We start from the raw sequence: 54,809 nt of genomic DNA, 5'->3' as shown, positions 1-54,809 counted from the left end.
CAGGGCACGCCGGCGGGAATTGGACCGGCGGCGTGCCCAAGAGTTGGTCCGTCTTACTGCTCCTGCCGCCTGTCACCGGGCAGCGCGCGTTGACTGACGGAAACAATCGACCATCCGAACGTTCCGGTAACTCCATTGAATGTCCATTGATAGACTGTCGTCGTTTCAATAATCCACTGGGAGTTCGGCCGATCCTCAAGCGTCACGCACGTCAATGCCGACTCGCCCCCAGTGCAGGCTCCGGCTGGTGTGTTGGCCATTGCGCTGAAGGCGGAGCCTGCGAGCAGGAGGGCGGAAATTGCGCATATCATCTTCTTCTTCATGTAGCGATCCTTGACTGTGAAGTGATGCGCCCGTCGTTTGGGCGCACCGCCAACTTAAGAAGATTCTTTCAGTATCTGCAAATACGTTCATCCATGATTGTGGTGGTTGCACTGATGTGCCAGATTGGAGGAATTCCCGACAGGAGTGGGCGATGCGCACGAGAACAAGGCTGGCTTTGTGGCTGGGAATGATGGCGTCGGTGGTGGCGGCATCGCCCACCATCGCGCAGGAGGGTCCGCCTCCCGAGATACCGGGGCGGGTCGAGTCCGATCCGCAGTTGGCCGCCGCCAGTGAGGCATGGCATGGCGCCTGGCGCGCCAACGTAGAAGCACAGCTGCGCACGATTGCCGCGCGCGGTACGCCACGAGACCTGCTGGTCGCGGGCTGGCTGTGGCCGATCGAGAACGATGACGCGCGCCGCCAGGAGAGCCGCAGCTTCTGGCGCCGCGAGGCGCGTGACTGGATCCAGGCCGCCTACGACGCATCTACCGGCGACGACCCATTGGTGGACTGGGCGTTGTTGAATGCCTGCCCGAAGAATGACGCGCGCTGTGATCGCGCGCAGTTGCTGCAACGCCTGATGGCCGCCGATCCCGGTAACGCCGAAGTCTTGCTTGCCGCCTATCATGATGCCGCCGAGCGCAGGGACGGGAACGCCGCAGAACGCTACTGGCGGGCAGCCTCCAATGCGACCCACTATCGCGGGCACGTCAACGACGTCGGCCTGCTGATGGCCTCGACGCTGAGACAGGTGCCGGCACCGCCACTGGATCCAGCGCTGGCGGCCGCGATGGGCGAGGACTTCGGAATCGGCCGGGCCGCCACGCCGCAGGATCTTGCGGACATGGCGGTGATGGGAATCAATGCGGCCATCGCGATGCCGAGCCTGTCGCCGGTCACGCAGCGGTGCCGGACGCAGGTCGAGGCGTTGTCGGTCCAGGCAAGATCCGCCTGCAAGCGCATCTGCGCGCTGATGGCCGACGATGCCTCCATCCTGATCACGCGCGCCGTCGCGCTGCCGCAGCTGGTGCAGTGGGCCGATACCGATGTCGAACGTGCGGCCGCACGCGAACGCCTGCGCCGCTTCGCCTGGGTCTACGAGAACACGATGCAGCTGTACCAGCGTCCTGCGACCGCACGACAGCTGCCGGCCGACTACGTCGATGTGTTCCTGCGCGACGGCGAACTCGCCGCCATGCGCCGTCAGCTGCAGGCCAACGGCCTCGCCGGCGATCCGCCCGTCGGCTGGTTGCCCGACCATCCGGACTACCGCGCCCTGCTGACGGACGGCCCGCCCAGCGCACCCTGACCGCTTTCGCATGGTCTTGACCGAGCCGGTGGAAGCATCTGCACCGGAGGTGTCGCCATGTTCGATGGATGGGAAGCACAGGCGCCGGTAGTCGCCCGCATCGCGTTCGCGATGTTGCTGGGAGGCGTCGTCGGGCTCGAGCGCGAGATGAAGGACCGACCCGCCGGCTTCCGCACGCACACGCTGGTCGCGGGCGCCGCCGCCATGCTGACCGGCATGGGCGACATGATGCTGGCGCAGGCGCACCATGACGCGCACGGCCGCGTGCAGATCGATCCGTTCCGGTTGGTGGAAGCGGTGATCGCCGGTGTCGCCTTCATCGGTGCCGGCACGATGATCGCCCACCGCGGCCGGGTGGTCGCCGGCATCACCACCGCCGCCTCGTTGCTGATGGTGGCGGTGATCGGCGTGGCGGTGGGCTTCGGCCACGGCTGGCTCGCCCTGATGGCTACGCTGCTGACGCTGGCCGTGCTTTCCGTATTGGCGTGGATGGAGCGCCGCGTGTCGCGGGGTTCGTCGAACGACGAAGACGCTCCGCGGTGATCGACGCTGCGGCTGTTGCTTGATCGTCACCAAGATTCTTGCGCCTCGCTACATCCTGCGCCTTGACGCGTGCTGGGCGGAAAGTGAACATCTGCCATCACCCCTTGATGGGGTCTGCCAAGCGCTTGGGGCCCTTCATGAGCATCGCAGTTTTGCTAGCGTTCTCCCTCGCTGCTGCGACGGGTCCAGAGCCTCCGCTATGCAATGACACTGTGAGCAAGATCGAGCCAGACATGCAGATCCGAGAATCCGACCTCGGTCGTCCTGCAGCCGCTGCGGCTGCAGGGAAGCTCCAGGACATGATTGGTCGCGGACAGCTGAGTGGTGAGTTCCAGTTCGGTGTTCTCAACCAACTCAAGATCGTTCACGGCCATGTTCTGCTACAGCAAGCCCAGTCGGATCGGATTGAGTTCGGACCAGCCTCTCCTGAGGCTCAGGGCTCGACGACGGCACTATGTCGGTGGCTCAGCAATGAGGGCTTTTGGTATGACTAGCTGTCATCGGGAAGGGCCTGAGAATTCATTCAAACCGGCGCCGCTTCGTGGCGTGGCATGGTCCTCACGTTAGCCTGCATGAAAACTGTCATCGCACTATCAGTGATTGGACTCGCCGGTTGCGCAAGTACTGCTTCCGTTGAGCCCCTTAACTGGTCATCTCTGGGTGACGGCTGTCATGACAGAGGTCTCTCTGAATTGCTTCTCTCGCCTGAGCACTTCGGCACAACGCTGAACCTCACAGACATCCGCATCGGTCGCCTTCCTGACGTTGGCAATGGTACCGGTCTAGTGGCCCACTTCCGCCGCGGACTGAATGGTGCTTTTGGTCAACCGACGAGAGAGCCACAATTATTCTTGGCCGTGGGAGATTGGAATAGAAGTTGCTCAGTTGTCCTCGAAATTGCTGATTGCCCTGAATCAACGGAGATCTACAACCAACTGGCCGCTCAGAGCATTCCGATTGGTCACGCATTTGATGATGCAACAGGCTTAACGGTGATACACGGCACTAAGTTCTTCCTCAGCGCACGTGACGGTCACTCCAACCAAATGAACTGGTCGTACGTGGGTAGCGAACATCGCTTGAGAGACCAGATTGACGCTGCCCTTGACGACCTCAGTCAATGCGCAGGACCGGCTTCTGCCTCGTTCTCGATGTATACGCGCTAAGAATCGGTTCAATCCTAATCCGGTTCGCAGATCGGCATGACGCGCATCAGGCACGAGAGGCTTCTCGCATAGTTTCAACAGACCGCAGAAACCAACAAGGGGGAACTCAAACATGGTCGGCAAACTGATGACGGGTGTAGCGCTGGTGTGCGCGTCGCAATTCTGTAGCGCCCAGGAGACGGCGCCGGCTCCTGAGCCGCAAAGCCAGCAGGGAGGCATCTGTCTTTTTACCGCGACGCCACCGGCTGAGTTCTCATACGTCACGGTAAGGAAGCTGAAGTACGGGAAGGGCAGCTACGGAAGCGTCAACGACATCCTTCCCATGGTCATCGCCGATGCCAAGGCGGCGGGTGCCGATGCGGTGATCCACTACAACGGTTCGCAGCGCTTCGGCTTCTGGCCCTGGCGGTTCGTCAGGCCTGTCGTGACAGGCACCGCCATCAAGTGGGAACCCGCGCGCGACATCGACTGCGCCGCTTCCGGCGGCCACTACAGCACGGGCACGCTGGCGGAAGCTCCGCCGCCGCACGGCGGCAAGTGAGCGGATCAGGCGCCGGAAGTACCGCCGCGTAGTACGTCCTTTGACGTGTGGCGCCCACATCTGGGCGCCGCACGAGGACTCAGCAAAGTCGTTGCCTCAGTCGTGGCGCAACGCCGCGATCGGATCGAGCTGCGCGGCCTGGCGCGCGGGATACACGCCGAAGCCCAGGCCGACCACCGCGCAGAAGCCGGCGGACAACAGGATCGGCAGCGGCGCCCATGCGACCTGCCAGCCCGCGAACGTGGCGATCAGGTAGGCCAGCACACCACCGAACACCAGGCCCAGCAGCGCGCCCGCGATGCAGATGACCGTGGCCTCGCGCAGGAACTGTGCGATCACATCGCGACGGCGTGCACCGAGTGCTCGCAGCAGGCCGATCTCGCGGCGCCGCTCAAGCACGTTCGCCAGCATGATGTTCATGATGCCGATGCCGCCCACCAGCAGGCTGACGCCGGCGATCGCGCCCATCACCACCTGGAAGATGCGCTGCGTCTGCTGGTGCTGCTGGAACAGCTGCTGCGGCACGATCAACTGGTAGTCCGCCATGCCCGCATGACGCTGGTCGAGCACCGCCGACAGCACGCCGGCGCCGGCGGCCAACCGCTGCGGATCGTCGAGACGCAGCAGGAAACGGTCCACTTCGTCCTCCTGCGGCTGGAAGCGGAAGCGCGCCCGCACGCTCGCCAGCGGCGCGTAGATGCGGTTGCTCTCCGAGCCGAGCTGCACGCCCTCGAAATCGTCTTGGCCCAGGTCGCGGTCGGCCAGCACGCCGATCACTTCCAGCCATACATGGTTGACCTTGATCAGCCCGCCCACGGCATCGCCCTTCGGGAACAGGTCGGCCGCCGCCTGATGGCCGAGCACCGCCACCGCCGCCAGCGCGGCTTCGTCATCGGCATCGAAGGCGCGGCCCTGGGCGATCTTCAGCGACGACAGGTCGAACCAATGGGCGCCTACGCCACTGGCCTGCGCATCGCTGCGTCCCGTGTCGCTGAAGACCGTGTGCGTGCGCACCTGCTTTTCGGCGGCATGGCGCTCCGCGCCGGGCACCACGCTCAGTGCGGCCTCGGCATCGGCGACGGTCAACCCCAGGCTGCGTTCGCGGGTTTCCTTAAGCGTGTCCTCGTCCTGCGCCTTGGCTTCGGCGATCAGGTTGTGCAGGCCCAGGCCTTCGACCAATCGCAAGGCCTCACGCCGGCTGCCTTCGCCAACCGCCTGCATGGCGACGATCGCACCCACACCGAAGATCATGCCCAGCAGCGTAAGCAGCGTGCGCAGCCGCCGTCGCCAGAGCTCCTCCACCGCTTCGCGCCAGACGGTGGGCAGGCGGTTGAACAGGCCGGTCATGCGCTCTTTCCTTCCGCGTCGTCAGCAGCGCCGTCCGCCGCCTCCTTGTCCTTGCCTGCGTCCTTGTCGCTGTCGTCGCCAGGCGCTGGCACCTCGACCTGCGACAGGCGCACCTGGTCGCCCGGCTGCAGGCCTGCAAGCACCTGCGACCGGGCGGTACCGCGCACGCCCAGCGTCACCTCGCGGGCCACGTAATCATTGCCCTGCTTCACCTGCACCCAATGGCGATCGTAGCGCTGCTCGATGGCCACGTTCGGCACCGCGATCGCGTCCTTGGCGTCGAGCAGCACGACCGAGGCGACGAAGCGCTGGCCCGGGATCAGCCGGTAACGTTCGATGGCGTCGGGGGGGATGGGCGCGCGCATCGACAGGAACTTCACCGGGCTCTCGCGGCTGCGAACCTTCGCTGCGCTCGCCACCCAAGAAAGCTTGCTGTCGATGCGCTGGTCGGGACGGCCGAGCGGGTGCAGCACCACCGCGTCACCCGCCTGCACGCCCTGCGCTTCGATCTGCGGCAGGTCGATTTCCACCTCCATCGACGAGGTGTCCGGCAGGCTGCCGAACTCGAAGCCTGCGCGCAGGTTGGCGCCCACCATCGGCTTGTCGCCCGACCAGTTGGCGGCCAGCAGCAACACGCCATCGTTCGGCGCACGCAGCTCCAGCGCCTCCAGGTCGTCGCGGCGCGTCTTGGCGTTCATGTCGAAGGTGGCGCGTTGCGCATCGAGCACCGCGAGCTCGGCGCCACCGCGCACGCCCGACTGGTCGCGCTGCCACTGCAGCGTGCCCTGCCGCACCTGCAGGTACTCCTTGTCCTCGATCGCATCCAGCACCTGGTTGCGGGCGACCGTGCTGAGGTCGGCATCGGCATAGCGCTGCGCGATTCCCAGCTGCACCGCCACCAGCGACAGGTCGACTTCCACGCGCCCTTGCGCCGAATCCAGCCCGCTCTCCTTCGCCGCGCGTGCCAGCGCATTGCGCTGCAGGTCGATCATCGCCTGCGCCAGTTGCTGTTCGCCTTCGGGCGACACGAAGCGCGCCAGCACGTCGCCCTTCTTCACCAAGCTGCCCTCCGGCACCATCCAGACCACCTGCCGCTGCGCCCAGTTCTTGCCCGGGACGTTCAAGGGTGTCGGCTTGGATGAACGCAGTTCGCCTTCGGCGCGGACGTGCAGGGTCACCGGACCTTTCGCGACGGTCTCGCTGGCGATCGGCATGTCGTCGCTGCCGCAGGCCGCGAGCAGGGTGACGCTGGCCAGCAGCGCCGCACGCTGCATCCCGCGGCTCATTTCCCACCTCCGGCGATGTCGGGCACGGTCAGCTCCACCCGCACCGCCTGGCCGGGGCGCAATTTCGCCTTGGTGTCGTCGAGCCGGATCTCCAGGTCGAGCACGGGCACGGGCTGCACCTGCGACTTGCTGCGCACGGCGCGGCCTATGCTCGCCACCTTGCCGTAGTACGCGCTGCCGCCGCCGCCTTCCACCACGATGCGTGCGCGCACGCCTGCCTTTACGCGCTGCAGGTCGCGTTCGGGCAGTTCTGCGCGCACCGCGAGCGTGGCCGGGTCAGGTATCTCGGCAATCGTCTGGCCGCGCCATACCTGCGAACCGACATCGAATTTCTCGCCATTCCAGTTGCTCTTGTGCATGAAGACGCCATCGCGTGGTGCGGGTAGCGTGAGCGCGCCGATGGAGTTCTGCAGGCGCGTCACATCGGCCTGCGCCTGCCGCAGTTCCGATGTCACCAAGCGCAGTTCCTGCCGCCGCTGTTCTGTGGCTGCGTGCTCAGCCTGCTGGGCGAGGACTGCCAGTCGTTCGGTACGGCGGCGATCCTCGACCAATTTGTCGTACTCCAGTGCAGCGATCAACTCGCGCGGCTGTTGGGTCTTGCGGCCGGCCTTGTCGCGCTCTGCTTCGGCTTGCGCGGTCAGCAAGCGCTGGCTGCGCTCGCGCTCGGCGACATCGAGCGTCAGGTTCTCCAGCTCGCGCTTCTTTTCCTGCAACAGACTTTGTTTCTCGCTGAGCTGGCGCACGAGTTCGTTGGTGTCGAAGGCAACCACGATGTCGCCTTTCTTCACGGTGCTGCCGTCGGGTGCGAGTTGGGTCAGGTTGAACTGCCACAGCCGGTCCACGGCGGGCGGTACCAATTGTGCACTGCGCTGCGCATAAACCTCGCCATCGACACGCAGGGAGGCGGCATGCGTCATGGAGGTGCCGGCGAGCAGAAGCAGCGCAAGCAGGGAAACTCGCCGTGTCATGGCACCCTCCCTTTGGTGGCCGGCGCACCTACCGGTTTCGCGATCACACGCACGCTCATGCCAGGCATCAGCGGCAACGTATGCGCGTCCAGCGTGATATCCAGGGTGAAGTAGCGTCCTTCTCCCCATTCCGGACGTCGGTCGGGTGCGCCGGAGATGAAAGCGATGCGGCCGGCGACCCTGCGTCCGGGCACGGCGTCGAACGCCAGATCCACCGGCTGATCCACGACCAAGCCGCGGCGGTCGGGCTCCAACGCCCAGGCACGCACGTTCATGCGGCCGCTGCTGACCACCTCGCCGGCCTTGCTTCCCGGCATGGTTGACGACCCCTCGTCGATGCGTCCGCCAATCCAGTTATTGTTGAATCCGTGCACCACCACGCCGTCGCGGTCGGCGATGACTTCCGAAGTGCGCATGAGCGCAGCGTGGTAGTCGCGTTGCAGTACGAGCTTGTCTATCTGCAGACGTCCGTCCTGGATGCGGCGCTGTACGGCGGCGTTGGCAGCTTGCAGATCCTTGCGCTTGAGCGCCACTTCGCGGGTGGTGCGGTCTAGTTCGCCTTGGTAGCGGTCGTAGTCCAGCGCGGAAATCAGATCGGGCGGAATCGTCGCATCGAGCTTCGCGCTGGCAAGCTCTGCTTCTGCCTCTACGAGCGCCATTTCCGCCTGCACCGCCTTGACCTGCAGCTCGGCGACATCCTTGGCGTCCTTGGCGCGGCCTTGCTCGATCTGCGCTTCCAGATCGGGAATGCGGCTGGCGGACTGTCCCGGGTCGATGCGCAGCACAACGTCGCCCTTCTTGACCCGTTCGCCTTCCGGCACGTAGTAGCGGATCACCACCGGTCCGCTATTGGACTGCGGCGTAAGGATCTGCTGCGCGTCGATGGCGCGGACTTCGCCGGTCAGCACGACCGCCTGCGCGGGCGCGGCGGCGACAAGGACCAGCGCGGTCAACCACGTCCTACTGGAGCGCATCGGATTCCACCTTGCCATCGCGCAGCTTCACCTGGCGCGGTGCGCGCCCGGCGATGTCGTTGTCATGGGTCACCAGCACAACGGTCTGGCCGCCTGCATGCACCTCGTCGATCAGCGCCAGCACATCGGCGGCGCTCTTCGAGTCCAGATTGCCCGTGGGCTCGTCGGCCAGCAACAGGGCCGGCTGCAGCAGCAGCGCACGCGCGATGGCGGCGCGCTGCATCTGTCCGCCGGACAGCTCGCCGGGCCGATGGTCCCGGCGCTCGGCCAGCCCGACGCGGTCCAGCAACGACAGGGCGCGCTCCTGCGTGCCGGGCGGCGGCTGCCGGTGGAAGCGCAGCGGCAGCATGACGTTCTCCAGCACGGTCAGCCGCGGCAGCAGGTGGAAGCTCTGGAACACGAAGCCGATGCGCCGGTTGCGCAGGTCGCTGCTGGCCTCGTCGTCGAAGGTGGCCACGTCGCGGCCTTCGAACAGGTAGGTGCCGGTGCTGGGCCGGTCCAGGCAGCCGAGGATGTTGAGCAGGCTGGACTTGCCGGACCCCGACGCACCGGTGATGGCGACGAACTCTCCCTGCCCGATGCGCAGGTCCACGCCGGCCAGGGCCCGGACCGTCTGCCCGCTCATGGCGTAATGACGCTGCACGCCCTGCAACTCGATCATCGTGTCACCTTTCGTTCCTTCGCCTCTGTCGACCGATCCTTTCCGCCGGGGTTCCCGGACCGGGAGCCGGGGCGCGGGTGGTGGTCGAGTGTCCTGCCGGTGGAAGGGCGAGCATCCCAGATGCGTGCGCGGGGGTGCAAGCGCACGATTGCCTGGTCCAGGTCGCCAGCGTGTGTCTGGTATCGAAACAGGCGCGAGGCCACCGGTAGGATGGACGAGACTTGCGCGGCCCTGCGAGCCTCGCCATGCTCATGCTGAAGACCCCCGTCATGGACGCCGAGGAGCCGATGCAAAAACGATGCGCTGTCCTTCCCCTGATGCTCCTCGTGTCTGCCTGCTCGAGCCTCTCCGTGCCCACGACGGGCACCTACACCGAGCCGGGAAGCGGCGGGTCCACTGCGTCCGTGCTGGTGAAGGAGCTCCAGCAACTCGATACCATCACTTTCCCGGCATTCCAGATCGCCAAGGTCGTGCTCGCTCCGGGTCGCAGGACGGTGTCGGTGAGCTACTTCACGACGGACAGGGTGATGTCGCACCGTGTCGGCGGCGCTTCGCTCACGCACGATTTCCAGCCGGGCAAGGCGTATATCGTCCGGTACCGCAGGACGGACGCCGCCCACTTCAGGGCATGGATCGAGGACATCGATCCGCAACGCACCGTGTCGGTCAACACGAACTGCATGCAGCCGATTCCATGGCGGAAAGAAATGCAGGGCTGACCCCCGTATGCGGGGTGAGCTCCGCCTGTCCCGGCCGCGCGTTCCCTTCCGCCGTCCTACCCGATACCCCAAGGAGATCCACATGCGATTGAATGCACTGACGGCCATCGTTTCACTGATGGCACTCGTTCCCTTGGCCCACGCCGAGACGCCGCCCGACCCGATGTTCGGCGACGACCCGCACGCCAAGGCAGTGCTTGAATGCCATGCCGACTACGCACGCCGCTTCGCCAGGGCACTGACGCCCGTGAAGGGCACGCCGACGGATGTGGCAACCGCAGCCTACGCCGCGTGCATCGGGCCGTTCATGGCGTTCGAGAAGGCCACTGCCGTTGTGTCCGAAACCAGTACGAACGCGGGCATCTTCCTCGATCCCGCGCGGTATCGGCAGGAACAGCGCGCGAAGATGCGCGATTATGCGTTCGCCTACACGATGGACGTGTACCTGAGGCAGACCACCACGTTCTGACGGCCGCATCGACGTGACGTGCGAAACCATGGTCAACACAACACTCAATCCCGGGAGGATGGAACGATGGCGAAAGTGACGGGCATAGGCGGCGTGTTCTTCAAGAGTCGCCACGACAGCAAGGCGCTGGCGGCGTGGTACCACACGCATCTCGGACTGCCGCTGGAAGCATGGGGTGGCGCCGTGTTGCGTTGGCCGGAGGATACGGCCGACGACAGGGGACTGACGGTGTGGACCGTCGCGGACAAGGACAGCCAGTGGTTCAGCCCCAGCGACAGTGCCTTCATGATCAACTACCGCGTCGATGACCTCGATGCGCTGCTTGCACAGCTGCGCGCCGCCGACGTGCCGGTCGTCAAAGGCCCCGAGTCGCACGAGAACGGCAAGTTCGCGTGGATCATGGATCCGGAAGGCAACAAGGTGGAGCTGTGGCAGCCGATGGCATGGGATGAGAAGAACACGCGGGGATGAGCGGCGGATGCGCGAATCGTGTGAGACAGGTTCGAGGGGGACATCATGAGGCGCATGTCGCGATGGCGATACCTGGTGCTGCCAGCGGCCTGCGTGGCGGGCAACGCACTCGCCTGCCTGTGTTCTCCGGAGGACCTAGAAGGCTCGCCGCTGGAGAAGGCGACGCTGGTGTTCGTCGGCAGTCCGGTGAAGATCGAAGAGGTACGTCCGTTGCCGCCGGCGCGGAATGCGTGGGGACAGGTCCGCGCGACGCTGGCTGCGCTGTTCGGCGCACCGTCGGAAGAAGAGATCCCTGCCTACGGAAGGTTCCTTGACACCGTGCGCGTTACTTTCGAGGTGTCCGAGTATGTGAAGGGCAAAGGCCCCCAGCGTGTTCAGGTCATGACGGGGTACGGCGATTCCGATTGCGGACTGCGCGTGAGCGTGGCCGAGCGGTACACCATCTACGCGCATCAGATGGAAGGTGCGTTGAGGACGTCCTACTGCTTCGGCAGCGAGGCGTACGTGCCGCCGAGGCGCCGGCAGATGTGCGAGGGTGGTGCGCGATGAGTCGTACAGTGCCGCTCCACGGACACGGGATTCCCGGCGGGCGCGTCCCGGCATGAAGCTGATCGAATACGCCCTGTTCGCCGTAGTGCTGAGTGCCTTTGCCAACAACTACGTCTGGATCCGCCGGCTGAAGGCGGCCATTGCCGAGGTGCATCCGCATCACCCCGAGATCGATCAGTTCCGTTCGTTCGGGACGCCACTGCACCTGGTGACGAACCTGATGAAGTTCCGCATGTCGAGGGCGTTGTTCGACCTGCCCGGCGAAGAGCGGAAGGTGCTGTACCTGCTTTACCGCTTCCAGCTCTTCATCCTGCTGTCGTTCCCGATCCTGGTGATCTACGTTGTCGGCTTCCTGCTGGCATGACGTTGGACAGACTGCTGTCGGCCATTCGCGACTGACGTCGCTACCGCCACCGGAGCCAAAGTCAGTCCGCGGGAACCGTACGCTCCCGCGCCCACTCCCGCAGCGCCTGCACCTGTTCGGCCATCAGCACGGATAGCGGGCGGGTGCTGCGGATCTCGTGCATCACCAGGTCGGTGTCCAGTGGCTTCTGTTCGGCATGCGCGGCGTAGAGCGCCGAGACGATGGCCTGTTCCAGTTCGGCGCCGGAAAAGCCGTTCGCCGCGGCGGCGAGCGCGGGCAGGTTGAAGCCTTCCGGGTCCAGCGCGCGGCGGGTGAGATGCACGCGCAATACCTCGACGCGTGCATCGGGCGAGGGCAGGTCGACGAAGAAGATCTCGTCGAAGCGGCCCTTGCGCAGCAGTTCCGGTGGCAGGTCCTGCACCTGGTTCGCCGTCGCGACGAGGAACACCTGTCCACTCCCGGCGCCAGCCTTGCGTTCGGCCATCCACGTCAGCAGGTAACCGAGTACGCGGCGCGAGACGCCGCCGTCCTCGTCGCCGCCGCTGGCCAGGCCTTTCTCGATCTCGTCGATCCAGAGCACGCACGGCGCCAGCTGTTCGGCCGAGGCCAGCGCGGCCCGCAGGTTCTTCTCGGTCTCGCCGTGGTACTTGTCGTACAGCGTGCCGAAGTCGAGCCGCAGCAGCGGCACGCCGAAACCGGCAGCCGTGGCCTTGGCCAGCATCGACTTGCCGCAGCCCTGAACGCCGAGCAGCAGCACGCCCTTCGGCAGGTCCAGGCCCGGCGGCGGATTGCCGGACACGAACACCGCGCGGCGTTGCTCGATCCAGCGCTTGAGCCGCGATGCGCCGGCGACATCGGCGAACTTCGCCGTGTCGTATTCGTAGTGGAGGTGGCCGCTGCGGTTGAGCAACTCGAACTTCAGCTTGTTCAGCGCGGGCAGGTCGCTGGCGGTCAGGGCGCCGTCGGCGAAGATCAGCTGGCGGGCGATCCGTCGCGCGTCGACCAGGCTCAGGCCCTGCAGGTTGCGCACGATCTGCTTGACCGCCTCGCCATCGGCCTCGACGCGGCGGCCGCCGTGCTCGCGGGCGTAGTGCTCGGCTTCCTCGCGGACCATCTTCAGCAGGGCGTTGCCGTCGGGCAGGCGCGGGCTGAAACGCACGGCCAGCGCGTCCAGTTCGGCCGGCAGTTCGATCTTCGCGCCCACCAGCACCACCACGTGCGGCAGACTGTGGCGGCGCTGCACGATGTCGCGGAGCTGGCGCTGGCTGCTGGCGTAGCCGAGGTAGGGGTGGAAATCCAGCAGCAGGTAAATGCCGCGCTGGTCGGCCTGCTTGATGGCCTGCAGGGCGGCGCTGGCGTCGGGCGGGCCGACGGCGGCGTCCTCGCGGTCCATGTCCAGCCGGCGCAGGCCCTCGGTGATGCTCCAGCGGAACAGCGCCCGCCACACCTGCCCCAAGGCCTGCCGGAAAAGCTCGACCACGCGGCCTTCGTCCTGGGTCTCGATGACGATCAGCGGGGTGTTGGCGCGGATCAGCGCAGTCAGGTCCTGCAGCTCGTTCATGGGGCATCCGGTCCGTGGGGACGGAACGATAACAGCAAGGCGTGAGGGGCGAGGAGTGAGGAGTGAGGGGAAGGCGGGTCTTGCCTTCGCTCACTCCTCTCGCCTCACGACTGCCTCCCCGCCTTTCTGCTTCACCGCCCCCGGTGTACCCTCCGGGTTCTCCAGCAACGAGGTGCGCGCATGAAGACGATTCTGGTCGCCAGCTCCAAGGGCGGCGCGGGCAAGACCACCCTGGCGACCAATCTGGCGGCGTACTTCGCACTGGATGGCAAACGTACCGTGCTGGTGGACGTGGATCCGCAGCATTCCTCCACCCGCTGGGCCGAGCGCCGGGCGGAACTGGAAACGGCGGTGCTGCCGATCGACGCGAGCGGCAAGCGTGCCTGGAAGGCGTGGCTGCCGGAGGACGCCGAGCGCGTGGTGATCGATGCGCCGGCCGGCGCGATGGCCGACGATCTCGAAAGCTTTCTCGAGCAGGCCGACGCCGTCGTCGTGCCGGTGCTGCCGTCGGCGCTGGATATCGAGGCCACCGTCGGCTTCCTGAACACCATGGCCAAGGTGCCACGCGTGCACAAGCGCAAACTGCCGGTCGGCCTGGTGGTCAACCGCAGCAAGCCGTGGACGAACGCATCGCAGCAGGCGGTGGAGATGCTGAAGACCTGGCCCTACCCGGTCATCACCCAGCTGCGCGACACCCAGGCCTACGTGGTGATGGCGGGCCTGGGCCGCAGCCTGTTCGACTACCGCTCGGCCCAGGTGCGCGAGCACCAGGCCGACTGGGAACCGTTGTTGAAGTGGATCAAGAAAGCCTAAGGAGCAAGCGTCCCATGCGTGAACTCATCCTGTTGCGCCATGCCCATGCCGAACCGGCGACCCCCGGGCAGTCCGACCTGGACCGTCCCCTGTCGCCGCAGGGCCTGGCCGAGGCCGAGGCCGTCGCACGCTGGTTGAAGGAGCAGGGCCTGGCGCCTGATCGCGTGTTGTGTTCCCCCGCGCGCCGGGCCCGGGAGACGCTGGAAGCGGTGCTGGATGCGATCGGCTACGTGGAGCAGCGGCTGGAGGAGCGTATCTATGAAGCCACTCCCGGCACGCTGGCCGACCTGGCCGACCAGCACCGCGAGGCCGAACGCCTGCTGATGGTGGGGCACAACCCCGGCTTCGAGCAGCTGGCGGCGCTGATGTATTCCGGCGTGACCAGCGAGTACCGCGGCATGCCGCCGGCGGGGGTCGTGGTGCTGACCCTGCCGGTGGACGCCGCCATCGAGCCGGGCGTGGCACAGCTCTCCGCGTTCTGGTGGCCATGAAGCCGGAACTGCCACTGGCCGCCTGGCTGGTCGTGCTGTGCCTGGCCCTGCTGTGCGCAGCACCCGCCTGGGCGCAGGGCAGGAACGATTTCGACCCCGGGCACACGCGCCTGGGGTTCGAACTGCGCACGCGCTGGGGCCAGGTGCTGGACGGCGTGTTCCCCCGCTACGAGGGATCGGTCGAGCACCTGCCCGACGGGCGCCAGCAGGTGCGCCTGCGGATGTACACGCGCGAGGTCGAGATCGTCGACCACGCCCGCTATGCCGAATGGGCACGCAGCGAGAAGTTCTTCGACGCTGATCGCTACCCGGTGGTCACGTTCACCTCCAAGCCCTACGACCCCATGCTGCTCTACGACGGCGGCACGCTGGAAGGCGACCTGAGCATCAAGGGCATCAGCCGGCCCCGCAGCCTGACGGTGGCCCCCGGCACCTGCGCCCGCCCCGCCGTGGACTGCGACGTCGTCGCCACCGGTGCGGTGCGCCGCAGCGACTACGACATGGACGACTGGATGCTGGCGGTCAGCGACCGCGTGGTATTCGTGCTGCGCGCCCGCATCCGGGGCGGAAAGACGCAGTGACCTCCCGTTTCTCCACGCTCGCCGTGCGCTGCGCGGTGCTCAGCCTTGCGCTGCTGGGCACGGCCTGCGCCAGCCTGTCCGACCGCCAGCGCGACCGCGCGGCCGGCATCGCCGCCGCCGCCCGGTCCCCAGTCGTCGAGTGCGCACAGGCCGACGCCTGTGCGTTGCCGTCGCCGCTGTACGACATGGCCGGCCAGGCATCGGCTGCGTCCACGCCGGCCGCGCCCCGGCATTACGCGGTGATCCTGGACAAGGGGTCGGATGCGCTGCTGGCGCGCCTGAACCTGATCCGCAGCGCGCGCGCGCGCATCGACCTGCAGACCTACATCTTCGACAAGGACGACAGCGCGCGGCTGGTGCTGGACGAGCTGCTCGCGGCGGCCCGCCGTGGTGTGAAGGTGCGCGTGCTGATCGACCAGCTGTCGGCCATCGCCGACCTGGAGATCCTGGCGGCGCTGTCCGGCGCGCACCAGAACTTTTCCATCCGCATCTACAACCCCAGCTTCGGCAAGGCCAAGCTGAACTATCTGGATTATGCCGGCAGCGTGCTGTGTTGTTTCCGCCGTTTCAACCAGCGCATGCACACCAAGCTGCTGCTGGTGGACGACCGCATCGGCATCAGCGGTGGACGCAACTACCAGGACGACTATTTCGACTGGGATGCGGAGTACAACTTCCGCGACCGCGACGTGCTGGTCGCCGGACCTGAGGCCTCGGCCATGGCGGCGAACTTCCAGGCCTTCTGGGACGCGCGGCGGAGCGTGCCGGCCGAGCGGCTCAACGACGTGGGGCGCAGGCTGCTGCGTGACGGCGTGCCGACGATGCCGGTGCCGCGCTATCTGCGGCCGGCGCGCGTGCAGGAAGCGGTCGAGCAGGCGAGCGACCCGGCGGTTGTGCAGGCGCGCTTCGTCGACCCTGCGTTCGCCGTCGGCGCGGTGCGCTACATCGCCGACCTGCCGCAGAAGCACCGTCGCGAGCGACGCGACGACGACGCGCCCGCCGCGCCGGAACTCGAAGCGCTGATCCGAGGCGCGAAGTCGGAAGTGCTGCTGCAGACGCCCTATCTGGTCATGTCGAAGCAGGCACAGGCGATGTTCCGCGACATGCGCCAGCGCGAACCGCCGCCGCAGGTGACCGTGTCGACCAACAGCCTGGCCGCGACCGACAACCCGATCGTCTATTCGATGTCGTTCAAGTACAAGCGCCGCTACCTGCGCGAGTTCGGGTTCCGCATCCACGAATACAAGCCGTTCCCCGAGGACGCGCCGGTGGACTATGCGGCCTTGATGCCGGAAGGCCCGCCCGTCGCCTCGCCCGATGCGCAAGGCGGCGGCAGCGGCAGCGGCACGGGTCGCCTGCGCGGACCGTCGGGTTCCCTCGGTCCTTCGGGTGGCTCCTCGTCGAACGCGGCGTCCGGTGAGACCACGCGCCGCCTCCAGCGCACCGAATCGCGGCCGTCGTTCCTGAGCAGCGGCGCCGGATCGGAGCCGCTGCCGCTGAAGCGCGCCGGCGTGCGCATGGGACTGCATGCGAAGTCGATGGTGATCGACGGCGAAACGGCGGTGATCGGCACGCACAACTTCGACCCGCGCTCGGAAAACTACAACACCGAGGCGGCGGTGGTGATCGACGACCCTGCGTTCGCACGCGCGCTGGCCGACAGCATCCGCCGCGACATGTCGCCGGAGAACGCCTGGACGATCGCGCCGCGCGCCAAGCCGCCGGTGTTCTCCGGGCTGGATTACAGCCTGGGCAAGGTGTCCGAAGCCCTGCCGATCTTCGATCTCTGGCCATGGCGCTACGCCACCAGCTACGAATTCCAGCCCGGTCCCGACTGCCCGCTGCCGGTCAGCCCGAAAGACCCCGCTTTCCATCGCTGCTACGTGGCGGTCGGCGACTTCCCCGAGGTCAACGTCGGGCCGAAATGGCTGTACACCCGCGTGCTCACCGCATTCGGCGCTGGGCTGGTACCTATTCTGTAAGGGCGGAGTGAGCGGAGAGGAGCGAGGAGTGAGCGCACCCCTTACCCTTCACCCTCTTACGCCTCTGCGCCCCGCTCCCCTCCACTCGCTCTTCAAGAGAAACGCCATGGCTTTCCGTGCCCCCGTCGATCTCGCCGCCGTCAACGCGCATGCGGCCAATACGCTGGTGTCGAACCTCGGCATCGTGATGACCGAAGCGGGTGAGGACTGGTTGCGCGGCACCATGCCGGTGGATGCGCGCACCGTGCAGCCCTACGGCATCCTGCACGGGGGCGCATCGGTGGCGCTGGCCGAGACGCTGGGCAGCGTGGCCGGCAACCTGTGCGTCGATACGACGAAAGAGATGGTCGTGGGCCTGGAGATCAACGCCAACCACGTGCGCGCGATGCGCAGCGGCGTGGTCACCGGCACCGCGCGGGCCCTGCACGTGGGCCGCAGCACGCAGCTGTGGGAAATACGCATCGAGAACGACGACGGCAAGCTGGTCTGCGTCTCGAGGCTGACGCTGGCGGTCGTACCGCGGAGCTAGTGGGGAAGGGAGAAGAGTGCTGACACCCAGAGCCCTCGTCTTCGCTCACTCCCCACTCCGCTCCCCTCACGCCTGCCCCTCCCACCCTCACTCCTGCTATCGTGAACGCATGACGCCGCCCCCTGTTCATGTTGCTGGCGGCAGCGGCGTGGCACGGGCCTTCCGTTACGCGTACCGCGTGCCGTTGCTGCTCATCCACCTGCTGCTCTTCCTGCCGATCACCCTGCTGTGCCTGTCGCCGCTGCTGGTGTGGATACGCGTGGGCGCCGAAACCGCGGGCGACGTGGCGGTGCGCTGGTGGTCCAGTGGACTGATGCGCATCTTCGGGTTCCGCCTGCGGCGGGTCGGCGCGCCGTTGCCGGGCCCGACGATGTTCGTGGCCAACCACGTCAGCTGGATCGACATCGAGGCACTGCACAGCCAGCGCATGATGGGTTTCGTGGCCAAGCAGGAGATCCGTGGCTGGCCGGTCGTGGGGTGGCTGGCGGCCCAGGGACAGACCATCTTCCACCAGCGCGGCAGCCAGGAATCGCTGGGCGGCGTGCTGCAGGCCATGATGCGGCGCCTGCGCGAGGGGCGTTCGGTCGGGGTGTTCCCTGAAGGACGCACGCGCGACGGCCACGAGGTCGGGCCGTTCCATGCGCGCATCTTCCTGGCGGCGGTCGAGGCCGGCGTGCCGGTGCAGCCGGTCGCACTGCGCTACGGCGCACGCGGCAGCGCCCAGCCGGTGGTGGCGTTCGGACCCAGGGAAAGCTTCTTCGCCAACTTCGTCCGCCTGCTGGGCGAGCCGGCGCGCACGGCCGATATCTGCTTCCTGGAACCGATCCGGGTCGCCGACGTCGAGGGTCGCCGGCGCATCGCCGACCTCTCGCGCGAGCGGATCGTGCGGGCGATGGCGGACGCCTGAGCGGCCGCCATGACGGGCTTGCGACGTATTCGAGGGAATACTCGGCCCACCGGTGCCACCCTCGTGCCCACGTTGCCGCGATGACCCCATGATCACTGCCGCCGACTTCCGACCGCCGCGCTGGCTGCGCAACCCGCACCTGCAATCGGTGCTGGGATCCAGCGCGCTGCGCCGCCGCCGTGCGCTGCGGGCGCTGGCGGGCAGCGGCGCGGTAACGCTGGAATACATCGTGGACGGTGGCGATGGCGTGCGCCTGCAGGGCTTCCACAGCCAGGTGCCGGGGCGTACCCCGCGCGGCCTGGTGCTGCTGCTGCATGGGTGGGAAGGCAGCGCCGATTCCAACTACATGCGGCTGACCGCCGCGCAGCTTCTGGCGCGCGGGTTCGACGTGTTCCGGCTGAACTTCCGCGACCACGGCGACACTCACCACCTCAACGAAGACCTGTTCCACTCCAACCGCCTGGACGAAGTGGTGCATGCCGCACTCGACATATCGCGGCGCTTCGCCGGCGACGTCCCGATGCGGGTGGCGGGCTATTCGCTGGGCGGCAATTTCGCACTGCGCCTGGCACTGCGCGCGCCGCAGGCCGGGCTGGCGCTGGCGCACGTGGCGGCGGTCTGCCCGCTGCTGGATCCGGCCACCACGATGGACCGCATCGAGCGCGGCATGCCGCTGTACGACTGGTATTTCGCGCGGAAGTGGCGCCGTTCGCTGGAGCGCAAGCGCCACCTGTTCCCGCAGCGGCACGATTTCGACGACACCGTGCTGGCGCTCGACATCCGCGCGCTGACCGATTGGCTGGTGCAGCGCCACACCGGTTTCGGCACCCTGGACGCCTACTTCGACGGCTATGCGATCTCGGGGGATCGGCTTGCCGGCCTCGAGGTGCCGGCGCACATCCTGATGGCCGAGGACGATCCGGTGATCCCGTTCGACACCTTCCGCGACTGGGCGTTGCCGCCCCAGGCCACGCTGGAGATCGCGCCATGGGGCGGGCATTGCGCCTTCATCGAGAACGTCGCCGGCGATGGCTACGCCGAGCGCTGGGTCGCCGAGCGCCTGGCCGCCACCGCGGCCTGAGCGGTCCCGCCCGTTACAATCGGGTCGTTTCCGGGCGTTGGCCGGGCGCGCCATCCGGACTGCGACGGCGCCCCTTCCGCGCCTGGTCTTCCCCTTTTTCGAGGAGCCACCCATGCGTCTGTGGAGCGACAGTTTCGAGAACATGAAGCCCATCCCGGCCGAGTTCGCGATGGGTCAGCCCGACGGGTTCGCCGCCAACCGCAACCCGCACCTGGCGTGGACCGACGTGCCGGACGGGACGAAGTCCTTCGCCCTGCTCTGCATCGACCCCGATGCACCGACCGTGCCGGACACCGTGGGTCGCGACGACCTGCAGATCCCGGTGGAGCAGCCGCGCGCGCATTTCATCCACTGGGCGATGGCGGACATCCCTCCCGGCGTGCGCGAGATCGCGGCCGGCAGCTGCAGCGACGGCGTCACTGCCCGGGGCAAGCAGCAGCCCGCCGGACCGGCCGGCGCACGCCAGGGATTGAACGACTACACCGGCTGGTTTGCCGGCGATGCGCAGATGGGAGGCGACTACCACGGCTACGACGGTCCCTATCCGCCGTTCAACGATGCCCGCGTGCACCGTTACTTCTTCCGCCTGTTCGCACTGGATGTCGCCGCGCTCGACCTGCCGGCCCGCTTCACCGCCGGCGACGTGGAGCGTGCGATGCAGGGCCATGTGCTGGCGGAAGCACTGGTGCACGGCACGTACACCTTGAACGCGACCCTGCGCGATTGAGCCCGTGGAGGGCGGCAATCCCTACGAGAGCCCGCGAAGCGCCGTCGCCGATCCCGGAGGCGACGGCGTGCCGCATGTGCCGGCCACGAAGGGCCGCCGCTTCGTCCACTGGATGATCGATCGCGTCATCGTGATCGGGCTCATCTTCCTGGCCCTGCTGGTCGCGGGGATGATCGGCGGCGACGCGGTGCTGGCGTGGGCCGGGCGGCTGACGTGGTGGCAAGAACAGCTGATCGGCTACGTTGCGATCATCCTCTACTACACGCTGATGGAAGGCATCACTGGAACCACGATCGGCAAGCTCGTGACCGGTACGCGCGTGGTCGACGAGGCAGGGCGCCGGGTCCGGTTCGGCCAGGCACTGCTGCGCAGCGCGAGTCGCGTGGTGCCGTTCGAAGCCTTCTCGGTCCTGCTGGCGGACGATGACGATCCGCGGGGCTGGCACGACCTCTGGCCGCGCACGCGCGTGGTACGGAGGCGCGCGGCCGCGATTGCGTGAGGGATGCGCGTGCGGTGCCTCACTCCGCCGCGTTTCGCCAGCGTGTCCGCCCGTCGGCCCCGATGACCAGGCACGTGCCGGTGGGCGGGCATGCCGGTGCCACGCGGACCTGCTCCGGATCCAGGCCCAGCCGCCATGCCAGTCCCATCTGGCCGATGGCATAGAAGCGCTGCGCGTCCGCGACGCTGACATGCAGCGGCGCGGGGATCCGTTGCGATTCCAGTGCCTGCAGCGTCGTTTCCGCCCACTGCGCGCGACCGATCAGGCCAGGATGGTCCAGCCGGCGCGTGCCCTCCACCGCGATCCACGACGACACCACGATCAGCATCGCCACCCACAGCGCGGCAGCATCGGTCGCCAGGCAGCGCGCCAGCGCGATCACGGGCAGGATCACGGCGATGGCTGCGTAATACTCGTAGCTGTTCCAGGCGAACAGGAAGTAGGGCGCGTACGCCAGCACGGCGAACGCACCGACGCACATCCACTGCCACCGCGTCAGCAGCCTCCGCCCGCGCCAACCGGCGACCGCCCAGGCTGCCAGCATCGGCAGTGCGGTGGCCGCGATCCAGGCCAGTCCTTGCATGCGTTCGCCCGCGACTGCCATCCGCATCGCCTCGCGCGGGACGTTCAACAGCCATGCGCCGAACGATGCGGCGTTGCGCACGACATTGCTGCCCAGGCCGAATGCGTACGACGCATCGGTGTTGGCGGTAAAGCGCGCGCGCAGCACCAGCCACACGCCAACGACGGCCACGCAGGCGAGCCATGCGACGAGTTCGCCGCGATCCGGCCTGCGCATGGCAACGAAAGCGGCGACCACGATCATCAGCGCGGGCGTCAGCGCGGCGGATTCCTTGCTCAGCAATGCCAGCGCCAGCCATGCCGGCAGCGACGCGAGCAGCACCGCACGCCAGCTGCCGGCCGCATCACGCGCACTGATCCATGCAGCCAGCAGCAGCGTGGTGAACAGCGTCAGCAGGGCATTGTTGGCGGCGGCCGCCCAATGCACTGGCAACAGGTGCATCGTCAGTCCGCCGTACACGGCGCCAGCGAGCGCGGCGATGCGGCCGGCGTGCTGCCAGCGACAGGCGCGCGTGAGGCGGAGGGCGAACAGCGCAACGCCCAGCGTGGCCAGGACATGCAGGATCAGGCTGACCACGTGCGCGGCATGCGCACTGCCGCCCAGCGACGCGTCGATCCAGCGCCAGTAGCCCTCCTGCGAAAGCGGCCGCCAGAAGCGCGGCGGCGACGAAGGCCAGAAATCCGACCACCACGGCGCGCCCATGGCATTCGTTGCATGCGCCGCATGCAGGAACACGTAGTCGTCGCCCCAGAATGGCGTCTGCAGCGCCGGCCACCACATCGGCAGGGCGGAGACGACCAGGAGTGCGACAGCGATCCAGGGAAGGGGAGAAGCGTTCCTTGCGGGGGGGTGCATGCTGGCGCGTCAGGTGCGGCGACGCGCCACTATAGCGGCTGACCGACAGCCACGAAGCACGCCCTGGATCAGGCGCGCTTCGTGCGACGGACCTTATTTCTTCTCGCTGGCCGACTCCACCACCATGTCCAGCACGTAGGCATTCGAAGATCCGTCGGCGGGCGGGTTCTTCACCGTGTAGCGGTCCACGCGCAGGACGTTGCGGATGCCGGGCTCATGCGTGTAGCCCTCGATGCTGTCGTAGAAGTGCTGGAACTCGCCCGGCGTGCCGACTTTCAGGCCCTTGTCGTCGTAGGCGATCTCGCGCACCTGCAGGCACTGCTTGTCGGGAATCAGCGGGTGGCTGCACGGCTTGGTGTCCGCCGCGACTTCAAGGAACACGCGTTGGCCGGGGCCGCCATAGCGGGTTTCGGCGGTCGGGTTGCCGGCGAACAGCAGTTTTTCTCCGGTCGCGGTGGTCAGCGCGAGTTGAGCGACGCCGTCCTGCGTGGCGGCGACCTTCAACGTCCCATCCAGTCGCTTGCCGATCTCCTGGTCCAGCGCCATCAGCGCATTGTCGGTGCAGGCCATCATGGTCGACGTCAGTCGGCCGATGGTGAGGCTGGTGTCCGACAGCGTGTAGGTGCCGCCCATGCGATTGCAGGCGTTGGACACGCCCAGCCGTCCTTCCCTGAAGTCGAGCTGCACCGGCTTGTCGGGCCGTACGAACAGCGCATCGATGCGCCTGCCCTGCGTGTCGGTCGCGTCCATGAGTTGCCAGTGGTACCGGGGAAGCAGGGCGGCCGCGTCGATCGTTGCGGCTGCCAGGGTGTCCGGAGTGGCGGCCACGGTGGGCGCTGGCGTGTCGGCTCGTTCCCCCGGCTTGGGGCAGCCCGCGAGGGCCAGTGGCAAGGCAAGCAGCAGCAGTCGTTTCATGGCGTTCTCCGTCGACGGTGGCCCCATGCAAACGCGCCGCAGGTTGGAATGGGGTGAAGGCCGGCAGCGCTCATGTAGGAAGCACGAAGCGCGGCGGCTCAGCTGCCGACCGGCATCAACAAAAGCAGCAGCGCGCCCAACACGATGCGATAGATCGCGAAGCCGGTGAAGCGGTGCGCCTTGATGAAGCCCAGCAGCCACTTCACCACCACGAAGCCGGTGACGGTGGCGGCAGCGAATGCCAGCGCCACCTCGCCCCAGTTCTCGCTGCCCAGCGCATCGTCCTTCACCAGTTCCAGGAATGCGTAGCCGCTGGCCGCGAACATGGTGGGAATGCCGACCAAGAACACGAACTCCGCCGCGGACGAGCGCCGGCTGGTGCCCGCCAGCATCGCCATGAAGATCGCGGCGGCCGAACGGGAGGTGCCCGGGAACACGCCCGCCACCACCTGCGCCAGGCCCACCAGCACCGCGACCTTCCAGGTGATGGTGGCGACGTCGCCGCGCTTCTCGGCGAAGTGCTCGGCCACCAACATCCACACGCCGCCGATGATCAGGGCCCATGCCACGGGCGTGACGGTTTCCGGGAGTTCCCATCCGGCCAGGCGCACCGGCAGGCCGACCAGCGCAGTGACCAGGAAGGCCACCGCCAGCTTCATCGAGTAGTCGCGGGCCTGGGGATCGCGCCAGCAGCCGGTCGTCAGTTCCCAGATGCGGCGCCGGAAGACCAGGGTGGTGGCCAGGATGGCGCCGGCCTGGATCACGATGTTGAAGAAATCCGACCGCTCGCCCAGCCAGTGCTGCGCGATCAGCAGGTGGCCGGTGCTGGACACCGGCAGGAACTCGGTGAGGCCCTCGAGGATGCCGAGCAGCAGGGCGGCGAGCAGGTCGGTCATCGGAGCGGGCTTGCAGGGGAGGGCGGCAAAGAATAGTGGAAAGCGCCACGCACCGCGTTGGTTCGCTGAACCGAAATTCTGCACCAAAACAGGGATTCCGTGTGATTAATCCGTCAAGGATGTCCATGACAATCAATCACTTGCCGCGTCCTCGGGGTTGGCACGGGGATTGCTGTATCCCGTCACACACTTATCCAACCCGAGGTTCCGAGATGTCCCTGGACAACGTTGAGAAGCTGATCAAGGACCACAAGGTCGAGTTCGTCGACCTGCGCTTCGTCGACATGCGCGGTGTCGAACAGCACGTCACCTTCCCCGTCAGCATCGTGGATGCGTCCCTGTTCGAAGACGGCAAGATGTTCGACGGCTCGTCGATCTCGGGCTGGAAGGGCATCAACGAGTCGGACATGGTGCTGCTGCCCGACCCGAGCACGGCCTATCTGGATCCGTTCTACGCCGACCCGACCCTGGTGCTGGTCTGCGACATCCTCGATCCGGCCACCATGCAGGGCTACACGCGCGACCCGCGCGGCATCGCCAAGCGCGCCGAGGCCCACCTGAAGGCCAGCGGCGTCGCCGACGTGGCCTTCTTCGGCCCGGAGCCCGAGTTCTTCATCTTCGACTCGGTCCAGTTCGCCAACGACATGGGCAACACCTTCTTCAAGATCAATTCCGAAGAAGGCGCCTGGAATAGTGGCAAGAGCTACGACGGCGCCAACAGCGGCTACCGTCCCGGCGTCAAGGGCGGCTACTTCCCCGTGCCGCCGACCGACTCGCTGCACGACCTGCGCGCCGAGATGTGCAAGACGCTGGAACAGGTCGGCATCGAAGTCGAAGTGCACCACCACGAAGTCGCCACCGCCGGCCAGTGCGAGATCGGCGCCAAGTTCAACACGCTGGTGCAGAAGGCCGACGAACTGCAGCGCATGAAGTACGTGGTGCGCAACGTCGCCCACCGCAACGGCAAGACCGCCACCTTCATGCCCAAGCCCATCGTCGGCGACAACGGCAGCGGCATGCACGTGCACCAGTCGCTTGCCAAGGGCGGCCAGAACCTGTTCTCGGGCGATGGCTACGGCGGCCTGTCGCAACTGGCGCTGTGGTACATCGGCGGCATCTTCAAGCACGCCAAGGCGATCAACGCGTTCGCCAACTCGGGCACCAACAGCTACAAGCGCCTGGTGCCGGGTTTCGAGGCGCCGGTGATGCTGGCCTACTCGGCGCGCAACCGTTCGGCGTCGTGCCGCATTCCGTGGGTGGCGAATCCGAAGGCGCGCCGCATCGAGATCCGCTTCCCCGATCCGCTGCAGTCCGGCTACCTGACCTTCACCGCGCTGATGATGGCCGGCCTGGACGGCATCAAGAACCAGATCGATCCGGGCGCGCCGTCCGACAAGGACCTGTACGACCTGCCGCCGGAAGAAGAGAAGAACATCCCGCAGGTCTGCTCCAGCCTGGACCAGGCGCTGGACGCGCTCGACAAGGACCGCGACTTCCTCAAGGCCGGCGGCGTGATGTCGGACGACTTCATCGATGCCTACATCGCGCTGAAGATGCAGGAAGTGACCAAGTTCCGCGCGGCCACGCACCCGCTGGAATACCAGCTGTACTACGCCAACTGATGCAGGCCTGCGCGCACATCGCCATGCACGCGGAGGGCCATGCACCGGCCCTCCGCGACGCAGCGGGCGCGCACTGAGTTCTCGCGGCGATGGCGACGGATCTCCCCTCCCACCCGTCGCCATCGCCGCACCTTATCGAGTGCATCGTCCTGCGATGCATTCGCCCGGTTGGGGAACCGGGGCACCACCTGTCTTCGATTCCTGGAGATCGCACCAACGCTGTACTTGGGGAAACACAGGAGAGGTCCATGAACCGCTGCTCCCTCCCACGTCATCCGTTCCCGCCGCAAATGATCGCGGTGGGCACGGATGCGGTTCATGCACCGCTCCGCACCGACAACGTGTCCGCCGCCAGGGGGCTGCGCGCACGGGTGACCTGAAACCGCCGGCCGGCTCCGGTCGGCCGGTTCCATCCACCATCGGGGTATGCGCATGAAACTGATCACCGCCATCATCCGGCCGTTCAAGCTCGACGAGGTCCGAGAGTCCTTGTCGCAAGCGGGCGTGTCCGGCATCACCGTGACCGAAGTGAAAGGCTTCGGCCGGCAGAAGGGCCACACCGAGCTGTACCGCGGCGCCGAGTACGTCGTCGATTTCCTGCCCAAGATCAAGATCGAGACCGTCGTGACCGACGAGCGACTGGATGCCGTCATCGAGGCCATCCAGCAGGCCGCCGGCACCGGCAAGATCGGCGACGGCAAGATCTTCGTCACCACCATCGACCAGGTCATCCGCATCCGTACCGGCGAAGTCGGCGCGGACGCGCTCTAACACTCGGAGCCCCCACATGAAGACTCGACTGTTCTCCGGGTGGAAGACCCGTACCCGGATGCTGTGCATGGCCGCGCTGTTCGGCCTGATGACGGTGGGCACGACCGCCACCGTGTTCGCCGCGCAGGACACCGCCGCACCCACGACCGAACCCGCCGCTGCCGAAGCCGCCCCCGCGGTCGAGGCCGCGCCTGCGCCGGTCGAAGCAGCCGCACCTGCGGAAGCCATTGCGGCCCCGGCCGAGGCCGAAGCCGCCCCCGCCGAGGAAGCCCCGGCCCCGACCATCAGCAAGCCCGACACGGTGTGGGTGCTGGTCTCCGCGGTGCTGGTGATCTTCATGACGCTGCCCGGCCTGGCGCTGTTCTACGGCGGCCTGGTGCGTTCGAAGAACGTGCTGTCCATCCTGATCCAGAACCTGGCCGTGTTCTCGCTGGTCGCGGTGCTGTGGGCGCTGTACGGCTACAGCTTCGCCTTCACCGAGGGCAATGCCTTCATCGGCGGTACCGACCGGCTGTTCGCCGCGGGACTGGATGCGTCCTCGATCGGGGCGACGTTCACCAAGGGCGTCTACATTCCGGAACTGGCGTTCTTCGTGTTCCAGGGTGCGTTCGCCTGCATCACCTGCGCGCTGATCGTCGGCGCGTTCGCCGAGCGCGTGAAATTCGCCGGCGTGATGCTGTTCACCGTGCTGTGGTTCACCTTCGCCTACCTGCCGATGGCGCACATGGTGTGGTTCTTCCCCGGCCCCGATGCGTTCACCAGTACCGATGCCGTGGACGGCGTGCTGGCCAAGTCGGGCTACCTGTGGGCCAAGGGCGCGCTGGACTTCGCCGGCGGCACCGTCGTGCACATCAACGCCGCCATCGCCGGTCTGGTGGGCGCGTACGTGATCGGCAAGCGCACCGGCTACGGCCGCGAGGCGATCAAGCCGCACAACCTGACCCTGACCATGGTCGGTGCCTCGATCCTGTGGGTGGGCTGGTTCGGCTTCAACGCCGGCTCCGCGCTGGAAGCCGGTGGCGTCGCCGCCATCGCCTTCGTCAACACCTTCCTGGCCACGGCCGCGGCGGTGGTGGCCTGGCTGCTGGTCGAGTGGATCACCAAGGGCAAGCCCTCGCTGCTCGGCGCCGCGTCGGGTGCCGTGGCGGGTCTGGTCGCGATCACGCCGGCGGCCGGCCTGGTCGGCCTGAACGGTGCGCTGGCCATCGGTGCCATCGCGGGCGTGCTGTGCCTGTGGGGCGTCAGCGGCCTGAAGAAGATGCTCGGCGCGGACGACAGCCTGGACGTGTTCGGCGTGCATGGCGTCGGTGGCATCACCGGCGCGCTGCTGACCGGCGTGTTCGCTGCGCCCTCGCTGGGCGGCGCGGGCATCTGGGACTACGTCACCGAGACCGCCGTGGCCGAGTACTCCATCGGGTCGCAGGTGTGGATCCAGGCGCAGGGCGTGCTGATCACGGTGGTGCTGTCCAGCGTGGTGGCCCTGGTGTCCTTCCTCATCGTGAAGTACACCGTCGGCCTGCGCGTCTCCGAGGATGCCGAGCGCGAGGGGTTGGACATCACCTCGCACGGTGAATCGGCCTACGAGGCCTGATGGCTTGCCGGGGACGGCTTTGCACTAAACTGGTGCAATGTCGTCCCCGGACCTCTCCCGCATGCGTTTCGACCCCACCACCGACGCGCTGAGCACGCCGGTGGCCTGGGCGGACGACGGCGGACTGATCCGTGGCGTCAACCCGGCCTTCGCGCGCTGGCTGGGCGTCAGTACCCGCCGCCTGATCGGGCAACCGCTGGCGGCCCTGGAGATCGAAGGCGACGCCATGGCGCGCTTCCTGGACAACACCGACCGCGACGTCCTGCGCCTGCACCGCATGGCCTTGGGCATGCCCGGCGAATCGCCGTGCTTCGCCGAGGGCTGGCTGTCGCGGCTGGAGGGCGGCGGCTGGCTGCTGGAAGCGCACCCGGTGGACGAATTCCCCGCGCTCGATCCCACCCAGGCCCTGCCCAACGCGCTGAGTGCGGCGTTGAAGGGACTGGCACACGAACTGCGCAATCCGCTGGCGGGCCTCAAGGGTGCCGCGCAGCTGCTGGCACGCCGGGCCGCGCACCGCGACGACAACGACGACGAGCGCGAACTGATCGAACTGATCGAGTCCGAGATCAACCGCCTCAACACACTGCTGGAACAACTGCTGTCGCCCTCGCCGCAGCGCCCGCATGCGCCGCTGAACATCCACACGGTGCTGGAGCGGGTATTGCGCCTGGCCGAGAACGAAGGCGGCTGGTCGGTGCGCCTGCAGCGCGATTACGACCCCAGCCTGCCGGAACTGTCCGGCGACGCCGACCGCCTGACCCAGGCGGTCTGGAACCTGGTCCGCAACGCCCTGCAGGCGGGTGCGGCCAACATCATCCTGCGCACCCGTGTCGAACACGGCTCGCGCATCCACGACCACCTGCACGCCATGGCGCTGCGGGTGGAGATCGTCGACGACGGCCGCGGCGTGCCCGAAGCGCTCGCCGAGCACCTGTTCCTGCCGCTGGTCAGCGGCCGTGCCGAAGGCAGCGGGCTGGGCCTGGCACTGTCGCAACAGGTGGCACGCGAACACCGGGGGTCGCTGACCTACCGCTCGCGCCCCGGCCATACGGTCTTCACCCTGCTGCTGCCGCAGTCGCTGCACGACCACGACGAGGAACGTCATGTCCACTGATCGCCTGGCTGCCCATGGCAGCGCCGCCGACGCGCGCCGCATCTGGGTGGTCGATGACGACCGCTCGGTGCGCTTCGTGCTCGCCACCGCCCTGCGCGATGCGGGATACGCGGTGGACGGCTTCGACAGCGCTGCCGCCGCGTTGAGCGCGCTCGGCGCGAGGGGGGCCCCCGACCTCCTGTTCACCGACGTACGCATGCCGGGCGACGATGGCCTGGTACTGCTGGACAAGCTGAAGGCCACGCATCCGCAGCTGCCGGTGATCGTGATGTCGGCGTACACAGACGTGGCGAGCACGGCGGGCGCATTCCGCGGTGGCGCGCACGAATTCCTCTCCAAGCCGTTCGATCTGGACGATGCGGTGGCGTTGGCCGCGCGCACGCTGCCCGATGCGGAGGAGAGCGCCGACGCTGCCCAGGACGCCGACGCGACGGCGGCGGCCACGCCCCAGCTGATCGGCGATACGCCGACCATGCGCGCGCTGTTCCGTGCGATCGGCCGGCTGGCGCAGGCGCCGCTGTCGGTGCTGATCACCGGCGAAACCGGCACCGGCAAGGAGCTGGTGGCGCATGCGCTGCACCATGAGTCGCCGCGTTCGCGCAAACCCTTCGTCGCGCTGAACACCGCCGCCATCCCGTCGGAACTGCTGGAAAGCGAACTATTCGGCCACGAGGCCGGTGCGTTCACCGGCGCGCAGAAGCGGCACATCGGCCGTTTCGAACAGGCGGATGGCGGCACGCTGTTCCTCGACGAGATCGGCGACATGCCGCTGCCGTTGCAGACGCGCCTGTTGCGCGTGCTGGCGGAAGGCGAGTTCTTCCGCGTCGGCGGACGCGAACTGATCCGCGTGGACGTGCGCGTGATCGCCGCCACCCACCAGGACCTCGATGGGCTGGTCGCCGAGGGTCGCTTCCGCGCCGACCTGCTGCACCGCCTGAACGTCGTGCGCCTGCAACTGCCGCCCCTGCGCGAGCGTCGCGCGGACGTGCCGCAACTGGCCGAGAACTTCCTGGCCATGGCCACGCGCAAGCTGGACATCGCACCGAAACGTTTCAGCAATCCCGCCCTGGACCTGCTGCAGGCCCATGACTGGCCGGGCAATGTCCGCGAGTTGGAAAACGTCTGCTGGCGACTGGCGGCCCTGGCACCGGCCGATGTCATCAACACCGCCGACCTGCAGGGCGCACTGCTGCATGCACCGGTCGCCGGTGGACGCGGCGAGTGGGACCACGCGCTGGGCGAGTGGGCGCGCCGCCGCCTGCTGGAAGGCGCCGAGGCGCTGCATGCGGAAGCCCGCGAGCGCCTGGACCGCACGCTGCTCGAGGTCGCCTTGGAACTGACGCATGGACGCCGTGCCGAAGCCGCGGCCAAGCTGGGCGTGGGACGCAACACCGTGACGCGGAAGCTGGGGCCCGGTCGCAAGCGCGGATGAGGGAACGCAGCGACTTTCATTGATCGTGAAGGTAGCGGTGGTTACGGTACTCGGCCACGACCCGTACTGGAGCCCTCTCATGCGCATCGTCCTGCTGGCCGCCGCTTCTGCCCTCGCCCTCGCGGCATGCAGCACCACGCCGTCGTCGTCGTCGCCGTCGTCAACGGCGACGCCCGTCGTCCCCACCACCAGTACCGCCAGGCAGGCGGTCGCCGTGCTGGCATCGGCGTCCGGCAGCCTGGTCAGCGGCAGCGTCACCCTCACGCCCATGGGCAAGGGCCTGCACCTGACCGGTGAGATCGGCGGCCTGCCCGCGAACGGCACGCACGCCTTCCATATCCATGAGAAGGGCGACTGCAGCGCCGCCGACGCCAGCAGCGCGGGGCCGCACTTCAACCCGTTCAATGCCGCGCACGGCAAGGCCGGCAGCGGCGCGCACCATGCCGGCGACATGAACAACCTGACCGCCAATGCCGACGGCGTGGCCAAGGTGGATGCGCACCTCGAAGGCGTCACGCTGGGTGGCGGTGCCGTCAACGACGTCGCCGGACGCGCGCTGATCGTGCATGCCGCGCCGGACGACTACGCCAGCCAGCCGGCCGGCAACGCAGGCGCGCGCGTCGCCTGCGGGATCATCAAGGTCACCCAGTAGTACCACCCGACATCGTAGCGTGCGCCACGCGCACGACCGCATGATGTGTGGTTCTCATGGTCGTGCGCATGGCGCACGCTACGACTGCAGGGTGTCCCGCGCATCGGCCTTGGCGGGGCAGTGCGCGAACGTCACCGGGATCCCATGCGCTTCCAGCACGGCCGCGATCTGCTGCTGGCGGGCCTGGAAATGCTGGTAGGCGCGTTCGAGGCGTTCGTCGGTCGCTTCCTGCGTCGCATAGCGCGCCCGCCAGGCCATCGGTTCGAACAGCGCGATGTGGACCTCGCCACTGGCGTAACGCAGCAGCGGTTCCGGCACGGCATCCAGCCACGCCTCTTCGGTCGGGGCCATCAGGGCGGTTTCGATCACGGGCCACAGTGCGCCGAGGCCGCCATGGTCGTACTGCATCGCGGTCATGGCGGCGAGATCGTGCAGCGTCATGTAGCGTGCGTGTTCGATCTGCGCGCCGAATGCGGTCTGCGCCAGCAGCGCGGTATCGGCCTGGGCCATCCCGGTTTCCAGCAGGACGCTCTCCAGCCGTTCTGCCACCGCTTCGACCGCGGGGACGTCGCCGCTGAGCACGAAGGGCAGCACGCGCAGCAGGCCGCCGCGCAAGCCGTCGTCGGCCTGCAGCGGCATCGGGATGTCCCCGGTGTCGTCGGCGCCGAACGCGATCACCCGCGCCCCGTCGCCACGTCCCGGTGCCCGCTGGTGCAACTCGCGCAGCCGCTGGTGCAGCGGCCAACCGGGGCGCAGCGCTTCGGCGGGATCGAAATGCGCGCCCGCGAAGACGAGATCCAGGTCACGCACCTGCGGCGCATGCGTCGCCAGGTCGCGGCCGAGTTTTTCCGCCAGGCCGCTCGCATCGGCGGCACTCAGGGCGGCACGCCGAGGGGTACTGCCCGCTGCCAGTTCCAGGGCCATCACGCCCATCACGACAGGGCTGGTTGTGGATCGAGTCATGTCAGCGGTTGGAGGCGATGGAGGGGCGCATTACACTCCCCCATTATGCCTGCCGTACGCAGGCGCATCTTCACCGTCCCGTCATCGCCATCCAGACCGAGGTCCCCATGCCCGCACCCCGCCCCGTCGCCATCCTCGGCGGCGTCCGCATTCCGTTCTGCCGCCAGAACACGGCCTACGCGGATGTGGGGAACCTGGGCATGTCGGTGCGCACGCTGGGCGCGCTGGTCGAGCGCTTCGGCCTGCATGGCCAGCAGCTCGGCGAAGTGGCGATGGGTGCGGTGATCAAGCATTCGTCCGACTGGAACCTGGGCCGCGAGGCCGCGCTCTCCTCCGGCCTGTCGCCGCTGACCCCGGGCATCACGCTGCAGCGTGCCTGCGGCACCAGCCTAGACACCATCATCCACATCGGCAACAAGATCGCGCTGGGCCAGATCGAGTCCGGCATCGGCGGCGGGTCGGACACGACCTCCGAAGTGCCGATCGTCTACGGCAAGAAGCTGCGCGCGCGCCTGCTGGCCGCCAACCGGGCCAAGACCACGCAGGACAAGCTGAAGGCGCTGGTCAGCGGCTTCAAGTTCGGCGAATTGAAGCCCGAATTCCCCGGCGTGGCCGAGCCGCGCACCGGCAAGAGCATGGGAGAGCACTGCGAGGACATGGCGAAGGAGTGGAACATCTCCCGCGATTCGCAGGACGAACTCGCCGTCGCGTCGCACAAGAAGCTGGCCGCCGCGTACGAGCGCGGCTTCTTCGACGACCTGATCGCGCCCTTCCGCGGCCTGGAGCGCGACAACATCCTGCGTCCCGACACGTCGCTGGAGAAGCTCGCCACGCTGAAGCCCGCCTTCGACAAGACCTCGGGCCGCGGCACGCTGACCGCCGCCAACTCCACCCCGCTGACCGACGGCGCCGCGGCGGTGCTGCTGGCCAGCGACGAGTGGGCGAGGGCGCACGGCCACGAGCCGCTCGCGTACCTGAGGGACGCGCAGGTCTCGGCGGTCGACTTCGTCCACGGCGAAGGCCTGCTGATGGCGCCGACGGTGGCCGTGCCGGAGATGCTCAAGCGCAACGGCCTGACGCTGCAGGATTTCGACATCTACGAGATCCACGAAGCCTTCGCCGCCCAGGTGCTGTGCACGCTGCGCGCGTGGGAGAGCGAGGACTACTGCCGCAACCGCCTGGGCCTGGACGCACCGCTGGGCAGGATCGATCCGGCCAAGATGAATCCGAATGGCTCCTCGCTGGCGACGGGCCATCCGTTCGCCGCCACCGGCGCCCGTATCGTCGCCACGGTGGCGAAGGAACTGAAGCAGCGCGGCGGCGGCCGTGCGCTGGTGTCCATCTGCACGGCAGGCGGCATGGGCGTCGTCGCCATCATCGAGCGGTAAGCGGTCGCCTTGCGCCGGCCCGCTAGTGCGCTGGCGCCTGCACCTTGGCACTGCCCACGCCGTGCCGGTGGCCTTCGCTCACGGCGGTCACCGTGCCATCCGGATGGAACACCAACGCGTTGGCGGCCCCGATTTCCTCGGGGACCGCTGACCAGCCTTGCCCGCGCTGCACGAGCGCCTTCGCCTCGGCACTGTCTGCGTAACCGGGTTCGATGTCTGTCGTCCGGCCGTTGCGCTGCGACAGTCGCGGCGCGTCGATCGCCTGGTCCATCGGCATGCCGAGATCGATGTAGTTGACGATGGTCTGCAGCACCGTCGTGATGATGGTGGAACCGCCCGGACTGCCGATCGAGAATGCGGGCTTGCCGTCCTTCAGCGCGATCGTCGGCGTCATGCTGCTGCGCGGGCGCTTGCCGGGTTCGGGGATGTTCGGATGCGGCGCGGTGGAATCGAAATCGGTCAGCTCGTTGTTGAGCAGGAAGCCATAACCGGGCACCACCATGCCGCTGCCGCCCCAGTCTTCGATGGTGAAGGTATAGGCGACGACGTTTCCGTCCTTGTCGGACACGGTCAAGTGGGTGGTGTGCGTGTTTTCAGGGGGCAGTGCGCGCGGTGTGGAGCGCAGGGGATGACTGGGATCCTGCTGGAACGGATAGGGGTCGCCGGCGGCCACGCGCCCTGATGCGGCCTTGTCGCGAGCGATCAGCGTACGCCGCTGTGCCGCATAGTCCTTGCTCAGCAAGCCCGTCACCGGCGCATCGACATACTCCGGGTCGGCCAGGTAGGCATCGCGGTCGGCGAAGGCCAGGCGGCTTGCTTCCAGATACAGATGCTCGACCTGCGCACGCGGCATCGTCTTCAGGTCGTAGCCCTCGAGGATGTTCAGCGCTTCGAATACGGTCACGCCGCCGCTGCTCGGTGGCGCCATGCCGTAGAGGTCGTAGCCACGATAGGTGGAATGCACTGGCAGACGCAGGCGCGCTTCGTAGTTGGCCAGGTCGGCGAGTGTCATGCGGCTACCGCGCACCGACACGCCCGGCGCGGTCGGTGGGCGGTTGACCGTGTCGACGATGGCGCCCGCCAACGGGCCCGCGTAGAACGCATCCACGCCGCCGTCCGCCAGCAGGCGGTACGTGCGGGCGAGATCGGGATTGCGCAGCAGGGTGCCGGCCGGGATGGCCCTGCCATGCCTCAGGTACAACGCCGCCGTTGCGGGGAAACGGTTGAACTTGCGTTCGTTCACTTCCGCCAGGCGTGAGAAGTTGGCGTCGACGGTGAAGCCCTCCTCCGCGACCGTGATCGCAGGCGCGAGCACCTGCGCGAGCGACATCGAGCCATACCGCTGCAACGCCTCGTGCCAGCCGCGCACGGTGCCGGGCACGCCGACGGACAGCCCGCTGGCGATCGCGGTGTCGAAGTCCATCTCCTTGCCGTCTTCGATGAAAAGTGCCGGCGTGGTGGCAGCCGGCGCGGTCTCGCGATGATCGATCGTGATGACCCGCCTATCCTTCGCCAGGTAGACCACCATGAAACCGCCGCCGCCGATGCCGCAACTGAAAGGATCGGTCACCCCGAGCGTCGCCGCCGCCGCGACGGCGGCATCGACCGCGTTGCCGCCCTGGTCCAGGATCGCGATGGCGGATTGCGTGGCCTGCTCGCTGATCGTCGCGGCAGCGCCGCCGGTTCCCCGGGCGACCGGTGTCTCCGCCTGCGCCGGCACGATGACGAGGAGCGTCATGAGCAGCAGGACGTGCAGGGTTCGGGTCATCGCGGATTACCGAAGGGCAGCTGATCCGATTGTCACACGCCCACGGCCCACCCCCGTTCCCCTGTGGCCGCTCATCGGATAGCGTGCGTTATGGGATGCAGGCAGGGGGGCGGCAGGATGCGACACAAGGGATGGATGCTGCTGGCGGCGTTTGCCTTCGGTGCGGCAGGTCCGGTGCAGGCTTGCGTCAACGCAATCGGGACCGATCATCAGGGGCGGCAGTTTGATGTCCACGATGACGTCGGCGAACAGCTGGAAGCGAGACTGACGTCGAACGAGGTCAGGAAGCACTATCTGCGGAACGCGCGGAGCCTCATCGCCGAGGCCCAGTCGGTGCCGGACCTGGAGAACTTGACCAAGCTCGCCATCCTGCTGATGTACCAGGGCCAGCACTCGCGGGCGGCGCAGCTGTTGCTGTCCATCGAGCGTCGCTGGCCTGGCCACCACGAGACAGCAGCCAATCTGGGCACGGCATTGGAGCTTTCCGGCCACGACGCGCCGGCGCTGGCCTGGATACGCTTGGGCATCCAGCGCAATCCGGCGGAACACTTCGGTACCGAATGGCTGCACGCGCGGATCCTGGAGAGCAAGCTCGCGTCGGCGAAGGATCCCGTGCGCCTGGCGAGGTACTCGATTGCGGGCCTACAGTTCGGCGACGCAACGGTCCCGCCACTGCCTGCCACCTTGCCGGCCGGCAACGACGGCCGGCGTGTCGACGCGTACGCACTGAATCAGGCCTTCGCCTACCAGCTGGGCGAGCGCATGCAGTTCGTCCTGCCGAAGGATCCAGTAGTGGCGAACCTGCTGTCCGACTGGGCGGCGTTGAACATGGCGGGAGGTCCGATGGAGAACGTCGTCGTGCTGTACGCGTTGGCCGAACGCTACGGCGCCGAAGAAACCGCAACCGTCGCCCGGCGCCAGGCAGAAGCCCGTCGCATCCTAAAGTCGGTGCGAAACGCCGAGCACCCCGGCGGCCGCTGCGTGATCTGCGAACCCGGACCGACGACGAAGGCGCCATGACGCCTCGCGACCCCATTCGACGCCGCCGCGCGTTGGAGTGCGGCACGGCCATCCGGCTACGCCTTTTTCCTCTCTCCGGAGTTCCCATGCGCATGTACAGGAAGTGCCTTGTCGTTTCCTTCTTGGGCCTGTTGGCCCTGGCGACCGCCTGCAGCAAGCACGAGATGGCCCCGGCCGACGCAGAGGTGGCGATGGAGTCCGCCCCGGCGATGGCCGAAGCCGCTAATGCCGCAGCAGCGGCGCCACCGGAGAAAAACCTGGAACCGCCACCGCTGCAGACACCGGGCGTCGATGCCTCGCAACTGGCCTCCGACGTGCTGGTGCAGGTGGATCCGCAACGCCGCTTCATCCGCACCGCCGCCGCGGAGTTTCAGGTGAAGGATGTCTACCGCACGGCGTTGGCGATCGAGGATGAAGTCGCGAAGCAGGGCGGTTTCACCGTCGACAACGACATCCAGGCACAAGTGCAGCGCGTGCAGAGCCGACCGATCGGCGACGGCAAGCGACTGGAGCTTTCCGAGTACCGGCTACAGGGCGAACTGACCGTGCGCGTGCCGAGCGAGCGGACCCAGGTATTCCTGCGTGCCATCGCATCGCAGATGGAGTTCCTGGAGCGCCGCAACTTCAGTGCGCGCGATGCGCAGTTCGAGCTGTTGCGTCAGCAATTGGCGCGGCAGCGCGCACAGGACCAGCAGCAGGAACTCGGCGACGCGGTGCAGGCAGGCGGCAAGCTCGGCGACAAGGCCGACGCCATCGAAGCGCGTGGCGAAGCGCGTGGCCAGCGCGACGAAGCCGTGATCGCGCAGAAAGAGTTCGAGGACCGCGTGGCGTTCAGCACCATCACGCTGTCGCTGCGTCAGGATGTGCAGGTACGCAAGGCAGAGCGCGTGGACGTGGATGCCGTGTTCCGCGACAACGGACCCGGCTTTTTCAGCCAGCTGGGCGATGCGCTGAGGGTGGGTTGGCGTGCCGGCCAGCAGGTCGTGGTGGCGCTGGCTGCCCTGTGGCCGGTGTGGCTGGTGGTGCTGGCGGCGGTGATCGGGTGGCGCCGTTGGCGCAGGAAGCCGTCCGCCGCGTGATCCTCACTCCTTGAGCCGCGGCAGGCCGTGCGCGTCGCGCTCTTCGACGACGGCGGCGTCATGGATTTCCTGCCGCATGTCGCGCACCGGCAAACGAACCGGCGCTTCTCCCCGCGCGGCCTTCACCGCGTTGGCATGGCACTGCTGCGCCGACACGGTGTCGCCCGCCTCGTTGAAGCCGGTGGCCAGCTCTTCCCACGCGTCGGCGCCGGCGCCCTGCGCGACCGCGCGATGGAGGAATTCCTGCGCTGCGGTCCACTGGCCCTGCTGCCGCGCGAGCCGCCCCAGCGTCACCAACAGGGCGGGACTGGCCGGGTGCGCGTGCAGCCAGTGCTGCGCGCTGGCGCGACGGGAATCCAGTTTGCCCACCGGCAGGCGGCCGTACAGGGCCACGAGGCTTTCATCCCAGCGCGACTCCAGGGCCTGTTCGATGCTGCGCGTCGCCGCGTCCTCCCAGCGCAGCGCGGCGGCCCGCTCCGCGTAGGCGGCCACGACAGGCGCCTGCACGCGCAAGGGTTTGGTCAGGTCTTCCCAGCGCTCGGCCAGCACGTTCGGGTCGGCCGCTTCGCGCAACGACTGTGTCGCCAGGCGGATCTCCAGCGCGTCGAACGCGGACGGCGCCAAGGCCTGCTGCTGCTTCAATGCGCCCAACAAGCCATAGGCCTCACCTGCGCGGGCAGTGGCCGCGAGCGCATCGGCGCGCAGTGCCAGGCCGCGCGGGGGCAGGGGTTGCACGTCGACGGCATCCAGCAAGGCCAGTGCTTCTTGAGGCTGTCCGCCATCGAGCGCGATCTGCGCGGCCGTGATCGCGTGCGCCTGGACGGACCGCTCGCGCAGTGCCGTCAAATGGCGCTGCACGGCCGCATCGTCGCCACGCGCCTGCGCCGCGCGCACCGCGGCCACGCGCGCGATGGCACCGACTTCCGTGTCGTCTGCGGCGCGTTCGAGCAGCTTTTCCGCCTTCTGCCAATGCCCGGCGTGCAGGGCGTCCAGGCCATCGATGAGCCGTGCGCGCGCCTGTTTGCGACGATGGCGGCCCCATGCGCGGAACGGCAGCGACAGCAGGTGCCAGGACAACCAGGCCGCGGCCGTGATCAACAGCAGGGCAAGCAGTGCGCGCGGGACATTGGTCTGCAGGTCGTACCCTGCGAACCGGATGAACACCTCGCCGAGATCGCGATCGGTGGTCGCCATCCACTGCGACGCCAGCACGCCGGCCAGCAGCAGCACCAACAGCACCACCACGGTACGGAACACCTTCATAGCGCGGCCTCCTGCGGATCGGTGGATGGCGTCGACACCGGCAGGCGCACGCCCGCGCTGCGCAGTGCGCGCAGCTGCTGCAGCGTGCTGCCGAGTTCCGTGGGACGGACCGGCGCCGGCGTCGCCTGCAATGTGCGCAACTGCGCGTGAACCTGCCGTCGTGCGGGTGAATCGGGCCACAAGCGCGGCAGCCAGCCCTCGACGCGCGCCAGTGCGGCGCGGAAGGCGGCATCGTCGTCGCGCTCCAGCGCAGCCCGCGCCAGACTGATCTCGATCTGCAGCGCCGCGTCGCCGGTGGCGCGGTCTTCCGGCGTCACCAGCGTGCTGTCGCGGGTCGGACGCACGTCGACCAGCGGTGACAGCCACCGTTGCCAGGCCGGACGCGACGCCTGGTCGGCGACGGCGTCCCGCTCGCGCGGCAATCCGGGCAGGGCGGCGGCGATCGCCTCCAGCCGCTTCATGGCTGTCGCCTGCGGACCCTCGCCGAGCGCATCCAGCGCCGCGCGCTCCTGCGCCAGTGCCTGTTTCAGGTTGAGCAGTCGATGGTCGTCGATCCCGTCAAGGACGCCGGCAGCCAACGCGTATGCCCGCCGCGCACCCGCCACATCGCGTGCGATGTCCAGCCGCTGCGCGGCCTGCGAGAGCAACAACTCCACTTCATCCAGCCGCAGCGCCTGCGCGCCATGGCGGGTGGGATCGGTGAGCTTGGTCACGCTCTCCTCGAGCAGCGCACCACGCTGGCCCAGGCCGAGCACTTCGTCGCGCAGCACGCGGTTGGTGGCCGCCGCGTCCAGCAGGCGTTGTGCCTGCGCACGCTGGTCGCGACGCAGGGCATCGGTGCGCGACTCCAGCGCTTCAAGGCGTTGCTCCGCTGCCGACTGAAGCGTCTGCGCGCGCGCGTCGCGTTCCTGCCACCACGCCCAGCCCCGCCACGCGCCGATACCGACCACCACCACCGCCAGCGCCGCCCACGCCAGGCGCGCGCGATAGCCGGAACCGTGCGGAGAAGAGGGCTGGTCGTTCACAGGCGTCCTTGGCGGCAGGCGAAACGTGATGGATGCCGCAGATGCTACCGGATGCCGGGGCAGCCGATCGTGCACGCCGCCTTCATCAGTTGGGCCGGTCGCGGTCCCTCGGCGAGCACCACGTGGGCAAAGCCGGCTTCGCGTGCCGCGTCCACCAGGCGTTGGCTAGCGGCTGCCACCGGCAAGGCCTTGAACCGGGCGGCGAGGCTTCCCGGAAGTTGCGCCAGCACCTGTTCGAGTGCTGCGCCGCTGCTGAGCAGCAGGCAGGCAGGCGCATCCAGGGCGGCGAACGCCTCGATCGCGCGGGCATCCAGCGCCACTGGCTCGCGCCGGTAGACCTCCGCGAGGTGCACGCGGGCGCCGCGGGAGTGCAGCGTCGGAACCAGCAGGTTGCGACCGTCCGGCGCGGTGACGAAGCCCAGGGGTGTGCCGCGGATGCTGGCCAGTTCGGGCAGGGACAGCAGGCCTTCGCTGTCCATTCGTGCGGGAAACGAGACGTGTCCGATGCCGGCGCGCCGCAACGCGGCGGCAGTACCGCTGCCTACGGCCAGCCAGACCTGTCCGTCCCGGTCGCGCAGGGCCTGCAGCGCATGGGCCGCAGCGACCGCGGCCGGACTCGTGAACACCACGATCGGGCACGCCAGCGCAGCCCGCAAGGCATCGCGCGCCGCGCCATCGTCGCAGCGTCGGATGCGCCAGGGCGAAAGGGCGAGCAGGCCGGCGCCGCGGCGGCGCGCGGCGCGCCTGAGTGCGTCGTGCGCGCCCTGGGGCCGCAGCGAGATGACGTACCATGCCGGCGGCGTTGGATGTCCCATGCGCGGATTATGAGTGATGCGTCCCGAAGAAGCCCTGCAGGAACTGAGCGACTACTGCCGCGGCATGCCGCCGGTGGCAGCGATGCGCGTGGAGGTGGAGGGATTCCGCGACGACGTCCTGCGGTTGACGGCGCCGCTGTCGGCCAACGTCAACGACAAGGGCAATGCGTTCGGGGGCAGCCTGACCTCGCTGATGACGGTGGCCGGCTGGGGTCTGGTGACGCTGAAGCTGCGGCTGGCCGGACTGAAAGCCGAGGTCTACGTGGCCGACAGCCAGATCCGCTACCTCGCACCGCTCTATGGCGACCTGGTCGCGGAGGCGACCTTCGCGGAAGGCCAGTCGATGGAGGCCTTCATCGACACGCTCGTGCAGCGCGGTCGCGCCCGCATCCAGGTGGAGGCGAGCGTGCGGTTGCCTGAAGGCGGAATGGCTACCACGCTCAGCGGGCGGTTCGTCGCCATCGCGAAGCGGTAGCATGCCGGCATGACCGGGGGGTGCTCATGCGCGTGATCGTGAAATGGCTGCTGGCGGCGGGACTGGTGCTGGCGCTGGTGCCCGCGGCGGCGCAAGGCCGCCTGCAGCGCGGCAAGCTGCAGGAAGTCCAGGATGCGTATGCGGCCTCGATCCGCTGGGGCGACTTCGAGAATGCCTGGAAGGCCGTCGACCCGGCCTACAAGGCCGAGCATCCGATGACCGAGCTGGAGTTCGAGCGCTACCAGCAGGTGCAGATATCGGGATACCGGGACCTGTCGACCAGCGGAGGTCCCGACGGAACCGTCGAGCGCGCGATCGAACTGCGCGTCATCAACAAGCACACCATGGCCGAACGGACGATGCGTTACCGCGAACGCTGGCGGTGGGATCCGGAAGTGAAGCGCTGGTGGCTGGTGGTGGGCCTGCCCGACCTCTGGAACGGCGAATAAGCGAGCGACGCCCCGGCGGCGTCCTGTGCGACAATCGCCGCCCGCTCGAAGATCGCCAACTCCGTGAATTTCGAAGAAATCCTGGCTTTCGCCACCCGTTCTCCCTTCAACCAGATCCTGTCGCTCGCCCTCGTGGGCCTGACGGTCGCCATCGTCTACACCGAGATCGCGCGCATGTTCCGCGGCTACAAGGCACTTCGCCCCGCCGAGCTGACCCATCTGGTCAACAGCGAAAACGCCCTGGTCGTGGACCTGTCGGCGAGCAACGACTTCGAGAAAGGCCACATTGCGGGCAGCCGCAACGTACTGCCGAGCAACTTCGACCCCGAGAACAAGCTGCTGGCCGGCGCCAGGTCGCAGCCCGTCGTGCTGGTCTGCCGCACCGGCCAGGTCTCCGGTGGCGCTGCCAAACGCCTGAAGAAGGCGGGTTTCGAGAAGGTCTACGCGCTCGAGGGCGGCATCGCCGCCTGGCAGCAGGCGGACCTGCCGCTGGTCAAGGGCCGCTGATCCGTCCGTTCCCGTGGCCGCGGACCCGCCCTTGAAGCGGGCCCCGCGAGCCGCCATGACATAATTTCCATTCACCGCCGCAATCCAGATTCCGGAGTCAAAGAAATGTCCGACGAGACCACCAACGGCGCGGTCGCGCCTGCCGCCGAAGCCGCTGGCCCCGCTTTCACTGTCGAGAAGATCTACGTCAAGGACGTTTCCTTCGAAGTCCCCGGTGCGCCGGCGGTCTACGCCGAGAACGTGCAGCCGGAGCTTCAGCTCAACCTCAACCAGCGCGTGCAGCGCCTCGGCGAGAACGCCTTCGAAGTCGTGCTGGGCGTGACCCTGACCTGCAAGGCCGGCGACAAGACCGCCTACGTGGCGGAAGTGCAGCAGGCGGGCATCTTCGGCCTGATCGGCCTGGAGCCGCAGGCGGTCGACGTGCTGCTCGGCACCCAGTGCCCGAACATCCTGTTCCCGTACGTGCGCCAGCTGGTCAGCGACCTGGTGCAGGCCGGCGGCTTCCCGCCGTTCTTCCTGCAGCCGATCAACTTCGAAGCGCTGTACGCCGAATCGCTGCGCCAGCGCGCCGCGCAGGGCGGCGATGCCGGCCTGGCCAATTCGGAACCCGTCGGCAACGCCTGAGTCGGGGTGCACTGTCCCGTCGGGATGGCGTCGTACAGGGGTGACGGATGACTGATCTGCAATCCGCTGATCCGCTGAAGATCGCGGTGCTCGGGGCCGGTTCCTGGGGCACCGCGCTCGCCGCGCTGATGGCGAGGCACGGGCACGCGGTCACGCTGTGGGGCCGCGATGCCGCCGTCGCCGAGGCGATCGACCAGCGGCACGAGAACACCCGCTACCTGCCCGGTATTCCCCTGCCGGACAACCTGCGCGCCACCACGGACCTGGCCACTTCGCTCGCCGATGTGGACCAGGTTCTGGTCGTCGTGCCATCGCACGCCTTCACCGAGACGCTCCACAAGCTGGCGCCTCTGCGCCCGGCCAGGGCGGGGGTGGCGTGGGCGACGAAAGGCTTCGAAACAGGATCCGGCCGCTTCCTGCATGAGGTCGCCGAAGAGGTGCTGGGTCCGGAAGTGCCGATCGCGGTCGTCACCGGTCCCTCGTTCGCGAAGGAAGTCGCGCTGGGCCTCCCCACCGCCGTCACCGTGCACGGCGCCGATCCGGCGTTCGCGCAAGCGGTCGCCGACGTGATGCACGGCCCCGCGTTCCGCGCCTATACCGGCGACGACATGGTCGGTGCCGAACTCGGCGGTGCGATGAAGAACGTGCTGGCCGTGGCGACCGGTGTTTCCGACGGCATGCAGCTGGGCCTGAATGCCCGGGCCGGCCTGATCACGCGCGGCCTCAACGAGATGCTGCGCCTGTCCGCGGCGATCGGCGCCAAGCCGGAAACCCTGATGGGGTTGGCCGGTCTCGGCGACCTGGTGCTTACATGTACCGGTGACCTGTCGCGCAATCGACGCCTTGGCCTGGCCTTGGGCCGCGGCCAGTCGTTGCAGGACGCGGTGCGCGAGATCGGGCAGGTCGTCGAGTCCGTGCAGACGGCCGACGAAGTGATGCGCCAGGCGGACAAGCACGGCATCGACCTGCCGATATCCAGCGCGGTGCGCGCCGTGCTGCATGGCGACCTGACCCCGCGCGATGGCCTGCAGCACCTGCTCTCGCGCGAACAGAAGCCGGAATACCCGGAAACACTGTTCAAGTAAGTGCCGTCGACATGCGACGAGACAAGCCCGGCAATGCCGGGCTTTTTCTTTGCGCAATGGGGTGCATCACACGAAGAAAAGCCCGGCCGTGGGGCCGGGCTTTGGGGTGCGACGCGGGGAGAGAGGACGCGTCGCGAGGGGAGCGTTGCGGATTACCAGCTGAAGCGGGGACCGACGAACCACTGGGTGTCGCCGTCGACCAGCTTGACGTCGGCCGAGGCGCTCCAGTTCGGGGTGAACTTCACCTGCGCGCCGAGACGGCCGTAGAACTCGCCGTCGTAGTCATCGCCATCTTCATAACCCGCCAGCGCGTAGCCGTTGAGGCGGCTGGTCAGCGCGCTGTTTACGCCGACTTCGACGCTGTAACCGTCTGCGCTGAAGCTGGGGACGCGGACGCCGCCGACGTTGAAGCTGTCGGTTTTGGCCTTCTCGTAAGCAACACGGGTCAGCAGATCGACGCGCTGGGACAGCTCATGGTTGTAGCCCAGGCCGACCCGCCACTGGTCGAAATCGACGTTGACGTCGTCGACTTCCTGCGTGCTGTAGTCGGCGAAGACGTGGAAATTCGGGTGCAGCGCGACAGATCCCTTCAATGCCCAACCATCGGCATCGGGGCCATCGATGTTCGTGGCGGTGTAGCCGCCTTCCACATAGTTGTAGGAAACGCCTTCCGCGGCCGACGCGGCGAACGGAGCGGCAGCCAACAGGGTCAGGGCAAGCAAGGACTTCTTCATGGGACGTCTTTCTCTCTAGTTGTTGTGTGTCCGTCGCTCCAGGGAAGCGACGGTGCACGAAGTATCCGCCGCCGCTCACAACACCTCCTGAATACCAAACTTAGCGGTACATAAATTGCGCGGACACGATGGGAACTTTCAGCAGTTGCGCGATTGCAATTCCCGTCGGGGCATGAAGTGTGTCCCGTTTCGTGGCGTCCCGACGAATGAAACAGCAAGCGGATGGATACCGCAGCGCGTGCAAACGCGCATGTTTTTCCGGGGCGTCAGGAGACACGCAGGATGGAAGGACAAGACAGGAACCCGGTGCTCGGGGTGGAACGCGAAGACGGGGTCGATCAGACCGACATGCTGCGACTGGACGATGCACGCTGGGAGGCGATCCTGGCCGCGTTGCCGCCTCTGGTCCGCGCGCGTGCCCTGAATGGCGAGCGGACGCGGGCATTCCTCGAAGCGGTGCTGTGGGTCGCCGTCACGCGGCAACCATGGGGCCGGCTGCCCCTGGCATGGGGGCGGTGGCACAGCATCTATGTCCGCTTCACCCGTTGGGCACAGGACGGCATCTGGGATGACGTGATCGCGTCGCTGCAGGCGCACGCGGACATTGCCGATCCGCTCCGCCAACTCGTCAGCACGTACAGGCTCTCGCACCACCCTGCGTCGCTTGCGCGCCGCTCGGGTCCGCGATTCACGCCGTTCTGAGGGCGCGCCGGATCCGGGAACCGGAGATGCCGACATGCGCCGGTGCATGGCGGGGGCAGGGCGGCAAACACAGACGCCATCGGCCATCGAGACATCGCAGCACGGCGCGCAGACGCTGGCGACATCGGTCGCCGCACGCCTGACAACGAGGGCGATGGCATCAGCCTGTGGGGATATCCGTATCGTGGGCGTCGGGCGACTGGCGCGCGACGATGCTGGTGGCGGTCAGGTCACCCGTGACATTGCCCGTCGTGGCGAACACATCGGGAATGGTGTCCACCGCCAACAGGAGGCCCAGCGGTTCGATCGGCAGGCCCATCGACTGCGTCACCGGCATCACCGTGGCCATGAAACTCACCTGGCCCGGCAGGCCGATCGAACCCAGGCTGATCACCACTGCAAGTGCGGCGCCGGCGGCGAGCGTGACGGCGTTGACGTCGATGCCATAGGCCCACGCGACGAAGCATGCCGCCACGATGTACTGGATCGGGCTGGTGATGCGGAACAGCGTCACCGCCATGGGCAACACCAGCGCGGCGACGGCGCGCGGATGTCCCAGGCGGAAGCGCGCGCTCTCCACCATCGCCGGCAGCGAGGCGAGCGAGGATTGCGTGCTGGCAGCCACGACCTGCGCGGGCAGGATCGCCTTTGCGAACGCGAGCGGCGATTGCCGCGCGAACACCGCGACCAGCACGTAGCAGATCAGCGTCGCGCCGAGGTACATGCCGCACTGCAGGGCGATGTAACCCGCCAGCGCACCGATGACGCCGATACCGGCCTGCGCGCACACAGCGAGTACCAGGGCGAACACGCCGATCGGCGCTGCCAGCAGCATCCAGCGCACGATCACGATCATGGTGTCGGCGATCCCGTGGCAGAACCCGATGATCTGCGCGCGGCGATCCTCCTGCACGCGCGTCAGCGCGAATCCGAAGAACAGCGCGAAAACGACTACCGGAAGCATGGCGCCCTGGGCGGCCGCCATGATGGCGTTGCTGGGAACGATCGAACCGATCCAGTCGGCCAGCCCCGGCGCGGCAACCTCACCGGAGGCCGGCAGCGTGCCATGCAAGGTGGCGGTCAACGCGGCGCTCGGCGGCACCATCGACAGGATGAGTGGAGCGACGATGGCCGCGTAGGCCGCGAACAGCGACAGCAAGGCGATGAAGACCACCATCGCGCGCCGCGCCACGCGGCCGGAAGCCGCAGCATCGCTCGCCGTCGCGACGCCCAGGATCACCAGCGACAGCACCAGCGGCACCACCGTCATCTGCAGTCCACTGAGCCACAGCTTCCCGATGGGCTGCGCGATGGCGACCGCCGTGGCGGCACTCGCAGGTGACCAGTGCGCCAGCGCCAGGCCTACCACGGCACCGGCGGCAAGACCCAGAAGCACGCGCGCCGTGGCGCCTGGCCACCTCATCGCACCGCCTCCGGCAACTGCCAGTCATGCGCCAGGCGCGCGTACTCGGCACGCGGCAGCAGCACGAAGACCGGGCGCGCATCAGGGCGCAGCCAGCGCAGCACACCCTCCATCGTCTCGGCTGCCATCGCCGTGCAGCCGGCGGTCGGCTCGCCCTGCGTGCGCCACAGGTGCGCGAAGATGCAGCTGCCGGCGCGCGGCGTGGCCTTCGGGTTGTGGCCGATCACCAGGCCCTCCCGATAGCGCACATCGCCCTTGTTGTGCAGGTCCAGCCGCATCGGCTCGGTCGAGCCCTTCGCGGCGGCCTCGCCTTCCGTGCGCGTATCGATGATGCGGTTGTAGAGCGGGGAATCCGGCACGTCGATGCAATAGCTGGTCGCCTGCATCGCGCGGTACGGCATGGCCGTGTCGGCCTTGTCGGCATAGCCGAAGGCCTCGCCCAGCGTGAACACGCCTGCGGGGGCACGGCCATCGCCCTCCTGCTTCTGCGGTCCCTGCGCCTGCACCGGGTGCAGGCCCAGACCCCAGGCGCTGCCATGGCGTCCGACCGAAACCGGCGCTGCGGCCGCCGCCGCCTGCCACCGGCCGTCGCGCAACTCGAAACGCTGCAACGTAGCGTCGGTAGCATCCCATCCCTCGGTCACCACCAGCACCAGCTGGCGCGCGTCGCGCCAGGGCTGCGACGCGGGCGCATCGGCGGCGAGTGCAGGGCCGCTGCTCGCGATCAGGGCGAGGGTCAGCGCGAACGATCCCAACGGGAGACGCGGAAACGACAGTAAGGGCATCACGACTCCAGCAGATGGTGGATGCGTTCGAGGTTGATGGCGAGCTGACGGTTGCGGTCCGGATTGGACTGGCACAGCAGCACGAACACGAAGTCGAGCAGCGATTGCAGCGACGAGCGATAGAGCAGCTGTTCCACGTGCGGCGCGGGATCATGCGCCGAGATCACCAGCGCGGCGTCGGCGTGCGCACGCAAGGGATTGGCCGTATGGCGCGTGATCGAGATGACCTTGCCCTCACAGGCCTGGAACTGCCGGCTCACCTGCGAGAGCTCGGGCAGTTTGCCGAACTCGGAAAACATCAGCAGCACGTCGCCGGGACGCACGGCCGACAGGTTGGCCATCATCAGGATCGGATCGGCGTGGTGCACCGTCAGCAGTCCCAGCAGCGACAGGCGCATCGCGAACTCGCGCGCGAACAGGCCATCGTCGCCCAGGCCGCACACGAACACCTTGTCGGCCCCGTCGATCAGGCTGACGATCGGCTCGATGTGCGCGCGCGGGTTGAGGCTGCGGGTTTCCTCCTCGGCCGCCATCTTGCTGCGGCGCAGGCCGTCCTGCAGCTGCTGGTAGGCATCGCCGGCGTCCTCGCTCTCGGCGTGCGGCGGCATCGCGTGGCCATTGCCGTTGCGGGCGACGGCTTCGCCGATGGTGTACTTGAGGTCGGGGTATCCCTTGAACCCGAACTTCTGCGCGAACTTCACCACGCTGGACTGGCTGATGCCGAGCGCGCTGGCGAGCTGTTGCGACGAGTAGTCGCGCAGCAGGTGCGCGTTGTCGAGGATGAAGTCGGCGATGCGGCGTTCGATGGCCGACATCTGGTCGCGTTCGGAGCGGATCTTCACCAGGGAGGTTGTCATGGCGTGAGTGTGATGGCGGTGGACGGTGCTGACAACGGGCCATCGCCACCGGGTTCAGCCCGGCAGCATCTCCAGGCCACGGATCTCGCGGATACCCAGGCCCGGGGCTTCGGTGATGGTGATCTCCGACTCGTTGAAGATCACCCCGCCCTCGACGGGGTTGAACTGTCCCAGCGAGGGTCCGTCCAGGTCGACCTTGGTGATGACGTTGGCCTTCGCTGCCGCGACGTGCACGGCGGCGGCCACGCTGATGCTGGTCTCGATCATGCAGCCGATCATGCACTCCACGCCGTACAGCGAGGCGATGTCGGCGATGCGGATGGCGTTGGAAATGCCGCCCGTCTTCATCAGCTTGATGTTGATGATGTCGGCGGCGCGCATCTTGATCAGGTCGATGACCTCGGTCGGGCCGAACACGCTCTCGTCCGCCATCACCGGCGTGTGCACGCGGTCGGTGACGTACTTCAGGCCGTCCAGGTCGCGCGCCTTCACCGGCTGCTCCAGCAGTTCCAGGACGACGCCGGCGTCCTCCAGGTGCTGCATGGCGAACACGGCCTGCTTGGCGGTCCAGCCCTGGTTGGCGTCCAGGCGCAGCAGCGCCCGGCCTTCGACCGCGGAGTAGATGGCCTTGACCCGTTCGATGTCCAGCCCGATGTCCTTGCCCACCTTGATCTTCAGCGACTCGAAGCCGCGCTCCACCGCGCTGATCGAGTCGGCCACCATCTTGTCGATGTAGTCGACGCTGATGGTGATGTCGGTGGTGATGACCGGGTCGCCACCGCCGAGCATCTTGTACAGCGGCGCGTCGTACAGCTGCGCCCACAGGTCGTACACCGCGATCTCGACGGCCGCCTTGGCACTGGTGTTGCGCTCCAGGGCGGTCTGCACCAGGTCGGTGATGTGGTTGAGGTTGGCGATCTCCTGTCCGATCAGCCGCGGGCGGATGAACTTGCCGATCGCCTCGACGATCGAGCCGTGGGTGTCGCCGGTGATGACCGCGGTGGCAGGCGCTTCGCCATAGCCCACATGGCCGGTGTCGGTATGCACGATGACCACGATGTCCTCCACCGTGTCGACGGTGCGCAGCGCGGTCTTGAACGGTGTCTTCAGCGGCACGCGCAGCATGCCGAAGGTGATGTCTGTGATCTTCATGGAGCCCCTTGGGGACGGATGCGCTGGATGGCGGTGATGCGATCGACGGTGGATTGCTCGCTGTTGAACAGCAAGGGCTCCAGCGGCGTGACGGCGACCGAGTTGAGCGTGGTGCGGACCACGCGGCCGTCGGCGCCGCGATAGGTGATGCCGGTGGTGTCGTGGATGGTGTAGGTGGTGCCGTTGTCGTGTCCGATCACCATCATCACGTGGCCGGGGATGTAGACCAGGTCGCCGACCTGCAAGCTGCGGAGGACCTCCAGCCGCTTCTCGTGGCTGTCGCCGGCGTCGAAGCCGATGCGTTCGAGCGCGGGACTGACCGCCTGGGCGCTGGTGTTGCGGGGCAGGATGATGCCCATGCTGCGGTACACCTCGGAGACGAAGCCGCTGCAATCGCGGCTGTCGTAGCGGTGGCCCCAGCCATAGCGTTCGCCCAGGAACTTGAAGCTCTGGCGGAGCAGGTTGGCCGGGGTGTACGGCAGGTAGTCGGGGGCGACATCGGCCGTCCTGGGCAACAGCGCGGGCAACAGTGCGAGCGTGCCGTCATCGCGGCGCACCGGCAGCTGGATGACATGCGAGGTATAGGGATGCTGCCCGTTCACCGGCTTGTCAGCCGGCCAGTCGGCCAGCACCGGGACGCGCACGCCCATGTCCAGCTGCAATGCCGACAGTCCGGGTTCTTCCGGGTTGTAGACCGTGCGCGCGGTGGCGCCGGTGACCACCAGCGCGGACGGGCCGGCGCCGTAACCGAACACCATCTCGCGGGCGCCTTCGCCGACGTGGCGCCTCTCGATCCAGGCGGCGTAGAGCGGGCTTACCACGAAGTACCACGCGCCGTCGGCGCTGGTGTGGGCGATCACGACCGGAGTGCCGGGGAACAGCGCACTTTCCTGGAATCGGTCGATATCGGTGTCGTCCTTGCTGCTGAATACGTGCTCGCGTGTCGGGAACGTGCGCAGGTCGGCGCGATGCACGACCAGGCCGTAGCGTGCAGGCGCACGGGTCGGAATGGCATCCAGTGCTGCGTTGGCGACGAACCCGGCGAGCTGTTCGCGGGTGATGTCGCGTCCCTTGTCGTCGTACAGCGTCCGGGTGGGAGCCGAGGACAACGGGTCGAGCCACGCGCGCACGTCGGCGCGCGTCAGTTCCGCGGGCAGGCGTTGCAGGTCATGCACATGACGATCGCGCTGCCACATCTGTTCGTTCTGCGCCGCGACGCCCCGGGTGTCCAGCAGCAGGCGGTCCGGTGCGGACAGGCGGCGGACCCAGTCCTCGGGCTGGAGATGCCGCGCCTGTACTCCGATGACGGCATGCGCCGGGACGGCCAGCGGCTCTTGCGCGATCGACGGCAGCGCGGCGAACAACCCGCCGAGCAGCGCGAGCGCACCCAGCGCCTGCGGCAGACCTGCACGGTCCCTGGGCCGGTACGACATCGGTGTGTTCATCCCATCCCCTTTTCCAGAACCCTCGCCCGCCACCATGACGCCATGGCCGGGGCGGTTTCCACAAGAATATTTATTTCTTCCGTCATAAAAATCAAGAATAAATTATTGACCCTTGCGTTCACGTCGTGTTACACAACCGCGACCAGTCGGCGTGGGGATGTGCGACGTGGATGCGAGCAGGAACCAGCACGTGGTGGCAGGACGCGACAGGCGGGCCCGACGGCGCCTGGCGGCGTGGCTGTCGCTGTGCGGGTGGCCGATGGTACTCCCGGTGCCCGGCCTGGCCGAGGCCGGCGATCCGCTCGCGGCCATCGTCGCCGACATCGACCGGGGGCATTTCCAGCAGGCGGAAGACGCGATCGCCCGGGCGCTTGCGGACGGGGCGGCGGATGATGCCCGTCGGCAGGCCCTGCAGTTCCAGCGCGAGCGCATGCGCCGCATCCGGCTGGATTTCGCCCTCGATGCCGACGCCGTGCGCGAGCGCGTGCGCGCGCAGATTCCCGACCTGAGCGATGAGGAATTCCAGCGCTGGGACCGGGCGGGCCTGATCGAGCGGCTCGACATCGACGGCCGGCCCCTCTATTTCAACCGGTCGGCGTCGAACCTGTTCCGAATTAGCCCGGAAGCGGCCGCGCGTCGCGCGCCGCCGGTGCGACCGTTCGCCCAAGGGCCATACGAAGCGCTGCACCGCCATCATCGCGACGTGGTGCAGGTCAGCAAGGCGACCGCCGCGAGCAGCGTGCTGCCGCGGCGCGTACGCATCACCCATACCGTGAGCGTGAAGCCGGATGCGGTGCCCGCAGGCGAAACCATCCGCGCCTGGCTGCCGTACCCACGCGCCATCGCGGGGCAGCAGGAGGCGATCGCATTGGTCGCCAGCCAGCCCGCGCGCCCGCAGATCGCGCCCGAACGCGCGCTGCAGCGCACCGCCTACCTCGAGCAGCCTGCCCTCGCGGGACAGCCGACCACGTTCTCGGTGACATACGAGGTCACCGTGCATGCACGCCGCGTGGCGATCGATCCCGAGCGGGTGGAGCCCGTGACCGCCACGCCGGCGCTGGCGCCGTTCCTCGCCGAGCGGTCGCCGCACGTGGTCTTCAGCGATGACCTTCGTCGCTTCAGCGAGCAGGTCGTCGGCGACGAGAAGAATCCGTACCGCATCGCGCAGAAGTTGTTCGCCGCCGTGGACCGCATCCCCTGGGCCGGCGCGCGCGAGTACTCGACCATCAGCAACATCAGCGACTACGCCTTCCGCGCCGGCCATGCCGACTGCGGCCAGCAGACGTTGCTTCTGATCACGCTGCTGCGCATGAACGGCATTCCCGCGCGCTGGCAGTCCGGGTGGGCGTACTCCGAAGACGTGGAGGGCCACGACACCATGCACGACTGGGGCGCGCTGTACCTGGCGCCCTACGGCTGGGTCCCGATGGATGTGACCACCGGCCAGCTGGCTTCGGACGATCCGGCGCTGCGCTGGTTCTACCTGGGCGGCCTGGACGCCTACCGCGTCGCCTTCAACGACGACTACTCGCGCGAGTTCATCCCCGCCAAGCAGCACGCCCGGTCCGAGACCGTGGACCTGCAGCGCGGGGAAGTGGAGTGGCGGGGCGGGAACCTCTACTTCGACCAGTGGGATTACCAGTTCGAATGGACCGTGCTGCCCCGGGACGGGCGCGGCTGACGAAACACACCACCACACGATTCACCACCATCTTTAGCAGGAGAGAGCGGGGATGAAAGGCAAGGTTCTGAAGAAGGCGGCACTGGGCATGGCGCTGGGTGCCTGCCTGGCGTCGATGGCGCCCCTGGCGATGGCGCAGAGCGCGACGGGCGCGGTCGCGGGCCGTGCGAACGCGGGCGACCAGATCACGATCACCAATACCGCCACCGGCGCGACGCGCTCGGTGACCGTGGGCGGCGATGGCGGCTACCGCCTTGCCCAGTTGCCGGTCGGCGACTACCAGTTGCAGGTCAAGCGCGCCGGCCAGGACGTGGGCGATGGCGTGGCGGTCAATGTCTCGCTGGGCGGGACCACCACCGTCAACCTGGGCGGCGACGGCGCCGTGGTGAACCTCAACGCGATACAGGTGGTCGGTTCGCGCGTTGTCAATCGCGTGGACGTGCGGTCCACGGAGTCCGCGACCAACATCAACCGCCAGGAGCTGGCGCGCCTGCCGGTCGACCAGAGCCTGAGCTCCGTCGCCCTGCTTGCGCCGGGCGTCGTCAATTCGGGCGCGACGTTCGGCGGCCTGTCCTTCGGGGGCTCCTCGGTCGCCGAGAACGCCATCTACATCAACGGACTCAATGTCACCGACCCGTACCGCCGCCAGGGCTTCTCGTCGGTGCCGTTCGGCTTCTACGAAGAGGTCCAGGTCAAGACGGGCGGCTACTCGGCGGAATTCGGGCGCAGCACCGGCGGCGTCATCAATGCGGTCACGCGATCGGGCAGCAACGAATTCCAGGCCGGTGCGGAGCTGACGCTCGAGCCCTCCGCATGGGAAGCCTCGAAGGAAGACCACTTCCATCGCGATGGCACGCTGGACGAGCGCAACCGCACCAGCCGCGACACGAGTCCGTTCTACAAGGCCAACGTGTGGGCATCCGGCGCGATCGTGAAGGACCGCCTGTTCTTCTTCGCGATGTACGAGATGCGCGACAGCCAGCCCAAGGACATCGACACGATCGAGGCCTGGAAGACCAAGAGCAACAATGATTTCTGGGGCGCCAAGCTGGACTGGCGTATCAACGATGACCACGCGCTGGAATTGCTCGCCTTCTCCGACAAGGCGGACTCGGAAACCACCAAGTACGGCTACACGTGGGACACCGGCATGCTGGGCAACTGGCGGGGCGGCAGTACCGCGGGTTCCGGCGGCGATAACTGGTCGTTGACGTACACGGGACACTTCGGGGACAACTTCACCGCCAAGGCGATGTACGGCGTTAACGAGCGCAGTGCCCTCAGCGGTACGCCGCTCGACGCCGACTGCAGCATCGTCACCCGGTCCGGCAGCTACACGACCCGCTTCGGGGCGGAGACGATCCCCGAGGGTTGCCACCCGACCGACACCAGCATCAGCAGTCGCTACGACAAGCGCGAAGCGGCGCGCCTGGATTTCGAATGGACGCTGGGCGATCACCTGCTGCGCTTCGGCCTGGACCAGGAGATCATGGATTCGGACAGCTCGGTGGTCTACCCGGGCGACGGCGTCAGCTACCAGGCGCAGGCCGCGAATGCCGGCGCCGTGCTGCCCAACGGTGCGCTGGTGCCGGCAGGCGTCACCCGCATCATCGACGCGCGCCGCTACATCACGGGCTCTCCCGTCACCACCGAGGCACAGGCGTTCTATGTGGAGGACAACTGGAGCGTCACGCCCAACCTGCTGCTGAACCTGGGCCTGCGTTTCGACAAGTTCCACAACAAGCTCGCCTCCGGCGCCACCTTCGCCAAGGCCGACTTCTCGGACATGATGGCGCCGCGCGTCGGCTTCAGCTGGGACATGAAGGGCGACGGCACGACCAAGCTCTTCGGCAACGCCGGTCGTTACTACATTCCGCTCACCAACAAGCTGACCGACTACTTCGGTGGCGGCACCACGGACGAGCACACCTACTACGTGCTCAATGGCTGGATCCAGCAGACGCACCCGGTCACCGGTGCGACGTACCTGGTCCCGGACCTGGGGCCGCAGATCGGTCCGGTGAACACGGATGGCAACGCGCCTGCGCCGGACGATGTGCGCACCGCCGTCGCCAGGGACCTCAAGCAGGTCTTCCAGGACGAGTACATCCTCGGTTTCCAGCAGGCGATCAACCAGGCCTGGTCGTACGGCGTCAATGCGACGTATCGCAAGGTCACACGGGCGGTGGAGGATGCGCGCATCAACCACGTCGCGGGTTGCCCGTGGTACTCCGGCGACTGGCCGATCATCAATCCGGGCGAGAGCACCACCCTGT

At 67.7% G+C, this 54,809-nt stretch carries 57 protein-coding genes; 35 read left to right on the top strand and 22 right to left on the bottom strand.

Annotated features, from left to right (window positions below):
* Positions 1–53: 53 nt before the first annotated feature.
* Positions 54–323, bottom strand: coding sequence for a hypothetical protein (locus tag CYU89_RS02435; protein ID WP_296278628.1), 270 nt, complete (start codon positions 321–323; stop codon positions 54–56).
* A gap of 152 nt (positions 324–475) precedes the next feature.
* Between CYU89_RS02435 and CYU89_RS02430 the strand changes: the two genes are divergently transcribed.
* Complete coding sequence (locus tag CYU89_RS02430) at positions 476–1,633, top strand: hypothetical protein (RefSeq protein ID WP_296278627.1); 1,158 nt, start codon at positions 476–478, stop codon at positions 1,631–1,633.
* A gap of 57 nt (positions 1,634–1,690) precedes the next feature.
* Positions 1,691–2,176: an MgtC/SapB family protein gene (locus CYU89_RS02425; protein ID WP_296278626.1), complete on the top strand. Its 486-nt coding sequence runs from the start codon at positions 1,691–1,693 to the stop codon at positions 2,174–2,176.
* Positions 2,177–2,373: 197 nt separating this feature from the next.
* Here the strand turns inward: CYU89_RS02425 and CYU89_RS02420 are convergent, their stop codons facing one another.
* Positions 2,374–2,544, bottom strand: coding sequence for a hypothetical protein (locus tag CYU89_RS02420; protein WP_296278625.1), 171 nt, complete (start codon positions 2,542–2,544; stop codon positions 2,374–2,376).
* Positions 2,545–2,748: 204 nt separating this feature from the next.
* Here CYU89_RS02420 and CYU89_RS02415 point away from each other — a divergent pair, with 204 nt between their 5' ends.
* Together CYU89_RS02415 and CYU89_RS02410 are read left to right on the top strand one after the other, a co-directional pair.
* Positions 2,749–3,342 (top strand): hypothetical protein, encoded by a 594-nt coding sequence (locus CYU89_RS02415; protein ID WP_296278624.1) that lies wholly within the window; start codon positions 2,749–2,751, stop codon positions 3,340–3,342.
* A gap of 112 nt (positions 3,343–3,454) precedes the next feature.
* On the top strand, positions 3,455–3,883 hold the full coding sequence (locus CYU89_RS02410; protein WP_296278623.1) for a hypothetical protein: 429 nt from the start codon (positions 3,455–3,457) through the stop codon (positions 3,881–3,883).
* 96 nt (positions 3,884–3,979) lie between these two features.
* On the opposite strand, the gene CYU89_RS02405 is transcribed toward CYU89_RS02410, so the two are convergent.
* The 5 genes from CYU89_RS02405 to CYU89_RS02385 are packed head-to-tail and all read right to left on the bottom strand — an operon-like array spanning position 3,980 to position 9,119.
* Positions 3,980–5,230, bottom strand: coding sequence for an ABC transporter permease (locus tag CYU89_RS02405; RefSeq protein WP_296278622.1), 1,251 nt, complete (start codon positions 5,228–5,230; stop codon positions 3,980–3,982).
* Positions 5,227–6,516: a hypothetical protein gene (locus CYU89_RS02400; protein WP_296278621.1), complete on the bottom strand. Its 1,290-nt coding sequence runs from the start codon at positions 6,514–6,516 to the stop codon at positions 5,227–5,229. The genes CYU89_RS02405 and CYU89_RS02400 overlap by 4 nt, the downstream gene beginning before the upstream one ends.
* Positions 6,513–7,484: an HlyD family secretion protein gene (locus CYU89_RS02395; RefSeq protein ID WP_296278620.1), complete on the bottom strand. Its 972-nt coding sequence runs from the start codon at positions 7,482–7,484 to the stop codon at positions 6,513–6,515. The genes CYU89_RS02400 and CYU89_RS02395 overlap by 4 nt, the downstream gene beginning before the upstream one ends.
* Positions 7,481–8,437, bottom strand: a complete 957-nt coding sequence (locus CYU89_RS02390; RefSeq protein WP_296278619.1) for an HlyD family efflux transporter periplasmic adaptor subunit — start codon at positions 8,435–8,437, stop codon at positions 7,481–7,483. Before CYU89_RS02390 ends, CYU89_RS02395 begins: the two co-directional genes overlap by 4 nt.
* A gap of 7 nt (positions 8,438–8,444) precedes the next feature.
* The gene (locus CYU89_RS02385; protein WP_296278618.1) at positions 8,445–9,119 is read right to left on the bottom strand and encodes an ABC transporter ATP-binding protein; all 675 of its coding nucleotides are present in this window, start codon (positions 9,117–9,119) and stop codon (positions 8,445–8,447) included.
* Between the two features lie 245 nt (positions 9,120–9,364).
* On the opposite strand from CYU89_RS02385, the gene CYU89_RS02380 reads away from it, so the two are divergent.
* From CYU89_RS02380 to CYU89_RS02360, 5 genes are all read left to right on the top strand, one after another.
* Positions 9,365–9,838 carry a hypothetical protein gene (locus CYU89_RS02380; RefSeq protein ID WP_296278617.1) on the top strand — a complete coding sequence of 158 codons (474 nt, stop codon included), beginning with the start codon at positions 9,365–9,367 and terminating at the stop codon, positions 9,836–9,838.
* Between the two features lie 82 nt (positions 9,839–9,920).
* On the top strand, positions 9,921–10,307 hold the full coding sequence (locus CYU89_RS02375) for a hypothetical protein (RefSeq protein WP_296278616.1): 387 nt from the start codon (positions 9,921–9,923) through the stop codon (positions 10,305–10,307).
* A 66-nt stretch (positions 10,308–10,373) separates the two neighbouring features.
* Entirely contained in the window at positions 10,374–10,778 is a 405-nt protein-coding gene (locus tag CYU89_RS02370; RefSeq protein ID WP_296278615.1) for a VOC family protein, read from the top strand.
* 54 nt (positions 10,779–10,832) lie between these two features.
* Positions 10,833–11,327: a hypothetical protein gene (locus tag CYU89_RS02365; RefSeq protein ID WP_296278614.1), complete on the top strand. Its 495-nt coding sequence runs from the start codon at positions 10,833–10,835 to the stop codon at positions 11,325–11,327.
* A gap of 52 nt (positions 11,328–11,379) precedes the next feature.
* Positions 11,380–11,691, top strand: a complete 312-nt coding sequence (locus CYU89_RS02360) for a hypothetical protein (protein ID WP_296278613.1) — start codon at positions 11,380–11,382, stop codon at positions 11,689–11,691.
* 61 nt (positions 11,692–11,752) lie between these two features.
* On the opposite strand, the gene CYU89_RS02355 is transcribed toward CYU89_RS02360, so the two are convergent.
* Positions 11,753–13,252, bottom strand: a complete 1,500-nt coding sequence (locus tag CYU89_RS02355; RefSeq protein ID WP_296278612.1) for an AAA family ATPase — start codon at positions 13,250–13,252, stop codon at positions 11,753–11,755.
* A 180-nt stretch (positions 13,253–13,432) separates the two neighbouring features.
* Here CYU89_RS02355 and CYU89_RS02350 point away from each other — a divergent pair, with 180 nt between their 5' ends.
* The 9 genes from CYU89_RS02350 to CYU89_RS02310 all read left to right on the top strand — a co-directional run bounded on the left by CYU89_RS02350 (position 13,433) and on the right by CYU89_RS02310 (position 20,862).
* The gene (locus CYU89_RS02350) at positions 13,433–14,065 is read left to right on the top strand and encodes a ParA family protein (RefSeq protein WP_192274192.1); all 633 of its coding nucleotides are present in this window, start codon (positions 13,433–13,435) and stop codon (positions 14,063–14,065) included.
* Positions 14,066–14,079: 14 nt separating this feature from the next.
* A complete protein-coding gene (locus tag CYU89_RS02345) occupies positions 14,080–14,556 on the top strand; it encodes a histidine phosphatase family protein (RefSeq protein WP_296278611.1) in 477 nt (158 codons plus the stop codon).
* Complete coding sequence (locus tag CYU89_RS02340; RefSeq protein ID WP_296278610.1) at positions 14,553–15,137, top strand: YceI family protein; 585 nt, start codon at positions 14,553–14,555, stop codon at positions 15,135–15,137. The genes CYU89_RS02345 and CYU89_RS02340 overlap by 4 nt, the downstream gene beginning before the upstream one ends.
* Complete coding sequence (locus tag CYU89_RS02335) at positions 15,134–17,119, top strand: phospholipase D family protein (protein WP_296278609.1); 1,986 nt, start codon at positions 15,134–15,136, stop codon at positions 17,117–17,119. The genes CYU89_RS02340 and CYU89_RS02335 overlap by 4 nt, the downstream gene beginning before the upstream one ends.
* A gap of 106 nt (positions 17,120–17,225) precedes the next feature.
* On the top strand, positions 17,226–17,648 hold the full coding sequence (locus CYU89_RS02330) for a hotdog fold thioesterase (RefSeq protein ID WP_296278608.1): 423 nt from the start codon (positions 17,226–17,228) through the stop codon (positions 17,646–17,648).
* 109 nt (positions 17,649–17,757) lie between these two features.
* Entirely contained in the window at positions 17,758–18,555 is a 798-nt protein-coding gene (locus CYU89_RS02325) for a lysophospholipid acyltransferase family protein (protein ID WP_296278607.1), read from the top strand.
* A 91-nt stretch (positions 18,556–18,646) separates the two neighbouring features.
* A complete protein-coding gene (locus CYU89_RS02320; RefSeq protein ID WP_296278771.1) occupies positions 18,647–19,636 on the top strand; it encodes an alpha/beta fold hydrolase in 990 nt (329 codons plus the stop codon).
* Between the two features lie 112 nt (positions 19,637–19,748).
* Positions 19,749–20,363, top strand: a complete 615-nt coding sequence (locus tag CYU89_RS02315) for a YbhB/YbcL family Raf kinase inhibitor-like protein (protein ID WP_296278606.1) — start codon at positions 19,749–19,751, stop codon at positions 20,361–20,363.
* 67 nt (positions 20,364–20,430) lie between these two features.
* Positions 20,431–20,862, top strand: coding sequence for an RDD family protein (locus CYU89_RS02310; RefSeq protein WP_296278605.1), 432 nt, complete (start codon positions 20,431–20,433; stop codon positions 20,860–20,862).
* A gap of 19 nt (positions 20,863–20,881) precedes the next feature.
* Here CYU89_RS02310 and CYU89_RS02305 read toward each other — a convergent pair whose 3' ends face one another.
* From CYU89_RS02305 to CYU89_RS02295, 3 genes are all read right to left on the bottom strand, one after another.
* Positions 20,882–22,300 (bottom strand): hypothetical protein, encoded by a 1,419-nt coding sequence (locus CYU89_RS02305; protein WP_296278604.1) that lies wholly within the window; start codon positions 22,298–22,300, stop codon positions 20,882–20,884.
* Positions 22,301–22,393: 93 nt separating this feature from the next.
* Positions 22,394–23,215, bottom strand: a complete 822-nt coding sequence (locus tag CYU89_RS02300) for an META and DUF4377 domain-containing protein (RefSeq protein ID WP_296278603.1) — start codon at positions 23,213–23,215, stop codon at positions 22,394–22,396.
* A 98-nt stretch (positions 23,216–23,313) separates the two neighbouring features.
* Positions 23,314–24,111, bottom strand: a complete 798-nt coding sequence (locus CYU89_RS02295; RefSeq protein WP_296278602.1) for an undecaprenyl-diphosphate phosphatase — start codon at positions 24,109–24,111, stop codon at positions 23,314–23,316.
* Positions 24,112–24,323: 212 nt separating this feature from the next.
* Here CYU89_RS02295 and glnA point away from each other — a divergent pair, with 212 nt between their 5' ends.
* From glnA to CYU89_RS02265, 6 genes are all read left to right on the top strand, one after another.
* Positions 24,324–25,733: a type I glutamate--ammonia ligase gene (glnA, locus tag CYU89_RS02290; RefSeq protein ID WP_296278601.1), complete on the top strand. Its 1,410-nt coding sequence runs from the start codon at positions 24,324–24,326 to the stop codon at positions 25,731–25,733.
* A 432-nt stretch (positions 25,734–26,165) separates the two neighbouring features.
* Positions 26,166–26,504, top strand: a complete 339-nt coding sequence (locus tag CYU89_RS02285) for a P-II family nitrogen regulator (protein ID WP_056880236.1) — start codon at positions 26,166–26,168, stop codon at positions 26,502–26,504.
* A 16-nt stretch (positions 26,505–26,520) separates the two neighbouring features.
* Positions 26,521–28,095, top strand: a complete 1,575-nt coding sequence (locus tag CYU89_RS02280) for an ammonium transporter (RefSeq protein ID WP_296278600.1) — start codon at positions 26,521–26,523, stop codon at positions 28,093–28,095.
* Positions 28,096–28,156: 61 nt separating this feature from the next.
* Complete coding sequence (locus CYU89_RS02275; RefSeq protein ID WP_296278599.1) at positions 28,157–29,209, top strand: ATP-binding protein; 1,053 nt, start codon at positions 28,157–28,159, stop codon at positions 29,207–29,209.
* Positions 29,199–30,641, top strand: coding sequence for a nitrogen regulation protein NR(I) (gene ntrC / locus CYU89_RS02270; protein WP_296278598.1), 1,443 nt, complete (start codon positions 29,199–29,201; stop codon positions 30,639–30,641). Before CYU89_RS02275 ends, ntrC begins: the two co-directional genes overlap by 11 nt.
* Positions 30,642–30,720: 79 nt before the next feature.
* Entirely contained in the window at positions 30,721–31,293 is a 573-nt protein-coding gene (locus CYU89_RS02265) for a superoxide dismutase family protein (protein ID WP_296278597.1), read from the top strand.
* 78 nt (positions 31,294–31,371) lie between these two features.
* Here the strand turns inward: CYU89_RS02265 and CYU89_RS02260 are convergent, their stop codons facing one another.
* On the bottom strand, positions 31,372–32,256 hold the full coding sequence (locus CYU89_RS02260) for a hypothetical protein (protein WP_296278596.1): 885 nt from the start codon (positions 32,254–32,256) through the stop codon (positions 31,372–31,374).
* A 107-nt stretch (positions 32,257–32,363) separates the two neighbouring features.
* Between CYU89_RS02260 and CYU89_RS02255 the strand changes: the two genes are divergently transcribed.
* Positions 32,364–33,644, top strand: a complete 1,281-nt coding sequence (locus CYU89_RS02255) for an acetyl-CoA C-acetyltransferase (RefSeq protein ID WP_296278595.1) — start codon at positions 32,364–32,366, stop codon at positions 33,642–33,644.
* A 22-nt stretch (positions 33,645–33,666) separates the two neighbouring features.
* Here CYU89_RS02255 and ggt read toward each other — a convergent pair whose 3' ends face one another.
* Entirely contained in the window at positions 33,667–35,412 is a 1,746-nt protein-coding gene (ggt, locus tag CYU89_RS02250; RefSeq protein WP_296278594.1) for a gamma-glutamyltransferase, read from the bottom strand.
* A gap of 135 nt (positions 35,413–35,547) precedes the next feature.
* On the opposite strand from ggt, the gene CYU89_RS02245 reads away from it, so the two are divergent.
* Together CYU89_RS02245 and CYU89_RS02240 are read left to right on the top strand one after the other, a co-directional pair.
* Complete coding sequence (locus CYU89_RS02245; protein ID WP_296278593.1) at positions 35,548–36,432, top strand: hypothetical protein; 885 nt, start codon at positions 35,548–35,550, stop codon at positions 36,430–36,432.
* A gap of 86 nt (positions 36,433–36,518) precedes the next feature.
* The gene (locus CYU89_RS02240) at positions 36,519–37,511 is read left to right on the top strand and encodes a DUF4349 domain-containing protein (protein WP_296278592.1); all 993 of its coding nucleotides are present in this window, start codon (positions 36,519–36,521) and stop codon (positions 37,509–37,511) included.
* Positions 37,512–37,514: 3 nt separating this feature from the next.
* On the opposite strand, the gene CYU89_RS02235 is transcribed toward CYU89_RS02240, so the two are convergent.
* From CYU89_RS02235 to CYU89_RS02225, 3 genes are read right to left on the bottom strand one after another with little or no spacing between them, the layout of a single operon-like run.
* On the bottom strand, positions 37,515–38,774 hold the full coding sequence (locus tag CYU89_RS02235; protein ID WP_296278591.1) for a heme biosynthesis HemY N-terminal domain-containing protein: 1,260 nt from the start codon (positions 38,772–38,774) through the stop codon (positions 37,515–37,517).
* Positions 38,771–39,799, bottom strand: a complete 1,029-nt coding sequence (locus CYU89_RS02230) for a uroporphyrinogen-III C-methyltransferase (RefSeq protein WP_296278590.1) — start codon at positions 39,797–39,799, stop codon at positions 38,771–38,773. The genes CYU89_RS02235 and CYU89_RS02230 overlap by 4 nt, the downstream gene beginning before the upstream one ends.
* Before the next feature lie 44 nt (positions 39,800–39,843).
* A complete protein-coding gene (locus CYU89_RS02225) occupies positions 39,844–40,614 on the bottom strand; it encodes a uroporphyrinogen-III synthase (RefSeq protein ID WP_296278589.1) in 771 nt (256 codons plus the stop codon).
* A gap of 16 nt (positions 40,615–40,630) precedes the next feature.
* Between CYU89_RS02225 and CYU89_RS02220 the strand changes: the two genes are divergently transcribed.
* The 5 genes from CYU89_RS02220 to CYU89_RS02200 all read left to right on the top strand — a co-directional run bounded on the left by CYU89_RS02220 (position 40,631) and on the right by CYU89_RS02200 (position 43,754).
* Complete coding sequence (locus CYU89_RS02220) at positions 40,631–41,089, top strand: YiiD C-terminal domain-containing protein (protein WP_296278588.1); 459 nt, start codon at positions 40,631–40,633, stop codon at positions 41,087–41,089.
* 26 nt (positions 41,090–41,115) lie between these two features.
* Positions 41,116–41,538 carry a hypothetical protein gene (locus tag CYU89_RS02215; RefSeq protein WP_296278587.1) on the top strand — a complete coding sequence of 141 codons (423 nt, stop codon included), beginning with the start codon at positions 41,116–41,118 and terminating at the stop codon, positions 41,536–41,538.
* Positions 41,539–41,601: 63 nt separating this feature from the next.
* Positions 41,602–42,045: a rhodanese-like domain-containing protein gene (locus CYU89_RS02210; protein WP_296278586.1), complete on the top strand. Its 444-nt coding sequence runs from the start codon at positions 41,602–41,604 to the stop codon at positions 42,043–42,045.
* A gap of 105 nt (positions 42,046–42,150) precedes the next feature.
* On the top strand, positions 42,151–42,669 hold the full coding sequence (gene secB / locus CYU89_RS02205; RefSeq protein WP_296278585.1) for a protein-export chaperone SecB: 519 nt from the start codon (positions 42,151–42,153) through the stop codon (positions 42,667–42,669).
* 47 nt (positions 42,670–42,716) lie between these two features.
* Positions 42,717–43,754: an NAD(P)H-dependent glycerol-3-phosphate dehydrogenase gene (locus CYU89_RS02200; RefSeq protein ID WP_296278584.1), complete on the top strand. Its 1,038-nt coding sequence runs from the start codon at positions 42,717–42,719 to the stop codon at positions 43,752–43,754.
* 152 nt (positions 43,755–43,906) lie between these two features.
* Here the strand turns inward: CYU89_RS02200 and CYU89_RS02195 are convergent, their stop codons facing one another.
* A complete protein-coding gene (locus CYU89_RS02195; RefSeq protein WP_296278583.1) occupies positions 43,907–44,488 on the bottom strand; it encodes an Ax21 family protein in 582 nt (193 codons plus the stop codon).
* 282 nt (positions 44,489–44,770) lie between these two features.
* Between CYU89_RS02195 and CYU89_RS02190 the strand changes: the two genes are divergently transcribed.
* Complete coding sequence (locus CYU89_RS02190; protein WP_296278582.1) at positions 44,771–45,190, top strand: transposase; 420 nt, start codon at positions 44,771–44,773, stop codon at positions 45,188–45,190.
* A 160-nt stretch (positions 45,191–45,350) separates the two neighbouring features.
* On the opposite strand, the gene CYU89_RS02185 is transcribed toward CYU89_RS02190, so the two are convergent.
* The 5 genes from CYU89_RS02185 to CYU89_RS02165 are packed head-to-tail and all read right to left on the bottom strand — an operon-like array spanning position 45,351 to position 50,852.
* On the bottom strand, positions 45,351–46,613 hold the full coding sequence (locus CYU89_RS02185) for a dicarboxylate/amino acid:cation symporter (RefSeq protein ID WP_296278581.1): 1,263 nt from the start codon (positions 46,611–46,613) through the stop codon (positions 45,351–45,353).
* Positions 46,610–47,398, bottom strand: coding sequence for a L,D-transpeptidase family protein (locus CYU89_RS02180; protein ID WP_296278580.1), 789 nt, complete (start codon positions 47,396–47,398; stop codon positions 46,610–46,612). Before CYU89_RS02180 ends, CYU89_RS02185 begins: the two co-directional genes overlap by 4 nt.
* Positions 47,398–48,255 (bottom strand): MurR/RpiR family transcriptional regulator, encoded by an 858-nt coding sequence (locus CYU89_RS02175; protein ID WP_296278579.1) that lies wholly within the window; start codon positions 48,253–48,255, stop codon positions 47,398–47,400. Before CYU89_RS02175 ends, CYU89_RS02180 begins: the two co-directional genes overlap by 1 nt.
* Positions 48,256–48,309: 54 nt before the next feature.
* Positions 48,310–49,407 (bottom strand): dipeptide epimerase, encoded by a 1,098-nt coding sequence (locus CYU89_RS02170; RefSeq protein ID WP_296278578.1) that lies wholly within the window; start codon positions 49,405–49,407, stop codon positions 48,310–48,312.
* Entirely contained in the window at positions 49,404–50,852 is a 1,449-nt protein-coding gene (locus CYU89_RS02165) for an SH3 domain-containing protein (RefSeq protein ID WP_296278577.1), read from the bottom strand. The genes CYU89_RS02170 and CYU89_RS02165 overlap by 4 nt, the downstream gene beginning before the upstream one ends.
* 259 nt (positions 50,853–51,111) lie before the next feature.
* Here CYU89_RS02165 and CYU89_RS02160 point away from each other — a divergent pair, with 259 nt between their 5' ends.
* Together CYU89_RS02160 and CYU89_RS02155 are read left to right on the top strand one after the other, a co-directional pair.
* Positions 51,112–52,533, top strand: coding sequence for a transglutaminase domain-containing protein (locus CYU89_RS02160; RefSeq protein ID WP_296278770.1), 1,422 nt, complete (start codon positions 51,112–51,114; stop codon positions 52,531–52,533).
* A gap of 52 nt (positions 52,534–52,585) precedes the next feature.
* Positions 52,586–54,809: TonB-dependent receptor (locus CYU89_RS02155; protein ID WP_296278576.1), on the top strand; the 2,224-nt coding region annotated here is incomplete at its 3' end.

The sequence above is a fragment of the Pseudoxanthomonas sp. genome, assembly GCF_002863005.1.
Taxonomy (GTDB): domain Bacteria; phylum Pseudomonadota; class Gammaproteobacteria; order Xanthomonadales; family Xanthomonadaceae; genus Pseudoxanthomonas_A.
The sequence above is the reverse complement of the archived record's forward strand: the minus strand, read 5'-3'. Positions and strand labels throughout refer to the sequence as shown.

Excerpts from the sequence above, each read along its gene's own strand:
- CYU89_RS02435 (WP_296278628.1), bottom strand. The coding sequence starts at position 323 with ATGAAGAAGAAGATGATATGCGCAATTTCCGCCCTCCTGCTCGCAGGC.
- CYU89_RS02430 (WP_296278627.1), top strand. The coding sequence starts at position 476 with ATGCGCACGAGAACAAGGCTGGCTTTGTGGCTGGGAATGATGGCGTCG.
- CYU89_RS02425 (WP_296278626.1), top strand. The coding sequence starts at position 1,691 with ATGTTCGATGGATGGGAAGCACAGGCGCCGGTAGTCGCCCGCATCGCG.
- CYU89_RS02415 (WP_296278624.1), top strand. The coding sequence starts at position 2,749 with ATGAAAACTGTCATCGCACTATCAGTGATTGGACTCGCCGGTTGCGCA.
- CYU89_RS02410 (WP_296278623.1), top strand. The coding sequence starts at position 3,455 with ATGGTCGGCAAACTGATGACGGGTGTAGCGCTGGTGTGCGCGTCGCAA.
- CYU89_RS02405 (WP_296278622.1), bottom strand. The coding sequence starts at position 5,230 with ATGACCGGCCTGTTCAACCGCCTGCCCACCGTCTGGCGCGAAGCGGTG.
- CYU89_RS02400 (WP_296278621.1), bottom strand. The coding sequence starts at position 6,516 with ATGAGCCGCGGGATGCAGCGTGCGGCGCTGCTGGCCAGCGTCACCCTG.
- CYU89_RS02395 (WP_296278620.1), bottom strand. The coding sequence starts at position 7,484 with ATGACACGGCGAGTTTCCCTGCTTGCGCTGCTTCTGCTCGCCGGCACC.
- CYU89_RS02385 (WP_296278618.1), bottom strand. The coding sequence starts at position 9,119 with ATGATCGAGTTGCAGGGCGTGCAGCGTCATTACGCCATGAGCGGGCAG.
- CYU89_RS02380 (WP_296278617.1), top strand. The coding sequence starts at position 9,365 with ATGCTCATGCTGAAGACCCCCGTCATGGACGCCGAGGAGCCGATGCAA.
- CYU89_RS02375 (WP_296278616.1), top strand. The coding sequence starts at position 9,921 with ATGCGATTGAATGCACTGACGGCCATCGTTTCACTGATGGCACTCGTT.
- CYU89_RS02370 (WP_296278615.1), top strand. The coding sequence starts at position 10,374 with ATGGCGAAAGTGACGGGCATAGGCGGCGTGTTCTTCAAGAGTCGCCAC.
- CYU89_RS02365 (WP_296278614.1), top strand. The coding sequence starts at position 10,833 with ATGTCGCGATGGCGATACCTGGTGCTGCCAGCGGCCTGCGTGGCGGGC.
- CYU89_RS02360 (WP_296278613.1), top strand. The coding sequence starts at position 11,380 with ATGAAGCTGATCGAATACGCCCTGTTCGCCGTAGTGCTGAGTGCCTTT.
- CYU89_RS02355 (WP_296278612.1), bottom strand. The coding sequence starts at position 13,252 with ATGAACGAGCTGCAGGACCTGACTGCGCTGATCCGCGCCAACACCCCG.
- CYU89_RS02350 (WP_192274192.1), top strand. The coding sequence starts at position 13,433 with ATGAAGACGATTCTGGTCGCCAGCTCCAAGGGCGGCGCGGGCAAGACC.
- CYU89_RS02345 (WP_296278611.1), top strand. The coding sequence starts at position 14,080 with ATGCGTGAACTCATCCTGTTGCGCCATGCCCATGCCGAACCGGCGACC.
- CYU89_RS02340 (WP_296278610.1), top strand. The coding sequence starts at position 14,553 with ATGAAGCCGGAACTGCCACTGGCCGCCTGGCTGGTCGTGCTGTGCCTG.
- CYU89_RS02330 (WP_296278608.1), top strand. The coding sequence starts at position 17,226 with ATGGCTTTCCGTGCCCCCGTCGATCTCGCCGCCGTCAACGCGCATGCG.
- CYU89_RS02325 (WP_296278607.1), top strand. The coding sequence starts at position 17,758 with ATGACGCCGCCCCCTGTTCATGTTGCTGGCGGCAGCGGCGTGGCACGG.
- CYU89_RS02315 (WP_296278606.1), top strand. The coding sequence starts at position 19,749 with ATGCGTCTGTGGAGCGACAGTTTCGAGAACATGAAGCCCATCCCGGCC.
- CYU89_RS02305 (WP_296278604.1), bottom strand. The coding sequence starts at position 22,300 with ATGCACCCCCCCGCAAGGAACGCTTCTCCCCTTCCCTGGATCGCTGTC.
- CYU89_RS02300 (WP_296278603.1), bottom strand. The coding sequence starts at position 23,215 with ATGAAACGACTGCTGCTGCTTGCCTTGCCACTGGCCCTCGCGGGCTGC.
- CYU89_RS02295 (WP_296278602.1), bottom strand. The coding sequence starts at position 24,111 with ATGACCGACCTGCTCGCCGCCCTGCTGCTCGGCATCCTCGAGGGCCTC.
- glnA (WP_296278601.1), top strand. The coding sequence starts at position 24,324 with ATGTCCCTGGACAACGTTGAGAAGCTGATCAAGGACCACAAGGTCGAG.
- CYU89_RS02285 (WP_056880236.1), top strand. The coding sequence starts at position 26,166 with ATGAAACTGATCACCGCCATCATCCGGCCGTTCAAGCTCGACGAGGTC.
- CYU89_RS02280 (WP_296278600.1), top strand. The coding sequence starts at position 26,521 with ATGAAGACTCGACTGTTCTCCGGGTGGAAGACCCGTACCCGGATGCTG.
- CYU89_RS02275 (WP_296278599.1), top strand. The coding sequence starts at position 28,157 with ATGCGTTTCGACCCCACCACCGACGCGCTGAGCACGCCGGTGGCCTGG.
- ntrC (WP_296278598.1), top strand. The coding sequence starts at position 29,199 with ATGTCCACTGATCGCCTGGCTGCCCATGGCAGCGCCGCCGACGCGCGC.
- CYU89_RS02265 (WP_296278597.1), top strand. The coding sequence starts at position 30,721 with ATGCGCATCGTCCTGCTGGCCGCCGCTTCTGCCCTCGCCCTCGCGGCA.
- CYU89_RS02260 (WP_296278596.1), bottom strand. The coding sequence starts at position 32,256 with ATGACTCGATCCACAACCAGCCCTGTCGTGATGGGCGTGATGGCCCTG.
- CYU89_RS02255 (WP_296278595.1), top strand. The coding sequence starts at position 32,364 with ATGCCCGCACCCCGCCCCGTCGCCATCCTCGGCGGCGTCCGCATTCCG.
- ggt (WP_296278594.1), bottom strand. The coding sequence starts at position 35,412 with ATGACCCGAACCCTGCACGTCCTGCTGCTCATGACGCTCCTCGTCATC.
- CYU89_RS02245 (WP_296278593.1), top strand. The coding sequence starts at position 35,548 with ATGCTGCTGGCGGCGTTTGCCTTCGGTGCGGCAGGTCCGGTGCAGGCT.
- CYU89_RS02240 (WP_296278592.1), top strand. The coding sequence starts at position 36,519 with ATGCGCATGTACAGGAAGTGCCTTGTCGTTTCCTTCTTGGGCCTGTTG.
- CYU89_RS02235 (WP_296278591.1), bottom strand. The coding sequence starts at position 38,774 with ATGAAGGTGTTCCGTACCGTGGTGGTGCTGTTGGTGCTGCTGCTGGCC.
- CYU89_RS02225 (WP_296278589.1), bottom strand. The coding sequence starts at position 40,614 with ATGGGACATCCAACGCCGCCGGCATGGTACGTCATCTCGCTGCGGCCC.
- CYU89_RS02220 (WP_296278588.1), top strand. The coding sequence starts at position 40,631 with ATGCGTCCCGAAGAAGCCCTGCAGGAACTGAGCGACTACTGCCGCGGC.
- CYU89_RS02215 (WP_296278587.1), top strand. The coding sequence starts at position 41,116 with ATGCGCGTGATCGTGAAATGGCTGCTGGCGGCGGGACTGGTGCTGGCG.
- secB (WP_296278585.1), top strand. The coding sequence starts at position 42,151 with ATGTCCGACGAGACCACCAACGGCGCGGTCGCGCCTGCCGCCGAAGCC.
- CYU89_RS02200 (WP_296278584.1), top strand. The coding sequence starts at position 42,717 with ATGACTGATCTGCAATCCGCTGATCCGCTGAAGATCGCGGTGCTCGGG.
- CYU89_RS02195 (WP_296278583.1), bottom strand. The coding sequence starts at position 44,488 with ATGAAGAAGTCCTTGCTTGCCCTGACCCTGTTGGCTGCCGCTCCGTTC.
- CYU89_RS02190 (WP_296278582.1), top strand. The coding sequence starts at position 44,771 with ATGGAAGGACAAGACAGGAACCCGGTGCTCGGGGTGGAACGCGAAGAC.
- CYU89_RS02185 (WP_296278581.1), bottom strand. The coding sequence starts at position 46,613 with ATGAGGTGGCCAGGCGCCACGGCGCGCGTGCTTCTGGGTCTTGCCGCC.
- CYU89_RS02180 (WP_296278580.1), bottom strand. The coding sequence starts at position 47,398 with ATGCCCTTACTGTCGTTTCCGCGTCTCCCGTTGGGATCGTTCGCGCTG.
- CYU89_RS02175 (WP_296278579.1), bottom strand. The coding sequence starts at position 48,255 with ATGACAACCTCCCTGGTGAAGATCCGCTCCGAACGCGACCAGATGTCG.
- CYU89_RS02170 (WP_296278578.1), bottom strand. The coding sequence starts at position 49,407 with ATGAAGATCACAGACATCACCTTCGGCATGCTGCGCGTGCCGCTGAAG.
- CYU89_RS02165 (WP_296278577.1), bottom strand. The coding sequence starts at position 50,852 with ATGAACACACCGATGTCGTACCGGCCCAGGGACCGTGCAGGTCTGCCG.
- CYU89_RS02160 (WP_296278770.1), top strand. The coding sequence starts at position 51,112 with ATGGTACTCCCGGTGCCCGGCCTGGCCGAGGCCGGCGATCCGCTCGCG.